A 57,671-nucleotide genomic window follows, 5' to 3' on the forward strand; every position below is an offset into this window, starting at 1 on the left:
CTACAGCGCAGAGGAGATGAGAGGTCAGTATGTCAGCGAGCTGATCCCGGCGCGCTGCCAGACTGACTACCGTAACGAGCTCGCCCGGATTACTTCAGACGAAGCGGCTATCTCTCACCCACGTTCGTTGCAGATATGGGGTGTTACGCGCGATGGCCGTGAGTTTCCGGCAGAAGTCTCGTTTTCGGGCTGGCGTGAAGAGGGCGAGCGGCTGGTGGGCATGATCATCCGCGACGTCACGGCCCGCTATGAAAGTGAGGCGCGGCTCTGTGAGCTGGCTTCTCTGGATATGCTGACACGACTTGCCAGCCGTAGCGCGTTCATGGATCAGGTCGGGCAGCTGACCAAAGCGAGCGTTCCCTATACGCTATTAATGACCGATCTGGATGGTTTTAAAGAGGTGAACGATACGCTGGGACATGCAGCTGGCGATGCGCTGCTGTGTCACGTTGCCGAGCAGATTCGTGCGGTGTGCGCCGGTGCCGTGACAGCTGCGCGGCTGGGCGGCGATGAATTTGTGATCCTGCTGGCGGGCGGCAGCGCTGAGGCAGCGATTACGGCGGAAAAACTGATTGTGGCCGTTCAGACGCCGTTCCGCTATCACGACTCGCCGGTTGTGGTCGGTGCCAGTACCGGCATTGCTTCTTACCCGGAACACGGTCACGATCCCTCCGCGGTGATGTCCGCTGCTGATCTGGCACTCTACCGTGCCAAAGCCTCAGGCAAAGGCTGCAGTATCCTGTTTATGCCTGCGTTTCGTGAAGCGGAGCAGCAGCGCCGCCGTTTTGAACGCGAACTGGAAACGGCGGTGCGGCAGCAGCAGTTCACGCTTTACTATCAGCCCCGCTTCGACGTGGAAAGCGGAAAACTGGCTGGCTGCGAGACGCTGGTTCGCTGGCAGCACCCGACACGCGGGTTGCTGTTGCCTGCCGACTTCATCGGCATGCTGGTTAAAAGCCCGCTTTCCGTAACGCTGGGGGAATGGATCATCCGCAATGCTCTGGCACAGGTCCGGCAGTGGCAGGTGCGATCGCCTGAGCTTCGTGTCAGCATCAATCTGTTTCCACGTCAGCTGACAGGGAACAGCCTGGAAACTGTTATACGCGAGAGTGCCGGCGGCGATGCAGGTTTTGTTGAGCTGGAAGTGGATGAGCCTCTGCTGGCTGTGCTGGTGCAGGATATGCCGGTTCAGGTTGAAGCGGTGCGCCGGACCGGTGCCTCATTTGTCATCGATCATTACGGACGCACGCTGGGGGCCATTAATCTGCTGCGCCAAAGCTTTGTGGCAGGTTTCAAAATCGATAAGTCGCTGACGCACGAGCTGAACTCCAGCATGCGGGTGCGAATGATGTTCCGATCTATCACGGCACTCGGCAAAAGTCTGGGTATTAAGGTGGCTGCTGAAGGGGTTGAAGACAAAGAGCAGATTGCTTTTGTCACGTCAGCCGGATGTAACATTATGCAGGGTAATGGCCTGTGCCGGCCCCTGACACCGGCGGAGTTTGAAGCAATGCTATGCGGCGAGGAGCATTCTGCGCCCGCTGTTGCCAGCGATTACGATGTCACATCCCCCTGAATACTCTGACCCTGGCAGCCGAAGAGAGGGAGCGATCGACGCCCGTCAGTCTGGCTGTCCGGGTCGGTAATCCTGTTTCAGCAATCCGAAAATCCAGTCATCCTGCCACTGGCCATCGAGGAAGAAATTCTGCCGCAGAGTGCCTTCCTGAATAAAGCCCGTGGAGATCAGCGTGCGGCGCGAGGCGACATTGCCTGCCGTCACCGTTGCGGTCATTTTGCGGTAACCCTGTTGCGCAAAGCAGAAGGCGATGATGGCACGCAGCGACTCGCTGCCATAGCCTTTACCCTGTGCCTCCGTAGCCAGAATAAATCCGGACTCCGCCACACCTTCTCCGCGATCGATAAACCCGCAGAAGCCAGCCGGAAGACCCGTCGCTTTTTCCTCAATGACCAGGCAAAGCCAGTGTGAGCAGCCTTTATACCAGGCTGGCAGGCGCACGTCGAATGACAGGGTTCGGATCTCTTCAGCGCTGCGCGGATCGCTGATGTACTTCATAACCGATCTGTCCTGACTGACCGCAAGATAAAATGGCCAGTCTTCCTGACTCAGTGGCCGATAAATCAGGCGCGGTGAGGTGACTTTAACGGGCATTTCTGGCCGGACTTCAGCGGGCTTTTCATCAGACATATTGCCATTCCCTGCGAACAATACGGTAAGGTGAAGGCGCAAAAATAGCACAGAGCGGCAGACTGACGGGACGCGCGTTCGCGACTTTGCGAGGCGTTCCGCAATTGCGCGGTTGTCTCATTTTTCCGCGGTATTCCCCGGCGACTCGCGGGTCATATTTTCCTGCCAGAGCAGACAGGCCATCTGCTCACATCATTGCTACGCTTTTAGCCAGATGGCTGACATTATCCCTGATGAGAGTAATTTCCAATGGATCTGAAAACCTTTGAAACAGCCAGCTGGGCAGCACTGGCAGAGGCTGCCGCCAATCCGCAGGCCGGATTTCGTTATCTGACGCTTGCTACCGTGGATGCTGCACAACGGCCTCAGGCCCGCACTGTGGTACTGCGCGAGTGCCATGACGTCCGCCGGATGCTGACCTTTCATACCGATGTGCGTAGTCCGAAGTGGCTGGAGATGGCGGCGAATCCCCGGGTTACCGTGCTGGGATATTGCCATGAGCGTCGCCTGCAGCTACGGCTGATGGGACAGGCTGAATGTTATGCAGCAGGAAGTGCAGTTGCCCGCGACGCCTGGCGCACGTTACCGCAGCACACGCGCCAGACGTACATCGGCGGGCCGCCGGGAGAAGCGCTGGCCCCCGCTCACGAGAAACCGGACGCGACAGCAACAGAAGCGGGCGAATCGCGTTTTGGTGTAGTGATTGTGCAGGTCAGCGTGCTGGATGCTTATCAGTTTCAGCGCAATAAGAATCAGCGTGCGCTGTTTCGCTATTCCGCCCATGGCGAACGGCAGGAAAGCGGATGGATCAGTCCCTGAAGTGAGGCTCGTCAGGCATGCCTGATGCCTGCTCTCTTATCTTTAGCTAACCTGAAAACAGAGATTTCACTGCTATTCACCCTGTGATTCTCTTTTTATCTGCCGCATCGCTTATCCGATTTTAGCACCATGTTATCTTCATATCGCGGCATATTTCTGCTTTTTTCTTTCCTTTGTCATTATTTGTGCCAGGCTTTAACTAACCCAAAAGCAGTCACTTATGCTCAAGGCCAGGGAAAGTACAAATGATCGCTCTGTATTACAGGCAGGTTAATCATGAACAATCAACCTCCTGAAAAACCAGTGTCAGAGGGTAGCGAACAGGTCTTAAGTCTGGCGGAAGAAACCGTTGAGGTCTCGAAACAGCGGGTCATCGACGATCATGTCAGGATTACCCGCCAGGTCACTGAACATCAGCAGAAAATTGCGCTGATGCTCCGGCAGCAGACGGCGGATATTCAACGCATTTCTAAATCGGAGCGGCTGACTGAGATGCCGGCGATCCGTGAAGAAAATGGCGTCCTGATCATTCCGATTGTCGAAGAAGAGGTCGAGATCGTCCGTCATCTGGTGCTGAAAGAGGAGTGGCACATTCGTAAAGTCGTCAGTGAGGTGGAGACAGAACAGATTGTCTCTCTGCGCCGGCAGCAGGCTCATCTGACCCGAATACCCTACTCAGAGCCGTCCGAATCCATCACCGAGGAACACAACATGGCGCGTGAAACAATCGTAACAATGTTCAGCAATATCTCACTGGCAGAAGGTGCAAAGCGTAACCTGATCAAGGCCGGGTTCCTGGATGATGACATTGACATCATTTCCGGTGAACGGCTGCGTACTGAAGGTCATGAAGCCCGTCATCCCGGTTTCTGGCAGCGTCTGTTTGGCAACACGCTGGAAGAGGATCAGGCCGAAGTCTATGAAGACGCGATGCGTACCGGCGGTGTGGTGTTGTCGCTGCGGGCCGATGAGGATGAGTTGCCGCGTGCACTGGGCATCCTGGATGCGCATGAAGAGCTGACTGAGCGCAGTGCCGCGCTGCCTGATGACTATGCGCCCGATGATGGCCTGACTGCACCCGCCAGCGGCACGCTTCAGGAAAATGATGACATCGATCCGCTTCATACCGATTCTGCCCATCGCGGCGCGGCGCGTACTGCCCTGACCGGTGATGAGAGTGACGAGGATGTGCTGCGTCTGGCCGAAGAGCGACTGGAAGTAGGTAAACGACTGGTCAGTGAAGGATCAACCCGAGTGCGCCGCTACACTGTCACGGACCGGGTGTCTGAAAATGTCTCTCTGCATGAGCAGCATGCTGAAATCTTCCGTCGTCCGGTGAACGAAACGGGCTCACCGGACCAGGTTGACTGGTCCGAGAAAACGGTTGAGGTGGAAGAGACGCATGAGCAGCCGGTGGTCAATAAGACTGCGCAGATCATCGAAGAAGTGGTGCTGCGTAAAGAGGCCAGCGATCGGGTCGAAACCATCAATGATTCAGTGCGTCGTCAGGAAGTGGATATTGACCATGCCCGTGCCGACCATCTCAATGCAGATCCGGTGACCGGTAATCCTGCCGAGACCGATCCGCTGCTGGAAAGCACGCGTCAGGCGCGTGCTGACCACGACAGCCGTCCGGTAACGTCCGGCAGCGAACCCGCGCATAAAGAGGGTAACGTAAAAAAAGCCGGGGATAACATTGCTGAAGCAAAAGATAAGGTCGAAGATAAGTTTAGAAAGCTTTAATGCTGTCACGGTGACCTTCATCTTTCAGGCCTGAAAAAACCCGTCAGCGACGGGTTTTTTTGCGTGCAGATTACGTTCTGAATTAAATCTCAAGCGCGGGGTACGCCTGTCAGTCTTTTTCGTCCGGAATGGCTTTTATGTGAGCTGACCTGCCAGCGTAGCGTCCATAACTGGGGTTAAACACACGGACGCCATTTTATGCTCATGTGCTTTGTTTCTGTTAAGCGCGCAACGACACAGCCATCATCTTAAGATTAAACGACGAACGGTTTCCCGTGCAGAACACGGTTTCGATAAGATGCGTAAAATGGTTAGCCTCCACCAGCGCGAACATAGCAATGTCTGTGGTTAATAACACTTTACCCATAAACTATCTCTGAAAACAAAACACCCTATCCTTGTTGTCCCATACCGGGACCGCCACATTAGTCCCGGTGTGGGACAACAAGGATTGTCGGTGCGAATTATATCGATCGCGTTTCTCAAACGATTCCGGGAAGCCCATAATCAGGCGGAACAGCCGTTAAAAGTATAGGTAGATGAAGTGAGTAAGACTCAGTGGAAAACGCCGCAGAACATTAATGACAAGTACAGAACGGCAGGTTTTCTGAGCAACAATCGAGTGGTGTTTGATATTAAAGGCCATCACTGCCGTTTGATCGTTGCTGTGGTTTACAGATTTAAGGCGGTCTACATAAAGTTTGCAGGAACGCATGCTGAATACCACAGGGTAAATGCAAATACGGTGGAAATGTCATGACTTATAAAATCAAACCGATTCACAGTGAAGCAGAATATGAAGCTGCTCTGACCGCCGTATCTCCCCTGTTCGATACTGAGCAAGAACAGGGAAGTGAAGCCAGTGACTTTCTGGAAGTTATGATCCTGCTTGTTGAAAAATATGAGCAGGAACATTATCCGATGGAGGCACCTGATCCGGTGGCGGCGATTAAATTCCGTATGTAACAGAGGGGCTGACAGCGAAAGATCTGGTGCCGACACCCGAACCGCGTTTATGAGGTACTGAATTATAGGCGTGCACTGACGCTGCCCATGATCCGGAACCTGCATAAAATGTTCAATATTCCGCTCGCATCACTCGCAGGCGCAGCTCAATGCTAAAGGATAAGCGTCCGGTAATTAAAGCCCGCCCTGTGCGGGCTTTTTTATGAGCTGTTCTTTTTACTCTCCTGAATCAACCCCCGCGTTTTGCAGACTGAAATCCCTGACTACCCTTTCTGGTGTTTCTGCCCCGTAATGGGCCGGATAGCCCGAAAGCCAGGTCAGGCTCTGCAATTTTCAGTCATTAGCGGCAGGTGATCGTTAATCTGCCGTGCATCATCAAACAGGGACATCATGACAGAACAAGATCACGCCCATAATTATCGCGCTGATGAGCACATTGATCCTCATGTCTCGGTACAGGGTGCAAGAACACACAATCTCAGGGATGTGTCGCTGCGGTTTCCCCGTAATGCCATGGTGGTGTTCACCGGAGTTTCAGGCTCCGGGAAATCCTCACTCGCCTTTGATACGCTTTATGCAGAAGCCCAGCGCCGGTTTATCGAGTCGGTTTCACCCCATGCCCGTCGCCTGATCGATCCTGATCGATCAGGCCGCTGCACCGGATGTGGATAATATTGACGGACTCCCGCCTGCGGTGGCGCTTCAGCAGAGCCGGGCTGGCGCGCAGGAGCGTTCAACGGTAGGGAGCCTGACCCGAATTTCCGTCACGCTGCGCCTGCTGTTTTCCCGTGCGGGCACAAGGCCTGACGGTGTGCCATTTATGACCGCCGATTATTTCTCGCCTGACAATCCTGAAGGTGCCTGTACGCATTGCCAGGGGCTGGGACAGATTTCGATTGAGCTGCTCTTAATGCCCAGCGCCACCACAACCTGCTCGGTCTGTGCGGAAAGCCGTTACAACCCCGAAACGCTGGAGGTGAAGTGGAACGACCTGACCATAGCGGATGTGCCTGATCTTACCGTAGACGATGCCACCAGGATGTTTGACGGGTACGACGGGATCCAGCGTTCACTGTCGGCACTGCAATCTCTGGGGCTGAGATACCTGACGCTGGGCCAACCCGCCACGGAACTCTCTGGCGGTGAGTGTCAGCGCATCAAGCTCGCCTGGGAGCTGCAACGCGTCCAGCGCACATCCACGCTCTATCTGCTCGATAAACCGTCAACCGGGTTGCACCCATCCGACATGGACAAACTGCTGATTGTACTCAATGAACTGGTGACACACGGCCACACCGTCGTGATGGCGCAACACACAATGCGCATTGTGGCAGAGGCGGACTGGGTGATTGATCTTGGGCCCGGTTCGGGGCTTAAGGGCGGAAAGATTGTCTCGTCCGGTACACCGGAAGCGGTCAGCACATCTGTTGAGAGTCTGACTGCGCCATGGCTTTCCGTACAGCTTAAAAAGAGGGCGGGCGATCCGGCGTAACAGGATTACAATGGATGATGACGCCGCTGAAACAGGCGCACCAGTAGGGCTCAGGACACGCTCCTTAGCCCGTCAATAATGATATCTGCAAGAGGCGATTAATAAAGCGTCTCCACTGACGGCATAAACCAGCCGATGTTCTGCCGTAATTCTGCGTGACCAGAAGCCTGCAAGATTATGCTTTAATGGCTCGGGTTTTCCCTTGCCTTCAAAAGGCGTCCTGCTGGCATCTTTTAACAACTCATTAATCTTTTTGACCGTTTTTTTATCGGTATTCTGCCAGTAGAGACAATCTTTCCAGGCTTCTTCGGACCAGGTCAGTTTCACTCAATAATATCCCTGTCAGTCCCGTTACCGCTTTTCAGGCTTTCGATGGAATCCATTAACCTGCGAGCATTCTTAGGTGACCGCAGCAGGTAGGCTGTCTCTTCCAGTGAGTTATATTCTTCAAGCGACATCAGCACGCAGGATTCACCGTTCTGGCGAGTGATTAATACCGGCGCCTTATCTTCAACCGTCTGAACCATAGTGGCAGACAGATTTTGTCGGGCTTCGCTGTAACTGATTGCTCTCATAGAACCTCCACGGAGTAAGTAATACAAGTCATTGTACAATGATAAGCTACGGCAGGGAAGCCTGGTGAAAAGACTGGAGATACCATCACCAACGTGTTTTTTTGAGAAACTGATGGTACGGTGTTTCTCGTTGAGAAACAGGCAGTCAGATAACCCATCAGCGCAGCGTTGCATTAACCTGTAACGCATCCAGCTCGCGCGCATCGTGACTGCAGAAAAAGGTGATTTCGCCGCCGCTCTGGCAGGAGAGCTCACGCAGTCGCTGCTGGTTGTGCCGTCTGGCCATATTATCCATGCCCAGCATCCACTGGTAGAAGTGCAGTGGCGTGTCGGCTGCCGCATTGTCCGGGACGATAGCGCTCACGCGACTGCCGGGCGTATGGATATTCTGACGACCAACGCCGGTATCGACCACCACCAGCCTGTTGCGGTCTGTCTCAATCAGCAGGCAGTGTCAGACCAGGTGCGCCTTCAGGCCTTTACTGAATCCATCATAGATCGCGACGCCCGGCGGGCACATACAGCCACCGTTAAGGTGGTGAATTTTCGTTGGACCTCCCTACGGTCATCGGCAAAATCTCTGAGAGACTACGACCTGTCCGGCGCGCAGCACATCAGCGTGGCTATAGAGTGTAGTGAGGGTTGCCATAACAGGCGGAGCGGTGAAGCGGATAACCGGGCAAAAAAGCCTGTTATCCGCCAGAAAGCAGAGAATTAACTGTGGAACAGCGGGAAAGCACCGGTCAGCAGACCGCCCGCCATCAATACCAGACTGACCAGAATCCCCCACTTGATGGCAAAGCGCTGGTGGTCGCCGATATCGACTTTCGCCAGGCCGACCAGCAGGTAGACCGACGGCACCAGCGGGCTCAGCAGGTGGAACGGCTGCCCGACAATGGAAGCACGGGCAATCTCTTCTGCGGTAATGCCATAGCTGGCCGCCGTCTGTGCGATAACCGGCAGGATGCCGAAGTAAAACGCATCATTCGACATAAAGAAGGTGAACGGCAGGCTGACCAGCGCGGTAAACACCGCCAGGTAAGGTCCGAAGCTGGTTGGGATCACGGCCAGCAGACTCTTCGCCATGGCATCCACCATGCCGGTGCCGGAGAGAATACCGGTGAAGATACCGGCGGCAAAAATCAGCGCGGTCACCGCCAGCACGTTACCGGCATGCGAACTGATACGCGCTTTCTGCTCCTCCAGCGTGGGATAGTTGAGCATCACCGCAATGGCAAACGCCAGCATAAACAGTATCTGAATCGGCATTAAACCAATCACCAGCAGCACCAGCAGCACGGTGGTCAGGATAAAGTTAGGCCAGAACATCTTCGGACGGCGGTTGGCGGCGCACTCTTCAGCATCGCCGAGGCCCAGTTCAATGTTGTCGAGATGGTGATCTTTCATGCTCATCACGCCTAGCCGTTTACGCTCACGCAGGCCAAACAGTACCGCCATCGCTACCAGGCTGACGCAGGCAAGCAGCATCGCTGGCAGCATCGGAATAAAGATATCGAGAGCATCAATGCGCAGTGCCGCGGCGGCACGCGCCGTCGGTCCACCCCAGGGAGAAAGGTTCATGATGCCGCTGGCGAGGTTGACCAGACAGGTCATCATCAGCACGTTCATGCCCAGCCGATGGTAGAGCGGCAGGAAGGCGGCGATAGCGATCATATAGGTCGTCGAGCTGTCACCATCCAGCGAAACCAGCAGCGTCAGCACGGCTGTCCCGACCAGCACTTTCAGGGGATCGCCACGCACCAGTCGCAGAATAAAGCGTACCAGCGGGTCAAACAGTCCGGCATCGATCATCAGACCAAAATAGAGAATGGAGAAGGTCAGCATCACGCCGGTCGGAGCCAGTTTTTTGACGCCATCCAGCATCATGGCACCGAGTCCGACGTAAAATCCGCCAATCAGCGCAAATATGGTTGGTATCAGGATCAGCGCAATTAAGGCTGACATGCGTTTGGTCATGATCAGATACATGAAGCAAACAACCATGGAAAAACCCAGTATCGTCAGCAAAATAGCAGCCCTCACAATGGCGTAAAAGTAATGAAAAAGTTACATGAAGCGAGGAAAATTCAGGTAATTAGTTAGCGTGGTAACGATTAACCTGTTGTTTTATTTAATCCTGCACTGCGGGATGATAGTAAATAGTTGTCAGGATTTAGCATTTCTTTAACAAGGAAGGGTGATCGCGATCATCTTTAAACGAATCTTAAACGAGTTTGTGTGACTGAGATCAACAGACGCGAAAGCGTAACCCGGCATTTCGGACCACAGCAGGCCTGAAGCAGGCGTAGAGGAATCAGGATGCATGACAAAAACAGAAAGGGCTAAGCCACGCGGCTTAGCCGGTGAAAGGTATTAGCTGCCGAGCAGCTGGAGGATCATCTCAGGGAGTTTATTGGCCATTTTGCTGACGGCTGTCTGTCCCTGCTGGATAATCTGGCTGCGCGCCAGCTGACTCGCTTCTTCAGCATAGTCTGCATCCTGAATGCGGCTGCGAGCCGCAGAGGTATCCACACCCTGTTGTGACAACACATTACGGTTTGATTCGTAACGGTTTATCTTCGCGCCATAGAGCGACTGATAGCCGCTGATCTTCTCCAGTGCCTTATCCAGCGCCTTCATGGTGGCGGAGATGTCGCCACTGGTCAGCAGGGTAGTGTTGTTCAGCCCCAGCGTTTTGGTATCTGACGGCGTAACGGGGATGCTATCCGACTGGACCGGCTGACCATAGTCGGCGCTGGTGATCACTTCGAGAGGACGACTCTCATGTGGCGGCGTTGCAGGCACGCCCCTGGGCTCTGGCAGGATTCCCCAGGTCAGACTACCGGTGAAGGAACCGTTGCCCACCACCACCACAATCAAATCTTCGCTGACGGTGTCCAGCGAAATGCGCTCCAGTCGGGTGCCGGTATTGGTGCCGTTGTTGAAATCGCCGCTGGCGACATCTTCATAACGGTCGCCGTCACCGCTGTAGGTGATGTTCATGCCGTTGTAGCTGCTGCTGTTACTGCCCGCCAGCGCCCAGCTCGGGCCGCCTTCCAGCAGCTGAGAGCTGTCATAAGCTGCGCCAGTGGTAAATCCGTTTTTGCTGGTCAGCAGGCGCGAATCTGCGGTCGCCGCATCCGTAATGCCTTTGCTGGTCCAGGTGTAATCAGGCGCACTGCCGTCCAGCGGTGTCCCTGCCAGATGCTTACCGTCGCGGGTAAACAACTGGAGATCGTCATCCTGACCCAGTGAGTCGATGGTAATGCTGATCGACGTTGAGCCTGCCGGGATATAGGCCAGCGGGATCACACCCGAGGTAAACGAGTAACTCTTGCCCGGCACGGGGAATTTAACGTTGATAGGGTCAACGTTACCCAGTTTCACAGGCGGCAGATCGGGATTATCCGTTGCCAGCGGATAACGCCCGAAAATCTCGGTGTGATCCGCGACTTCGTTGATGCCGGCCAGAATCTGCTGATATGCACCGTTGACACTCTGCCGATCCGCGTCTGACAGCGTGCCGTTAGCGGCCTGCACCGACAGTGTACGCGCCTGGATCAGCAGATCGACGATGGTGCCCAGGCCACCACTGGCGGTCTGGGAATAGCTGATGGCGTCACTAAGACCGCGTGCCACGACCACGTCGGCGTTGACATTGGCCGTCATACGGTTGGCAATCGCCTGACCTGCCGCATCGTCTTTGGCACTGTTAATTCGCATCCCTGATGATAGCCGTTCAACCGTTCGTCCCAGAACGGAGTCAGTACCGTACCGCAATTTGTTCGTCATAGCGGCGGTTTCGTTAGAGTTGATCGTTAACATGGTCGCGTCGAACAGGGAGAGGAGTCTCTGTTTTATCGGCAGGGTGATTAGCAGCTTTAATCTCAGCGCTGGCAAAAAGGCAGGAATGACGGGGCTTAACGGGCAACAGGCTGATGGCTAACCGCTTTCCAGATAAAATAAATTAACGGTTTTGCCAGGTCAGGAAAGGCGCCTGCTGCGCAGAGACGCAGCAGGCGAGAGCCGATCAGTTAAACACCATGCCGCCGTCAATCAGCAGTGACTGACCCGTCATGTAATCGGAGTCGGGACTGGACAGATAAGCAACGCAGGCGGCCACATCTTCCGGCTCAGAAAGACGTCCCAGCGTAATGCGTTTCGCAAACTCCTCGGTACCGTAGCCGGCTGGTTTTCCGGCGGCTTCCGAGATCTGACGGTCAATCTCTTCCCACATTGGCGTTCTGACAATGCCCGGGCAGAAGGCGTTGACCGTGATACCGGCTGGCGCCAGATCGCGCGCGGCGGTCTGTGTCAGGCCACGCACGGCAAACTTACTGGAGCTGTAGACCGCCAGCTCCGGATTGCCGACGTGACCCGCCTGCGAACAGGCGTTGATGATTTTGCCGCCGTGGCCTTCTGCAGCGAACGCTTTAATTGCGGCCTGCATGCCCCAGATTACCCCTTTGACATTAACGTTATAAACCTTGTCGACCAACTCTTCGGTGATCTCAGCAATCGGCGTGGAGGGTGCAATACCGGCGTTGTTAACGATGACGTCAAAACCGCCCAGCGTGCGACGCGCCTCTTCTACGGCATCCATCACCTGATCGCGCTGTGAGACATCGACTTTCAGGGCAATCGCTTTGCCACCCTGCTGGTTAATCTTCTCCGCGACCTGGCGGGCGGTCTCCTGATTGAAATCGGCTACGGCCACTGCCAGTCCATCTTTTGCCAGACGCAGGGCTATCGCTTCACCAATGCCCTGGCCTGCGCCTGTTACCAATGCCACTCTGTTTTTCATCCTGATTTCCTTTTTACGAAATTAAAGAAGCTGACTCAGATGCAGCTGACCCATCAGCAGCGGGTTGTCGGCGTAATCGACCGGCACAGCCACCACAGCAGGACCCTGAACATCCATCGCTTTACGCAGCGTCGGCTCCAGCTCTGCCGCGCTGGTCACCGCAAAGCCCGCAGCGCCAAACGCTTCGGCGTAGGCTTTGAAATCGACCGGGCCAAAATTGACACCTGAGACGCGGTGATATTTTTTCTCTTCCTGCATTGCCACCATGTTGTAGGCGTTATCGACCCAGACGATGTGCAGGATATTGGCTTTTAACCGGACGGCAGTTTCCAGCTCCATGCTGGACTGCAGGAAGCCACCATCCCCTGAAACCGATACCACTTTGCGCTGTGGATCGACCAGCCAGGCACCAATCGCCCACGGCAGTGCCACGCCCATGGTCTGCTGACCGTTGGAGATCATGATCTGGCGGGCGCGGAAGCTGTAGAGATAGCGGGCGATCCAGATATGAAAGCTGCCCATATCGACGGTGAGGCTGACGTCGCTGTTAATGATGTCCTGCATGGCGCGCACGATGCGCAGCGGATGCAGGGCAAACTGATTGAGGCTGGCACCCTGCATCGCCAGTAGTTTGCGCTGCTGCTGACGATCTTCAAGAATGCTGGCGGCTTCTGATGTCAGCTGCAGCGGCGCGGTAATGCGTGCTGCCAGTTTACGCACGGTGGCGGCGATATCGCCCACCAGCTCGGCGTCCGGCAGGTAGCGGTTGTCGGTCTCTGCCGGAATCACGTCGATGTGAATCAGGGTGGCGTTACCGCTGTTCCACATCGCCGGTTCATATTCTACCGGGCTGTAACCGATGGTGATGATCAGGTCAGCCTGTTGCAGTAGCCGGTCACCCGCCTGGTTGTTAAACAGCCCGACGCGACCGGCAAAGCGTGAGAAGTGATCCTGTCTGGTCGCGCCCGCAGCCTGATAGGTGCTGGTGACCGGAATATGACTGCGGCTCAGCAGATCGTGAATCGCTTCGCTGTTTTCCGGCTGGCTCGCCATTAATCCCAGCAGAATGACCGGATTTTTCGCGCCGGCAATGGCCTGGCTGACCGTGTTGATCATCGCGTCTGGCGCGGCACCCAGCACAGGACGGCCCTTGCTGCTCAGTGCTTTGCCGGTCACCGGTTGATCGACGATATCCTGCGGCAGGCTGATAAAGGCACCGCCGCCGCGGCCATGCTCGGCGTGACGAAACGCATTCGACAGGCATTCAGAGAGCGCAGAGGGATCGGTCACTTCAACCGCATATTTGGTGACCGGGCGAAACATGGACACCGTATCCATGCTCTGGTGAACCTGCTTGGCGCTGTCGGAGCGTTTCACCTGACCGCCGATGGCGACCACCGGATCGCCTTCGCTGGTGGCGGTGGCCATGCCGGTGATCAGATTGGAGCAGCCCGGCCCGGAAGTAACCAGTGCCACACCGGCATTGCCGGTTAGCCGGCCCACTGCGGCGGCCATAAAGGCGGCATTGGCTTCATGACGGACCGGAATAGTCTGGATGGAGGAATCCAGCAGGGAGTCAAAAACCTTGTCGATCTTTGCGCCAGGGATGCCAAAAACATGCTGCACGCCCTGGGCTTCAAGCTGTGCGACCACCAGGTCAGCGCCGCAGGTCCAGAGTGTGGTATCGGTTGGAGTTTTCATCGTCATTCCTCTGATTAGCTTTCTACCGCACGGATCGCGGCGTCAAGATTGGCGGGGTTCAGGTCAGCATTAAGAAAGTCACTATCCTGTGGCAGATCCACGACCAGCTTGCTGATGGCACCAAAGGTCAGGGTGCCCTGTTCCAGCGCGTAATCGAGAATGTGGCCGCCGCCTTCGCGGTCGTCGGTAATAAAGTGTTCGTGATAGCCCGCTACGTTAATGCCCTGCATGTACTGCGGCGTGCGGAAGCCAATCAGCTCGCCCGCGCGCTGGCTGAAAGCAAAGGTCGGCTGATCGCCCAGCACTTCCGGCATGGAGCGATAGGGACGGCACTGGCACGGTACGGTACGGGTGTCGACGCGGCTGAAACGACCACTGATGCGCAGCGCGCAGAACTGGTTGTCGGAGGTGATTTCGCTGTCGATAACCCGATGGATGTCCTCGCGTGACATGGGCCGGTCAAACTCAAACAGGTGCTGCGGCCTGAAGAAGGTCATCACCGCAAACGGGGTTTTCTGTGCCGGATCGGCCGGATGCGCACTGCCATCTGAGTGCAGCTGATAGACTTTGCTGTCGAACGCAATCATCTCGCCATCCAGCCGGTTGAACGTGCCCAGGCCGAAATCCCCTTTGCGCAGCAGGTCGGCGATGCGGACGTTACCGTCATAGACGCCGCTCAGCAGCGCACTCATCAAAGAGGTCTGATAGATAACGCTTTCTGGTGCATCCTGGGAAAGCATTAACACAGTATGTTTTAGTTGATCCTCACAGGAACAATCAGTTACACAATTGCTCATTTCATGCCTCATCGATTAACCGTTAAGCCGTGTTAACCTAATGGTGAACCGATTCAGTCGGTGAGTCCAATAGCGAAACCTGTTAACTTTGAGACGTTTTTGATATGGAACTGCGCCACCTGCGTTATTTTGTTGCCGTAGCCGAGACGCTTCACTTCACCCGGGCCGCTGAAATGCTTGGGATTTCTCAGCCGCCGCTGAGCCAGCAGATACTGCGGCTGGAGCAGGAGATTGGCACACCGCTGCTGAAGCGGCTGACGCGCGGAGTGGAACTGACCGAAGCGGGAGAAGCGTTTCTGGCCGATGCAAAGCAAATTGTCCAACTGGCCGATCAGGCACTGGAGAACGCGCGAGGTATTGCCCGCGGGATCAGTGGCCAGCTGTCGCTGGGGTTTGCCAGCTCGGTGGCTTTTAATCCGCGCATCTTCACCCTGATCCGTCAATTCAAGGAACGCTATCCGGCGATGGAACTGCTGACGCGTGAAGAGAACATGTCGTTGTTGATGCAGGATCTGCAGGAAGGATTACTGGATGCTGCCTTTATCCGGCTGCCGTGCGAAAGCAGCAAGGCGTTTAATCTGCGCGTGATCTCCACCGAAAAGATGCTGATTGCGCTGCCGCGCTGCCATCCTCTCAGCGGCACGCCGATAGTCGCGTTGTCCGCGCTGGCGGATGAAACCCTGATAATCTTCCCGCGTGATGTTTCGCCAAGTCTCTATGAGCTGATTGTTACGGCCTGTCTGCGGGCGGGCTTTTCACGCCACACCTTTCAGCAGGCACCACAGATCACCACATCGCTGGGCATGGTAGCGGCAGGCTGCGGGATTGCGCTGGTGCCGGAGTCGCTGCGCTGCGTCGATAACCCGGGGGTCAGCTTCTGCGATATCGAAAACAACACCCTGTTTACTGATGTGGCGTTTGCCTGGCGTCGGCATCATCCATCAAAAGCGGTGCTGCATCTGCTGGCGCTGCTGGCCGAACCGCCTGCGGCTCCAGGCGAAGCGGGTTGATAAGCGCCAGCTATTGAACTGAAAACAATAACCAACTGGCGGCCTGAGGTCGGCATGCCAATAATCGGTGCATGACTATATACCGCGTAAGAGTCGGGTATCATAACCCGTCAGCCCTGACATTCAGGCAACTGGATGAAATTCTGGAGCCGCAGCGATTCTGGAGAACAGATTCGGCGGGCGGCCAGTTCCGCTATTTCATGGAGTATGAGTACCAGTCTGACGTGCGCGACCTTTGTTCGGTCTGTTCGCTGGCCTACAGTCAGGCCTGCAAAGTCAGAAAGTGCCCACTGATCCTGGTCGAGGTAATGAACTGAACCCGTCCGGCAAACCCGCTGTTCTCAGCACGGGATCGCCGGGCGTTTTATACGAACGGCTTTAACCTGAACGTCGCTGCATCAGGAGGTTTAATGCGGCGGGCGCGTAATTCTGGCTGCGGCACAGTACGGCCTGAACGCGCGCCACGACGTCGCCCGGATGGTTGGGTTTGACCATGTAGTCATCTGCGCCATAGCGCAGTGCGCCGATTCGGTCCGGCGCGTCACCCATCGCCGTCACTATGACTGCCGGAGTATCGTCACGCCGACGCAGTGCGGCCAGCACTTCGGTGGCGTTCATGCCAGGCAGCATGATCTCCAGCAGAATCAGATCGGGCTGCCAGCGTCCTGCAGTTTCAGCCCGCCGGGTCCGTCACCGGCAATCATGACCTCATAGTTTCACGTTTCAGGCAGGCCTTAAGTACACCCGCCGTATCAGCGTCATCTTCAATAATCAGTACACGTTTTGACTGCATTTTCGGATCACCCTGACTGTTTCTTCATATGTTTTGTAATGATATTTATTTTGTAATAAGGGGTGGCTCATTTAATGCATTAATTTTACTTTTAAGTATTTCAGTTAATTCAGCATGGGTGTAGTCCATTTTAATCCACACATAACCCAGCGATAATATTGGCGTCCAGCCGGGATAGAAAAGTTTTCCCTGAGCTATCAGTATGTGAACCTTATAGAAAATAAACCGATGAGAAAGGAAAATAGTCCTGTGCCCCATGACGTGACATTCCGACAGTTTCTGGCAAATCCGGATGTTGCCAGAGATTTTATGCAGCGGCATCTTCCTGAAGAACAGCGTAAAATCTGCGACCCCGGCACACTTAAGCTTGAATTCGGCTCCTTTATTGAAGACGATTTGCGGTAATAGTTTAGTGACGTTCTGTACAGTCTTAAACCTCAGCCAGGGACGGCTATATACAGGTTCTGATTGAACATCAGTCTACTCCTGACGGGCATATGGCGTTTCGCCTGATGCGTTATGTGATTGCCGCTATGCAATAGCATCGTGCGACGGGTCATAAAAAGCTGCCTCTGGTGATACCTGTAGTGTTCTGCACCGGTAAGTGCACGCCCTATCCTTGTTCGACCTGCTGGTTCGGCGAGTTTGATGATCCGTCTGTGGCAGAAAAACTCAATGGAAACGCTTTTCTGCTGATGGACGTCACGGTGATCCCTGGTGACGAGATCATGCCGCACCGCAGAATGGCAGCACTGATGCAGAAGCATATTCATCAACATGATATGGCTTCCATCATTGACCGTCTGAGCACCTTACTGATGGCCGATTATCTTTCTTCACCCCCAGGTATTGGCGCTGATGCACTATTTAATACAGGCAGGTTAATCAGCTGATCATGAAGCTTTCGTTCGCGAACTGGCACAGCGGATGCCGCAACACGGAGATGCACTGATGACTATCGCACAGCAGCCTGAACTAAAAGGTATCGCAAAAGGCCGCGCGGAAGGTATTGAGCTGGGCGAATAGCGGGGAATGGAGAAAGGCCGCAGTAAAGTTAAGCGTGAAGCCACTCTGGAAATCGCTCGCGTTATGTTACAGCGCGACCTTAAACGTCAAACCATCATGAAAATGACCGATTTTTCCTCAGACGATCTGGCTAGCATCCAGCATCAAGTCTCTGCGGATGAGACCTGATGACAACTTTTCACTTCAGGGAAAGTAAAGCTCTCAGGTCTTACTGCCCGCCGGCTGGCGCTGCAGGAAATTCCAGGTTGCGCCCAGCATGCCGGAGTCGTTACCGTAGGTTGCGGCATCTATATGGATATCAGGATCATATTTTGCCAGATGCTCTCCCAGTTCCATGAGGAAGGGTTCACGCTCGGTAATTCCCCCACCGATAAATACCCTCTGCGGGTCGAACACGCTGAACAGGTTATATAAGCAGGCCGCAAGATCCGCATAAAATTTATTTACCACCTGCTGCGCGGCGTCTTCATTACGGTCATATGCGTCAAAGACATCTTTACCACTGGTGTCGTCGACAGGCTTATCAATAAGCTGGCTGTAACTTTCCCGCAGCGCTGTCATGGTACAGCTCTGGCTCATAGTGTGGCGTTCAATATTGCCGCTGGTGGGACGCGACGTCAGCAGGCAACCAAACTCGCCAGCCCGGTTGCGTCCACCCCGAATCAGTGCGCCATTGCAAAAGGCCGCTCCGCCTAACCCGGTGCCTATTGTCAGCATCAGGAAATCGTTGAGCTTTTTTGCTTTCCCCAGCCACTTTTCAGCCAGCAGCGCACAGTGTGCATCGTTTTCGACGGTAGCGGGCAGGGACGTTTTTTCTGTCAGCCACTGGCTCAGATGAAACTGGTCAAAGTCGCGTATGGTGCCACCCATAGCAATATAACCAGCGTCAGCATCAATATAACCGGGTGTGCTGACGGCAATACCCGCACAACCGGGATTTTTCTCCAGCCAGACCAGGATTTCATCAAGTATTTTATCGCGTGCATTATGTGAAATATCAGCACTATCGCTGGTCAGGATTTTTCCCTGATCGTCAATCACACCCATTTTTAAAGAGGTACCACCAATATCGACAGCTGCAATTTTCATTAACGTTCTCTGAAGTTTTTTTCATTCAATTAATTGTAGTGCCGAAAGAAAAGGGCAGACGGCCAGGCAACGGCAATTTTGTCAGGAAAGGTACAGAATTATAAAGCTGATGCTGAAGGGCAGAAGACCTGCGGCGGACAGGAAATAACAGAATGCGTTGTATACAGGCTGGATGGTGATGTGATTAGCGACGCTGCCAATATATCCCGCAGCGCCGATTGAATCGTCAATATGCTGTCATTGCCACTTACATAGCAGAATACTGGCATTGACGCCGCCAAAGCCAAATCCGTTCGACATGGCATAGTTCAGCGCCGCAGGTCGGGCTTTAAGCGCCACCAGGTCAAGACTGCCTGCTGCTTCATCGGGATGATAAAGGTTCAGCGTTGGCGGAATAAGCTGATGGCGCACGGCCAGCAGTGTGAATATCGCCTCAACGTCACCCGCCGCACCCAGCAGATGGCCGGTGGCGGATTTGGTTGATGAGATCGCGACCGGCGCATCATCGCCAGACACGGCGCGAATAGCGGACAGCTCGTCGTGGTCGCCGATCTGAGTCGAGGTTGCGTAAGAATTATCCTTGCAGGACGTCAGGCCAGTTACTGCGTTTTAAGATTAATTTACTGACGCAATGTGTCGATGGCGATGTTCCATTGATTGAGCTTGTTGTACAGCGCCGTACGTGAAATACCCAGCAGCCTGGCGGACTGGCGCATATTTCCGCCCTGAGCGCGCAGTGTCTGCAGGATGCAGGCGCGCTCATTATCCTGCAGAAGACTGCTGGCAGGCGTAGAGTTTACAGCATCACTGCGGGTCACCATCGCTGGCGGCAAATCGACGAGGTCGATAATGTTGCTCTGGCAAAGATTGACGATTCGCTCCATCAGATTTTCCAGCTCACGCACGTTGCCAGGCCAGTGCCAGGTTTCAAGAGTGTTCATTGCCTCAGGACTGACCTGCGGAGGCAGTTTATTCAGCCGCTGACACAGCGTGCGGATAAAGGTATTGACCAGATCGGGAATATCGCTTTGCCGTTCACGCAGAGGGGGGATAGTCAGCGAAATGACATTCAGGCGATAGAACAGGTCACGCCTGAAGGCACCCTGCTCGACTGCGCTTTGCAGATCGCAGTGGGTCGCCGCGATAATACGGACATCTACTTTTACCGGATGCGCTGCCCCGATGCGCAGTACCTCACTCTCCTGCAGCACGCGTAGCAGGCTGGTCTGCGCCTCCAGCGGCATCTCGCCAATCTCGTCCAGAAACAGTGTGCCCCCGTCGGCCAGTTCAAACTTGCCTGCTGACCCACCGCGCCGTGAACCGGTAAAGGCGCCATCGACGTAGCCGAACAGCTCGCTCTGTACCAGATCACGCGGCAGCGCGCCACAGTTGACGGCTACAAACGACTCATGTGCCCGGCTACTGGCGTTATGGATCGCCTGGGCAAACAGTTCTTTGCCGGTTCCGCTTTCACCGGTCAGCAGAACGGTGCTGTCACTGCGACTGCTGGCGCGGGCATCCTGAAGCGCCTGCTGAAGCGTGGGGGCCTGGCCGCGTATCATATCAAAGGTATAACTGGCTCTGACGCCGAGAACCCGTCGCGTAATGGCGCGAATGCGCTGGTTTTCCCGAAACGAAAGGATACGCCCGCCGTCCGGAGCCGGCATCAGCGAGACCAGACAGGAGACGCTGTGCCTGCCATCAGGGCGGAAAACCATCTCACGGTCATTGCAGCAGGGCAGGGTAAGCAGCGAACCAGACTGAGGCTGCAACAGCTGGTCAATCGAAGCGTTACCGGCATCAATACCGGCAAAGATCTGACGCGCATAGCGATTCAGCGTTTTTATACCTCCCTCGCGGTCGCAGACCACCACGCCTTCATTCAGGTTTTCCAGTATCGACTGTTGTTCGGCCAGCAGGCGGTGCAGCGTCAGCTGCTGCCCGATCGCCTCTGCGGCGGCCTGTACCGTTCCCAGCGTATGAGCATTGAAATTGTCAGGAGTGGCGGTCAGCGTCAGCACGCCAGTCATGCGACCGCTGGCATCCCGGATGGGCGCTGCGGCACACTGCCGGTTGCGTTTACGCAGTGCGATTTTCCAGTTTTCGCCACTCAGCACGTATACCAGCCGCTGCTCGCGCAGGCAGCGTGCGGTGCAGTTCGTGCCCAGGATTTCCTCACGCAAAACGCTGCCAACCGGCGTCAGGTCGCTGCCGCAGAAGCTCAGCACAACGCCCTGAGCATCGGTCAGATTAATGTGTCCATCGGGATTATAGGCCAGCAGATTCTCCATCACGCTATGGGCCACGGCAATCAGCTCGCTGTTATGACTCAGGATAGCGGCCAGCTCTGACGGATTGGTCGGGGTGTAGCAGAAGTGCGTCGGATCGATGTGATACTCGCGGGAGCGTGCCCAGGATTGCAGAATACTGCGGCGGATCCAGTGTGGCTTCGCACCCTGGATAAACGCCTGCCAGCCGCGCATCAGCTGTGTTTCCCACTGTGCCGCGTCACTGCCGTCCGGCAGGCTGAATATGGCGTCGCTCTCTTCTTTATTTGGCAATAAATCATGCAGCGATTGCATCTCACTCTCCCGACGTCGATGAAATGTCCATTTTAATGACATGTTAAGTTGACATGTACATTTTACTTTCAGTTATGCAGAGGCTTCTGCGAGCGCGTTCACAGAAACACCTGCTTAAAAACTGGCATCTGCTTTGCAATGCTGACGATAACGCTCACCGGCTAAAAACAACCTGAAAGTTAAGCGGTTATGCGTAAAAAAATCTGAAGTTACTGCTGTTTAACTGACTCATGGCCTCACGGAGCGGCGTGATCTCCGGCTCTGACATCCCGATGTTGTCCGGCGTCACTAAGTCCTGAACGGAACATCCGGCAGTGACACGCCGGCAAAACGGATGGCGTGTTTTGCCGGAACACACTGAGCCAATGAGGCATTCAGAATCTGGTCGTTTGCTGCTGAAGTGCAGGCGAACTCCGAACCCTACCCAGCTCTGACGGGCTGACAATAAATGACAGGAGCAGTTATGCGTCTTAAAACGGTAAGAGTGGGATTGATTGGCGCTGGCCGCATGGGCAGTTTTCATGCAGAAAACCTGGCGCTACGGGTGCCCGGCGCCCGGCTGACAGCTGTTGCCGATCTGCAGCCTGGCGCAGCGCAGCAACTGGCGGATCGACTGGGAGTGGAGAAAGCCTATACCGATATCCAGGCGTTGCTTAATGACAGTGAAATAGATGCGGTTGCTATCGCTACACCCGCCCGCACGCATGCTGAACTGGTGATCGCCGCCGCGCAGGCGGGCAAACATATTTTCTGCGAAAAACCGATGGCCGTAACGTTGCAGGAAGCCGATCGGGCTATCACTGCCGCTGAGGACGCGGGCGTTGTGTTGCAGGTCGGTTTCAATCGTCGTTTCAGTACGGGCTTCGCCGCAGCCATTGAAGCGATCAGGGCGGGCACTAATGGCACCACCCAGTTAAGCCGCTCTGTGACCCGCGATCCAGGCCTGAGGGATCCGGCCCCGATCCCGCAATGGACGATATTCCTTGAAACCCTGATCCATGATTTTGACACGCTGCTGCACTTTAATCCGGGGGCGCGACCTGTTGAAGTCTATGCGCTGGCTGATGCGCTGGTACGGCCTGATTTTAAAGATAAGGGGTTACTTGATACCTCTGTGGTGACAATTCGCTTTGATAACGGAGCGATAGCCACGGCCGAAGCCAGCTTCCAGGCCGTTTACGGCTATGACGTTCGCGGCGAAGTGTTTGGCAGCAAAGGCATGCTGCAGACAGGCAATATTAATCAGGATAATTGCGTACGCTATCACGCCGACGGTATTGCAATCGCGACCTCCCGGCTGGATACCGATTTGCTGCGTGATGCATATGTCGCTGAAATGAAAGAGTTTGCGCGCGCAATTTTGCACGGTGATAAACCGCGTGCGACCGGCACAGATGCACGCAACGCGCTGGAAATTGCGCTGGCCTGCATTGAATCAGTCAGACAACGTAAACCTTTTCTGCTGGGAGCACGCTAATGGCCGGTTATCAGCTGTCAGTCTGTGCCGAGATGGTATTTCTCGATCTGCCCATCATCACGCGCGTGGAAAAGATCCATGCGTTGGGATTTGGGGTAGAGATCTGGAACTGGGCTAATAAAGATATCGACGCGCTGGTGGCAACAGGTGCGCGTTTTACCTCCATGACAGGCTACCTCAGCGGAAACCTGACCGATGACGATGAGATTGCGCAGCTACTGCAAAGCGCGGAAACCTCACTGGCGGTTGCAGAACGTCTGAACTGCCCGCGCCTGAATCTGCATGGCACCGGACTGGATGCCAGCGGTCAGGCGGTTCGTCCGGTTGAGGTGGTGACCGGCGAGATGTGGCTTAAAGCGGCCGACACCCTGCGCCGTGTGGCTGCACTGGGCGAACAGGCCGGTCGGGTTTTTACCCTCGAAAACCTCAATCTGGCGGTCGATCATCCGGGTACGCCCTTTGCGCGAGCTGCCGATACGCTGGCTCTGGTCAAAGCGGTCAGCAGCCCGGCTCTGAAGATGAACCTTGACCTCTATCATGCGCAGATTGGAGAGGGAAATCTGATCGAGCTTATCCGCCGCTCTGGTGACGCTATCGGGGAGATTCAGGTAGCCGATGTGCCGGGCCGGATGCAGCCGGGCACAGGAGAAATTAACTATCGCGCCATCGCTCGTGCGCTGGATCGTATGGGCTACAGCGGCGTTGTTGCGCTGGAAGGCTGGGCCGCAGGTGACAGTGAAACCGCGCTGGCGCAGTTCCGCGATCATTTTACCTTATAAGCGATTCAACCGGGTATTTGCCTGTTACCCGGCGGTTTACTCAATAAAAATTACCCTACAGGAATACACGATGAAAACCAGAATGTTAGCACTGCTGCTCAGCCTGCTGATTAGCGTTACTGCCTGGGCGAAAACGCCGAAAATCGGGGTTGCACTGGCAAATTTCGACCTTAACTTCGTCTCAATTCTGCGCACACAGATGGTGGATGAGATAAAGGCGCTGAATATGGAGGGGCAGTTTGTCGATGCCAAAGGTGATGTTGCGCTTCAGGTTCAGCAGGTTGAGGATTTTATCAATCAGGGTGTGGATGCAATTATTCTTAATCCGGTTGATACGCAGGGCGTTCTGCCGATGGTGAAAGCGGCAGAGACCGCAGGCATTCCGCTGGTGTTTGTTAACCGCAAGCCGGAAGTGAAACTGCCGGTCAATATGGCCTATGTCGGTTCGGACTCTGCTCTGGGAGGTAAGATGCAGATGGAGGCGCTGGCAAAACAGATGAACTACCGTGGCAATGTCGCCATTTTAATGGGTGCATTATCGAACGAAGAAGCGCGTGAACGGACACGCGCTGTTGAAGCCGTAATTGCTAAATACAAACAGATGGCGGTGATTGAAAAACAGACCGCACGCTGGCAGCGCAATGAAGCGGTAGACGTGGTGTCAGGATGGCTGCTTAATCAGCGACCCATTGATGCGATTGCCGCTAATAATGATGAAATGGCCATCGGCGCGATCATGGCACTGAGTCAGGCGAAAAACAGTCACATTCTGGTCGCCGGAATTGATGGCACACCCGACGGTCAGCAGTTTGTTAAAAACGGAAAGATGACGCTGACAATTTTCCAGGATGCAAAGGGGCAGGCGACGGGAGCGGTTAAAATCGTTAAGGCGTTGCTGGATAAACAGAAAGTCGACCCGTTGAACTGGATCCCTTACAAAACCATTACGCAGGCTAATTATCCGGCGTTTGCCGCAGAGAATCAGCCCTGAAAGCCGGATTCAATCATGAGAACGGTGCGGCAGGCTGCAGATCCTTATGCCTGTCGCATTTTAATGCCAGGTAAACATCCCCTCTGTGCGCTGGTTGATTCAGGGCTCATTCGTCTTTCTTTAGATCAGCTGGAGTATACTGACGGAAATGAACGAAAATTATTTGATTTTTTAATTATTTACACTTAGATGACCTGCCACTGATTCAGCATGCGCGCGTCCTGATGGCATCACGCCAGTATATTTTTAGTGAAGCAGTCCGCCAGCTGAATAACAGTACAGATAGCCTGCGCACTTCTCCAGAAAGCAGCGGATGATGGGCAACCATCGAGCAGAAAAAAGGGCATTTTCCTGGACGCGACGTCAACCAGCAGACACTGAATGTGGGCTGGGCTACCCGCAGCAACTGCGCATAGCGGGTGCTGAGCTGAACATGGTGCGTATCCTGCGCTACGAACGGACGTCAATTGCACAGATCGCCTGGCTGCACGCGGATTATGGCCCGATGGCGCTTTGTCTCTCGCCCGCATTGCACGACACGAACCCGATTGCCCGCGAACAGCGTCACGGTATGCAGCTGGCCTGGTGGCCGCACGACGGTTATCAATATGTTTTGATTGGCCGTAACCCCTCAGCGCAGCGGGCGTCTACCGCTGAAGCATTACAGGCAGCGCTTACGTAATCCGGCGACATGCGCAGCCGTGACAGTCAGCGCGGCTCTCTGACCTGCGCTGCAATCTTTAGCGCAATATTTACCCGATCGTCAACTACCCCGACCAGCCGATCCATACCGAAGGCCGAGCGGGAGATGGCGGTGGAAGCATGCAGTGCCAGCAAGCGAGATGCAGGATCAAGGGTCTTCCCGCTGTCCAGCGAGGCCAGCATCACAACAGGCCGGCTGACAGCTTTAACCGTCAGCGTGCCAAAAATCCGGTAATCACCGTCACCCAACGCAGCCACGCGATTGCTGACGAAATGAATCTGCGGGTAGTGCGCTGCATCAAAAAACAGATCACTTTTCAGTTGCCAGGTTAACAGGCTGTTCGAGGCGACCAGCGTTCCCACCGGAATATTTACTTCAATACGATCGTCACGATCTTCATCAGGATTAAGCGTAATCATGCCGGTCACGCCCTGCAGTCTGGCCTGCGAAAAGTCATGTCCAAAGGCACGCCAGGAGAGGCCAATCGACGTTTTATCAGGGGTAATAGCATAGGTTACCGGCGCGGCACAGAGCTCCGGGCTGATCAGGGCAAACAGAGTGCATAAACAGACGGCACGTATCATCACTTTTTCTCTTTCAGAAAGACCAAACGTTAACGCCTGAAACCGCGATCTTATTCGCTTTTATTAGCACTGCTTTTACCACAAAGGCACAGATGAAAGATATTAACTGACTGTCACGTCAGATTCACCAAAATGTAATGATTATTCCGGGTGGCCGAACATTAATAACGGGAAATATTAAGAATACATTAAGGTGACTTTATTAATCTGTCATTTTACTGAAATCCTGACTGGAGGTATGTGACGACGTTGAGGCAGCAATTCATGATGTGATATTAGCTTATCCTAATCAGTCAGTTACGTTTTTCTTCTTACCGGGAAATGATGTCAGGTGTGATATGTCTGAGCTGGAAACAGGCCGGGCCTGCTGTTTGATAAACAAAATATCAATAAATCAAAAAGAGTTGAGTGCCGGGAAAATATTATTTAAATAATGGTGAACTTTTCAGGAATTCATTAAATGAATCCCCGTTTATTTTATTGTAATTAAATCTCTTCATTTAATGTTCAGTTAACTTTCATGCGTTAGCTTGTATTAGCAGTCCGGTAAACTTAATTCCATAACGGGAAACCTGTTATGGCTTATGCGCCTGCCAGACATTGATAAATCGCTTTTCCAGTTCTTTTCCGGCGTTGTATCCGATTAACAACGCGCGACAGTTTATGGGTTTGATTTGCAGGAGTTTTAGCATGGATTTTTTGCCATTTTCCCGCCCTTCATTCGGTGATGAGGAGCTGGCTGCTGTTAAAGCGGTATTCGACTCCGGATGGATAACAACCGGGGCAAAATGCGCCGAACTGGAGCAGGCCTTTGTTAAACTGACCGGCAACCAGCATGCCATTGCAGTGAGCTCGGCTACTGCCGGGATGCATGTCACGCTGATGGCGATGGGAATCGGGCCTGGCGATGAGGTGATCACGCCGTCCATGACCTGGGTTTCAACCCTGAACCTGATTACGCTGCTGGGTGCCACGCCCGTCATGATTGATGTGGATCCGGACAACCTGATGGTGACGCCGGAACGGATAGCTCAGGCCATTACGCCACGCACCCGCGCCATTATTCCGGTGCATTACGCCGGTGCGCCCGCCGATATCGCACCGATCTGTCAGCTGGCTGAGCAGCATGGCATTGCCATCATTGAAGATGCGGCTCACGCGGTGGGCACGACTTATCATGACAGGCCGGTCGGGCATCGCGGCACGGCAATCTTCTCGTTCCATGCCATCAAAAACATCACCTGCGCGGAAGGCGGTCTGGTAGTAACCGATGATGCTGCTCTTGCCGATCGTATCCGCAGCCTGAAGTTTCATGGCCTGGCGGTAGATGCGTTTGATCGCCACACTCAGGGCCGTCTGCCGCAGGCGGAAGTGATGATGCCGGGCTTCAAATACAATCTGCCCGATATCAGCGCAGCCATCGCGCTGGTGCAGTTACAGAAACTGCCGGGCTTTATCGCACGCCGCCGTGAGATTGCCGAACGCTATCTTGAGGCGCTGCACTCGCTGCCCTTTACGCCACTTTCACGGCCAGAGTGGCCACATCAGCATGCGTGGCACCTGTTTATTATCCGCATTGATGAACAACGCTTCGGGCTGTCACGTGATGCCTTTATGCAGGCGCTGAAGACACGGGACATCGGCAGCGGCCTGCATTTTCGTGCAGGGCATACCCACAAATATTACCGCGAGCGCTATCCCGATCTGCGTCTGCCCGCCAGTGAACGTAACAGCCAGCAGATGTGTTCAATTCCGCTGTTTCCGTCCATGACGGATCAGGATGTTGAACGCGTAATTCAGGCTTTACATGACATTGCCGGAGCCTGAGATGCGCGATATTAAACCGATCAATATGCTGTCCGTGGTGATCCCGGTCTATAACGAGCAGGAGAGTTTGCCGGCGCTGCTGCAGCGCACCAGCGCCGCCTGCGACGCCATCAACCTTGAATATGAAATTCTGCTGGTGGATGACGGCAGCAGTGACCGCTCTGCCGAACTGATTGAACAGGCCGCCACCGTTCCCGGCAGCCGGATAACCGGCGTGCTGCTCAACCGCAACTATGGCCAGCACTCCGCCATCATGGCCGGGTTCAGCCAGGTCCGTGGCGATCTGATTATTACCCTTGATGCCGATCTGCAGAACCCGCCGGAAGAGATCCCGCGGCTGGTCGAGGCTGCGCGTCAGGGGTATGACGTGGTGGGCACCGTCCGGCAGCAGCGGCAGGACACCTGGTTCCGTCGTAAGGCCTCGCGCACGCTCAACCACCTGATTCAGCGGGTCACCGGCAAAGCAATGGGGGATTACGGCTGCATGCTGCGTGCCTATCGTCGCCACATCGTCGAGGCGATGCTCAATTGCCACGAACGCAGCACCTTTATTCCGATTCTGGCCAACACCTTTGCCCGTCACACCATCGAGCTGCCGGTGATCCACGCCGAACGGGCTTTTGGCGATTCGAAATACAGCTTTATGCGCCTGATCAACCTGATGTACGACCTGGTGACCTGCCTGACCACCACGCCGCTGCGACTGCTCAGCGTGGTCGGCAGCCTGATTGCGCTCTCCGGCTTTGCTTTCTCACTGGTGCTGATCGTACTGCGACTGTTTTTTGGTGCGGCCTGGGCGGGTGATGGCGTCTTCGTGTTGTTCGCCGTGCTGTTCATGTTTATCGGCGCCCAGTTTGTGGGTATGGGACTGCTCGGGGAGTACATCGGGCGCATTTATAACGACGTTCGCGCGCGTCCGCGCTATTTCGTTCAACGCATTGTTCAGGCTCCTGAAGAGCCTTCAGTACAGGATACTCAATCATGAAGACCGTTGTTTTCGCCTATCACGACATGGGCTGTGTCGGCATCAATGCCCTGCTGAATGCAGGCTATGAGATCACCGCCATTTTTACGCACAACGACGTGGCGACCGAGAATAACTTTTTCGGCTCGGTAGCCCGCCTGGCGGCAGAGCACGGCATTCCGGTCTATGCACCGGACGAGGCGAATCATCCGATCTGGCTTGACCGCATCCGTACTATGGCACCAGAGATGATCTTCTCCTTCTACTATCGCCATCTGCTGAGCGATGAGATCCTGCAATGTGCTCAGAAGGGGGCCTTTAACCTGCATGGTTCCCTGCTGCCAAAATACCGTGGCAGGGCACCGCTGAACTGGGCGCTGGTCAATGGCGAGTGCGAAACGGGCGTCACGCTGCATCGCATGGTGAAGCGCGCAGATGCCGGTAATATTCTGGCGCAGCAGAAAGTGGCCATTGACGATCAGGACAACGCGCTGACGCTGCATCGCAAGCTGGTCCTGGTCGCAGAGCAGCTGCTGGGCGATGTATTGCCTCGCCTGCGTCAGGGTGAGGTCAGTGAGTGGCCACAGGACGAGAGCCAGGCTACCCGCGTGGGCGGTCGCACGGCCGACGATGGCCGCATTGACTGGAATCAGCCTGCTGAGACGATTCACAATCTGGTCAGAGCGGTCACCGATCCCTGGCCTGGCGCATTCGCCTTTGCCGGTTCGGTTAAATTTATCGTCTGGAAGAGCCGCGTTCATCCGCAGCAGCAGCAGGCGAAACCGGGCACTGTCATCTCCAGACAGCCGTTCCTGATCGCCTGCGGCGAAGGCGCACTGGAAATCCAGACCGGACAGTCTGAGCATGGCGTCTACATGAACGGCAGCCAGCTGGCGCAGAGCCTGGGCATGGTGCCAGGCGCACTGCTCTATTCACAGCCGCAGTCCGTGCTGCAACGCCGTACCCGCGTGCTGATCCTCGGTGTTAACGGCTTTATCGGTAACCATCTCACCGAGCGGCTGCTGCAGGATGAACATTTCGACGTCTACGGCCTGGATATCAGTTCAGATGCTATCAGCCGCTTCCTGGAACATCCGCGTTTCCATTTCGTTGAAGGGGATATCGCTATTCACTCCGAATGGATTGAGTATCACATCAAAAAATGTGACGTCATCCTGCCGCTGGTGGCGATCGCGACGCCGATTGAGTACACCCGCAACCCACTGCGCGTGTTTGAACTCGATTTCGAAGAGAACCTGAAAATCATTCGCGACTGCGTGAAGTATCAGAAGCGCATCATTTTCCCGTCTACCTCTGAGGTCTACGGCATGTGTACGGATGCCAGCTTCGATGAGGATTGCTCAAACCTGGTGGTTGGGCCGATTAATAAACAGCGCTGGATCTACTCCGTATCCAAACAGCTGCTGGACCGCGTGATCTGGGCATATGGCGAAAAAGAGGGGCTGCGTTTTACCCTGTTCCGTCCTTTTAACTGGATGGGACCGCGCCTGGATAACCTCAATGCGGCACGCATCGGCAGCTCCCGTGCGATCACTCAGCTGATCCTCAACCTGGTAGAAGGTTCGCCGATTAAGCTGATCGACGGCGGCAAACAGAAGCGCTGCTTTACCGATATTCAGGATGGCGTGGAAGCGCTGTTCCGCATTATCGAAAACAGGCAGCAGAATTGTGATGGTCAGATCATCAATATCGGTAACCCGGACAACGAAGCCAGTATCAAAGCGCTGGCTGAGCAACTGCTGGAAAGCTTCGAACGCCATCCGCTGCGCAGCCAGTTTCCGCCGTTTGCCGGTTTCCGGGAAGTGGAAAGCAGCAGCTACTACGGCAAAGGCTATCAGGATGTGGAGCACCGCAAACCCGCTATCCGCAATGCACGTCGTTTGCTGGGCTGGACGCCGACCGTCACGATGGATGTCACTATCGACAACACGCTCGACTTCTTCCTGCGCACCGTCGAGCAACAGGCTGATAAGTGATGAAGAAGATCGGTCTGCGGATAGACGTAGATACCTGGCGCGGCACGAAGCAGGGTGTGCCGGCGCTGCTTGAGCTGTTCCGGCGTCATGCGGTGCGGGGCAGCTTTTTCTTCAGCGTGGGACCGGACAACATGGGCCGCCATCTCTGGCGGCTGGTGAAACCGGCGTTTCTCATGAAGATGCTGCGTTCCCGCGCTGCATCGCTCTATGGCTGGGACATTCTGTTTGCCGGAACGGCCTGGCCGGGGAAGCAGATGGGACGTGGCCTGCGGCAAATCATGCAGGACGCCACCCGCCAGCATGAGGTCGGCCTGCATGCCTGGGATCACTTTGCCTGGCAGACCTGGGCGGGCGTCTGGCCTCAGGACAAGCTGGTTGAGCAGATAGCCCGCGGCACCGAAACGCTGAGTGAAATCCTGGGGCATCCTGTCAGCTGCTCGGCCGTTGCAGGCTGGCGCGCTGATGGCCGGGTGATCGCCGCCAAACAGGACTTCGGCTTTCACTACAACAGCGACTGTCGCGGCAGTGGCCCGTTCCGGCCCCTGCTGCCGGATGGGCAGATCGGCACGGTACAGATTCCGGTGACGCTGCCCACATGGGATGAAGTAATTGGCCGCGAGGTCAGCGCAGAAGGGTATAACGACTACATTCTGGCGAAAATGCTCTCATCTGAGGATGGCGCGGTTTACACCGTGCATGCCGAAGTCGAGGGGATCATCGGCTACGCGGACTTTGATCGGCTGCTGGAGGCTGCAGAGCGTAACGGCATTCAGTTCTGTCCGCTAGGCGAGCTGCTGCCCGACGATCTCAGCACGTTACCTGTGGGCAGGGTCGTCAGAGGCGAAATCCCCGGACGGGAAGGGTGGCTGGGCTGCCAGCAACTGACTGAAGAGGCGAACTAGTGCGGATACGTAACAACACGATGTGGGTGCTTTTTTTCAGCGTCTTTATTCTCTATTACCTTATCCCGCCAGTGTTCCGCGATCTCTGGCAACCGGATGAGACCCGCTATGCGGAGATCAGCCGGGAGATGCTGGCGACCGGTAACGGGATCACGCCGCACTTCTTTGGCCTGCGCTATTTTGAAAAACCGATCGCGGGTTACTGGATTAACTCGCTGGGTCAGTGGCTGTTTGGCCACAACAATTTTGGCGTGCGGGCGGGTTCGATATTCTCCACGGCGATCACCGCTGCGCTGATTTTCTGGCTTGGCCGCCGGCTGTTTGGTTCGGCGCGCACCGCCGCGGTCGGCACCCTGATTTTCCTCAGTTCGCTGCTGGTCTACGGCGTGGGCACCTATGCGGTGCTCGATCCCATGCTGATGCTCTGGCTGGCGGCGGCGATGTGCAGCTTCTGGCTGGCGACGGAGGCCACCGGACGCGCGCGCGGTTATCTGCTGCTGGGTCTCGCCTGCGGCATGGGATTTATGACCAAAGGCTTTCTGGCACTGGCGGTTCCGGTGCTGGCGATTCTGCCGTGGGCGATCTGGCGCAAGAGACTTCCGGAGCTGCTCTGCTTCGGGCCGCTGGCTGTACTTTCAGCCGCAGCGATCAGCGCCCCCTGGGCGCTGGCGATCTATCATCAGGCGCCCGATTTCTGGCACTACTTCTTCTGGGTTGAGCATGTCCAGCGCTTTGCACAAGAGAATGCACAGCATAAAGCACCGTTCTGGTATTACCTGCCGGTTCTGCTGCTGGGCACGCTGCCGTGGCTGGCGCTGTTACCCGGCGCGTTAATGACCGGCTGGCGTGAGCGTCAGCAGCATCCCGGCGCGCTTTATCTGTTGAGCTGGACGGTTATGCCGCTGCTGTTTTTCAGCCTGGCAAAGGGTAAGCTGCCGACCTATATCCTGCCCTGTTTTGTGCCGCTGTCGCTGCTGATGGCGCACTATGGGTTGAACGCCGCGCAGCGGGCAGGGCGCGCATTAACCGTTAATGGCTGGCTTAACCTGATTTTTGGCATCCTTACTCTGGCAACGGTGCTTCTTGTGCTGGCACCCTGGAGCGTGACGCATCATCCGTTGTTCGCTACACACGAGATGCTGAAGCTGGTGCTGGGTTCGCTGGCATTTCTCATCTGGGGGCTGGTGGGCGCCTACAGCTGCCGATCTTCACAGCGGCGCTGGCTGGCGGCCGCACTTTGCCCGCTGGGCGTCGCACTACTTATTGGCGCTGCGATCCCGGAAAAAATTCGCGACGCTAAACAGCCGCAGCACTTTGTTGCCACGATCAGCGCGCGTCTGACCTCTAGCCGCTTTATCCTGGCGGACAATCCCGGTGTGGCCTCTGCTGTCGCCTGGCATCTGCAGCGCAGCGATATCGGCTTCTACGATACCAAAGGCGAGCTGGAATATGGGCTGAGCTACCCGGATGCGCAGTCACGTTTTGTCTCTCAGGCTGACTTCGGCAACTGGCTTGCCGACCATCGCCGTACCGGAAGCGTGTCGCTGCTGTTGCTGGTCGACTCGGTGCACAGCGATATCGGAGAGGATGTACCGGTGCCAGATGCGGTCTATCGCCAGGGCAGGCTGGTCTGCCTCTACTACGGTCAGATGAAGTAATGCTGCTGCTGATTGTGCTGGTGAGTCTGCTCAGCTGCAGCGCGCAGCTCTGCCAGAAACAGACGACCCATGCGGCGTCGCGCCGGATTCGCTTAAACTGGGTTGGGATGAGCGTGTTGCTGTCAGGCGTTGCGATGCTCCTCTGGCTGCTGGTACTGCAGCGGGTGCCGGTGAGCCAGGCCTATCCTATGCTGAGCCTGAACTTCATTTTCGTTGCGCTGGCCGGCCGCATCCTCTGGCGTGAGCGGTTAACGCTGCGCCAGATTGCCGGCACGCTGCTGGTGGTGACGGGTGTGGCGCTGATGGCGAGTCAGCTATGAAAGGGTATGGATGGGTCGCCTGCAGCGTGCTGCTGGTCTCAGCGGCACAACTGATGATGCGCTGGGCGATGCCGCGGCTGCCTGATGCCAGCAGCATTATGTCTCTGCCAGCTGTTGCCATACTGCCCGCCTTGCTGCTGCTGGCCGGACTGGGTGCGTATGGTATCTCGATGTTTTGCTGGATTCGCGCGCTGCACTATTTTCCGCTGAATCGGGTCTATCCGCTGCTCAGCCTGAGTTACGTACTGGTCTGGCTGGTGGCGGTCTGCGTGCCGGTATTTCATGAGGCGTTCAGCTGGCATAGCCTGGCGGGCGTGGCGATTATTGTTATCGGGCTGCTTTGCATTGTGGTTAAGCCCTGAACAAAGAAATTTAGCGTTTCCGCATCATCAATCCTTTTTATTATCGTTTTAATGCAGAAATTAATGCTGTCTTGATAGGAATATTAGCGTTTTCGTGTTAAATACCTTTTTTGTTATCGTTTTTGGGCGACGGATAAAGGATTCACTATGCTGGTCGGCTTTAGCGCACTGCGCGAACGTTATGCTATCAAACTGGCACAGCCATTACGCGTTAAGTCAGCTATCGGAACGGTACGCTCTCATCATGAGAGCCAGGGGCAAGTGGAAAATCATTATCCACCTGGCTATCAACCGGAAGATGATTTTGCCGGTCACTTTGCCTTTGGTCTCAAATACGAAGAGATTCACCTGGAGTTTTTTGCTCGCCTGTTTACCGCTGTTGGCCCGGAACCTCTGGAGGCGTGGTGTCGTTGTGAGCCGTTCGGACAGTATGCGCGACGGGCTGGCTTTCTCTATGAATGGCTGACCGGCAACACGCTGCAGGTACCGGATGTCACCAATGGAGGCTATATTGAGGCCATTTCATCCAAAGCCTGTCTGACCCGAACGACAGTAAAGCGCGTCAGACGCTGGCGCATCAATGATAACCTGCCAGGGTCGGTGGATTTCTGCCCGCTGGTGCGCAGAAACGCGGCCGTTGAGCAGGCGCTTACGTTCGATCTCAATGATGCCTTAAACGATCTGGATAACGCTTTTGGCGCAGACATTCTGATGCGCACGGCCAGCTGGCTGACATTTAAAGAGTCGCGCGCCAGTTTTCTGATTGAGAAAGAGTCGGACCTGGGTGACCGCATTCAGCGTTTTGCTCACGTTATTGCGCAGTATTGCGGACAGCTTGACGATCCGCTCAGTGATGCCAGCCTGCATACCATACAGCAGGGTATTCTTGGCCAGGACGCACTGGGACTGGGCCTGCGCCGATCACCCGTGTTTGTCGGGCAGTCGACAATGCGTGAAGATATCGTCCACTATATTGCGCCACACTATGATGATGTTCCCCGCTTCATGCAGGGCCTGAAAGACTTTGACCTGGCGACGCGGGGTGCCGCTCCATTGGCCCGTGCCGCTGTTATTGCGTTTGGCTTTGTCTATATCCACCCCATGCGTGATGGCAATGGCCGCATCCATCGATTTTTAATCAATGACACGCTGATTCGTGACGGCGCGATACCGGATGGTGTCATCCTGCCGGTCTCAGCCACCATCACCAGCTCGATGGATTTTCGGGTCGGCTATGATCGCACGCTGGATGTGTTCTCGAAACGGCTGATGCAGCGCTATGCGGGCTGCTATCGGTTTGGTGAGCTCAAAACCTATGAAGATGGCACGCTGAGCAACTTCAGTTTCAGCGACTATGAGGATGCCCGTTTCGCCTGGCGTTATCCCGACTTAACCGAGCATGTGCTCTATACCTGCAAAGTAATAGAGCACACTGTCCGAAAAGAGATGGCTGATGAAGCGCGCGTACTGGTGATATTCCAGCGTGCACAGCAGCGTCTGAAGGAAGTCATTGAAATGCCCGATCAGGACGCGAGTCGCATTATTCGTTCGCTGAAGGAAAATGGCTGGCAGATCTCCGGCAAGCTTAAAAAAACGTTCCCGTTGCTGAACGATGCGACGCTGTCCGGGCGCATCGTGGATGCGGTCAGATCGGCGTTTGAGACCCAGACAGACTGACTGCCTGGGTTTTACCGGGAATCACTGCGCACTGTGCTCAGCAGAGCGGTTTAAGCTGTGCGGCCAGCGCCTGAATATCGCTGACGATCAAATCAGGTGCAGGTGCCAGCGGATAAGGTATCTGTCCCTGACGGCTGATAAAGGCGGTTTTTATCCCCGCACGTTTTGCGCCGCCCACATCCCAGCCATGCGCGGCCACCATCATGCACTCTGCGGCGGGCTTGCCCATCTCTTTCATTGCCCACTGATAAACTCTGAGATCGGGCTTATAAACCTTAACCTGTTCCACGCTGAGAATGCGAGTGAAGAGCGGTGCCAGTCCGGCTAAGCCGAGCTGTTTTTCTGCCAGTGCGGTCGAGGAGTTGGTCAGCGCAACCAGCTTAAATCCCTGCTGCTTCAGGGCAGTCAGCCCTGCGGCAACGTCCGGATGGGCGGGCATGGCGGCGATAATGTCAGCCAGCGGCGTCGCGTCCGCTGGCAAAGTGACGCCGTAATGTGCAGCGGTCATCTTCAGTACCACTTCGGCAATATCACCAAAGCTGTGCCAGCTGCCGGTCACTGACTCAACCAGTGAATGATGCAACAGCGAGGTAAACCAGGCCTCGGCGCGCTCCGGCCTGTTACCAAGCCGCTGCACGACAGCCTGGTTCAGTTCTTTAGTGTCCAGAAGAGTTTCATTAACATCGAAAAACAGGGTGCCGCTACAGGGTTCAGGGTTATGAATGCGGGTCATAGGGGCCTCCGGCTGGATTGTGGGGGTGTGATTGTGAGGCTTTGTCAGACGCTGTCTGAAGGTAGGACACTGATGAGGAATACTCAAGATTTGGGTGTAGCGATAGGTTGAAGGTAGATTGGCAAAACCAGATGTAATTCAAACCTGAAAATATAGCGCGCAATGTAATTTATGCTAAGTTTCAGTCCGTGAGATGGCTAGTTTACAGTCCCTTATAAACGAAAGTATGAGATTTTTATTGCGACAGAAAATTTACAAGACATCCCGATCATGAATGCAGGCTATCGTTATCTGATAATATCCATTTGGTCTATGTTTTAATTTGGCCATTGTGGGCCCATTGATTGTGAAGTGAATTAACTTCTGAGTTTATTCATGAAGACTAAATTAAATATAACAAGTCGAACTAATTATCCTATGAACAATGCACCAGGCCGAACCTTCCGTAAATTAAAATGAGCAGGTCAGCATGTTGGCTGATGCAAAACAATATAATCATTCTGCTTATGTCCCTGCCTCCGCGCGATGACGGCCCACTGAAGTTCACCATGAAGGTAAGCGAACAGGCACGCTGAAAAATCCACTCACACGTATTCGAAGCAGAATATGTTTACAGGCCTGAGCACCTTCCCACGGCCTTGTTGAATAAATTGAACTTTTGCTCAATCGCAGGATCAGATCACGCATCATCCTGACAACACAGGCAGCCCCGTGGCAAAGCAGAAGTTCAGAATCACCAACTGGCGCTCTTACAACAAAGCCCTTATCAACCGCGGTTCCGTTACCTTCTGGCTGAATGATGAAGTTCTCAGGTCATGGTATGTGCCAGCAACGCCGTCACCATGGTGACGGCCTCAGCGCCATTCTGACCGTGCCATCACGACTGCCCCTGCGGGCTGTACAGAGCTTCATTGACTGCATTTTTACCCTGATGAACGTTCCGATGCGCTGTCCGGATTACAGCTGTGTCAGCAAACAGGCAAAGTCGGTCAATGTCAGCTTTAAAGTGCCCTCCCGGGGTGAGATAGCCCATCTGGTGATAGATTCTACTGATCTGAAAGTCTTCCGTGAAGGTGAGTGGAAAGTCAAAAAATATGGCAAAGAACGGCGTCGTATCTGGCGGAAGCTCTATCTGGCTGTTGACAGCAAAACACATAAAATCATCTGTGCAAATCTGTCGCTTAACAGCGTGACGGACTCAGAGTCTTTCCCCGGATTAATCTGGCAGATCCATATAAAAAAATCAGGGCAGCAGCAGACGAAGCTTACGACATCCACTGTGTTACGATGAACTGCGGCGTAATGAAATCAGTGCTCTCATCCTTTCCTGACAGGGCGCAGGTTACGGGTCTGAGGCGTATGAAGACCGCAATCGTGCAGTGGCGAATTAACGTCTAAGCGGGAGCAATGCACAGTGTAAATGGACAACAGAATATAACCGTCGATCGAGAGTGGAAATGGCCATGTACAGGGTGAAACAGCTGTTGGATGGTCTACTGAAATTACGTGAAAACGATGGTCAGTTTGCAAAGGCTCTGACCATCGTGCGTGCTTTAAACAAAATGACACAGGCAGGCATGCCAGAAAGCGTGAGTATTGCCTGAAACCCCAACCCGCTACAGAGAGGCTTGCCCGAAATCTGATTTATTCAGCAAAGCCTTTTTCCCTCTGAGACAGCATAAGATGCCTGGTGATAGTAAAAATCATGTGGCCTGGCGATGGTGAGGAGATTCATATAGGCCGCAGCGTTGGGTTTAACCCATGCAGCGAAGTATCGCAGCGTCTGCACATAAACAGTAGCTTTTTTCTGAGAGAGGACGATGTGGCATACGTGATGAATGCGAACAATAAGATATGGACATTGTAAGCAGGCGAATTAATAGTTTTTACGCTTAACTCACATAACGGGTAAAGGATCGGCAATTTGTTTTTTCTCTAACTACAATTATGTTGTCGAAAAGAAAAAAGTGGAGGCGAATATGTCAGAACGTCCTGATCCAGATTATGTTGAGCCAGTACCTGATGATGCTGAAAGTCCTGTCTATCGGGATAATGAAGAGGCTGATGATGAGTCTGAGGCTGATGTTAAAAATCCATTCAATGACGATAGAGATTTCCCGGCTCCTGCCAAAGACATCTGATAACCGCCTCCGGGCGGTTTTTTATGGGAAGCATTCTCTAAATAAAAAGGCAGAACCGCTACCAAGGCTGTAAAATGACAGGAGCATAAAAGTATAAATTTATCAGTTGCATAGCAGGATTTTCAAATGATACAAGGCGCATGTCAGTATTCACCTGCGGCCAGCACGAAAATAAATTCGCCCGGTCATGGCTGATATATGGCTTATCAGAGAGGGGGCTGTTAAAGACAAAGTGACAGTTATAGTGTGATTACGGAAGGTTCAGTCAGTAGCGGGTCAGGGCAGGAAAGGGAACACGGACACCAGGCTCTGTTGTAATCACACCGTCAACCGGATAACCGGCACGACGTCGATCCGAATGACAATGCGATTGCAGGATTCATCGTTGCTTCCCACATTATACTTGTGAGGGGAGAGTATAGTGATTTAGAAAAATCGAAAAAATAAAGCAGTAACCTTTCCCGATTTAACCCATGCATAGTAACTTGCATGGCCAGTTAAAACAGAAGTGCACAACCTTACTATTAAGAAGAAAATAAACGTATCCAGTAGGGATTTTCGTCTAAAGGGGCCTTTTCCTCATTAGTCTGCCAGCATAACAGCCGAGCTTTTTATAATTAAATCATCTTTTGATTCGAGAAAAATCGATAATAATGACAGCATATGATGCTGTCGGACTGGCTATTAAATCCATAATCCTGATTAAAAACAGTACAAAGACCCGGAATAGGTAGTGCAAATTATTTTCGGGAACCTGACCTTATATGCCGCAACTCAAACTCAGTAAACAATTTTGTCGCCGTGGTAAGCGATAAAGCCTTTTTATTGGGGGAAGTTAGCATGCGTGTTTCGTCAACACCTTCATCATTCAGTCAGAACTCACTTATTGTGCCTGATACAACCTCGCAGCAAACGACGCTCAAGGCGCCACAGAGCCAGAACGTTCAGTCTGGCGCCGTGTCAGGAATGCAACAGGGTGTTGTGGTCACGTTCACCCTTTCAGGGATGATCCGATCTCTTTTTCAGGCGGTCATGGTGCAGCGGGGGGATGCGTTTAAAGCGCCAGCTACATCGAGGTTATCGCTACAGGGTTGCAATCCTGACGTGCCACCTAAAACAGGCCAGGTAAGCAATGCTGTGAATTCGTCAGCGGGGGCTGTGTCTGGCAGCCCTATTGCAGCGACTCCGAACGCAGCAGCAGCCCAGCTGACCCCGACGCTATCTGCTCCGGCAGCATTCACCAATGGGCAGAGTGTAAGATCGTCTGGCCAGGTCGTCAGTGCTGCTCATTCGGGGGATTTTCTCGATAATTCACCGTTCTCCTCACTGGATAAGTTGAAAAAATGGGAGCCGATGGTGGCTAACCTGCCAGCCGGGCAACGATTGCAGGCGGAAAAAGAGCTCAATCGTCCGATGGCAGCGGCGCAAATGGTGTTGGACGGCGGCCCGAATGCGCAGCGGGCGCAGGCATACATCGATGCCAATCCGGCGCTGAGAAACGCCATTGATGCAGGCAAACATGGTGGCAATCCTGACGGTAAAGTCACCAAAGGTGATTACAAAGGTTTTATTTCGCGGATGAATAAAGCGCAGAGCGCAGCGGATAAAGACATTGCCGACTACCTGAAAAAGAACCCGAATGCGGACGAAGGCTCCCGCCAGATGGTGGCAGCGGCGGCGATGTTGCGTGCCAACGGGCCAATATTGCGGGTAGCGGGACTGGAAAAGGGTAAAGCCGGTAAGGATATGTCGGCTGACAATCTGAACTGCCTGGTGAAACAGAATCCGGGGCTGGCCGATTCCCTGCGCCAGGCAGCCCGCAATTTCTCCTCTCCCGGACTGCTTTCCGAGCTTGACCAGGGCGGTGTCACCGGTAAGAAATTGGCCGGGCAAGGTCCTGACGGTCGCTTCAGCAATAAAAATATTGATAACTGGATTAAAAAGCAGGCCCCAGTTAATGGGGGAGAGGTTGTCCGGTTGATCAATCAAGCGGCATTGGTCAATGCCACTGCCAATATTGATACCCGTCGTCTGAATAAGAATGTGTTTGAACATCCTGACCAATATAGCGGTGCAGAGAAAACAGCGGTGATGGTTAAGCTGCAACAGACATTAAAAACTGTGCAGGCCGGGCGCAGCCTGCGCAACACCACAAAAACAGAACAGGCACTGAACGAAAAGATCGACCAGCTACAAAAAGATCCGGCGGTTAGTATCTTTCTGGAGAAGGCTGTTCCGGCACAAAGTAAGACGTTGATCAACGGTGATAAGGGATTGCGTCAGGCGCTCGAGCAGCGGTATGGCGAAGTGGCCTCAGGTAAAACTCTCAGTGACGACATGCGGCGCATACAGGCTGGGCAGAAGGCTATAAATTCGACGCCAGATTATAGCGACGCGCTTCAGAACCTGACTGACGAACTGAACATGCAGCATTTACTGCGTGGCGACAGCGTACCCACGGCGAAAGAGGTGGTTGCCAGACAGCCTGCGCTGAGCCAGAAACTGAACACCTCTTTTCAGCATCAAATTACTCAGGGCGGCTATGTCAAAGATAGCATCAAGGGTAAACATGCCGATGTCCTGCAGATCCTTCAGCTTTCCGACATGAAAAAATCGCTGTACGAAGCGGTTTTGCCGAAAGAGGTGACTAACCTGAAGCAGGACGGCTACACCGAAGCGGTGATGGATTCACTGAAAGTGGGCAAGAGAGGGGTAGATATGTTGAAAACCCTCAAGCAGGCAGGTCTGCTCTCGGGTGATGTAAAAAAAATGAGTGGTAAAGAGATGCTGAGTTCGTTGGATAACGCGCTGAATAAAGAGGGGGCGGCAACCGGCATGAAAGGTCTGATGAAAACCGGCATGAGCAGTGCCGCCGGTGTGGCCGGCCTCTTCTCTGTATCCAACATGCTAGCAAGCGGCAATAAAGCAGGGGCTGCGAAAGCGATCTATGATGGCGTCCATGGCAGTAGCGAACTGGCTAAATTGGGTGTGGATACTGCGCTAAAGAGCACCGGCCGCGAAGCTACCGCCAGCTTTGGCCGAATGGCGGGCATGGCGGCCGGACGTGCGGTCGGTATGGTCGCCGGAGAAGGTACAGCGATGGCCGCAGCCAGCACCATCGGTGCCGCAGCGGGTCCGGTGGGCTGGGTGGTTGATGGCGCGATAGCGATTGGTTTTGGCATCAGTTCTATCGTCAGCGCGGTCAATAAGCACAAAGAGCAGAAGCGCTTTGATCATAACGTTGATCCGGTTCTAAGCCAGTTTGGCCTCCCAAAAGCGCATTAACGGGCCTGTCCCTGGCTGATCTGAAACCCGGCTCATCATTAACCCTTACGCTCACCTGTGTGGCACAGGGTTAACTGAATATTTTACCAGTGAGTATCTATCAATTACATGAAAACATGCGTGGATGTACCTTGTATTCAGAATTCATTATTCAAGGACTGCCGCAAGGCTGGGAGGAACACCGGGACGACCATTGGTTAAACAGGTGGCGGTGAAGGTTGCTTCGGCATACACCACATCGTTAACCAGAATTTGCTGGAAAAAATCTACCCGGCTGCGTTTTTCGTTTTTTACCGGCTGACAGGTCACCACCAGCGCGTCACCCGCCTTCAGGCTTTTTCTGAAACGCAGGGTATACTCCAGCAGCATATGAATACGGCCCTGTTTAAATTCCTCTTCAAGGTTCAGACCGAGCGCTTCTGCCATATAAGCATGACGTGCCCACTCCAGATAGAAGGGATAGTAAAGACCATCGACAACGCCCTGAAAATCAACATGGTTCGGGTCAACAGTGTAGTGCTTGCAAAACATAGTTCTTCCTCAGAGCCTATCTCATCAGGCTGGTTTTACGGTTATTCTGCAGCAGGGCCGTGCTCAGGAACCTCGTGCATGGCGTGTATGCTGCAGTTAATTACTGCTGGAAAGCGCACAACTGGCAGACTCCAGCTGCTTGACCAGATAATGCTGGCGATGATGCTGCGGCATCTGCTCCAGCGTCATTTGCAGCCGGTAGCCCTGCTTCTCATAGAACTCCCGCGCCTGAAAACTAAAAGTATCAACACAAACGCGCTGACAGCCACGTACGATAGCTTCCTGCTCGGCGGCCTGCAACAGTCTGGCGCCGTGACCGGTTCTGCGCAGCGCCTCATCGACCCACAAAAAATGAATATGCATCCAGTTCCCCCAGGTGACGGCGAGCAGTCCGGCAATTTTGTTGCCTTCAGCGTCATTGAGAAAAACGGCGATATCTTTTATCTGCCCGATATCAACATGTTGCGCATTGAATGCCATCAGTTTCTGGCGGATTTGATTAACATCGTCAGGATGGGGTGTGGCGGTCATTGTCATATTCATTGGCCATATTCCTTACACAAAATGCTGTGGTTTGACCCGGCATGTTTCGGACGCTGTCCGACTCATTCAGCATATAGGTGGTGTACGGCAGACAAAAGTTCCCGCTATTTCGCTTCCAGCTCGATCACTTCGTCGCTTATCTGATCGTCCAGCTCACGCAGCACCTGATAAACCTGCGCCACCGCCTGCAACGTATGACGGGGGATCATCTGGCCCTCGTCAGAACGATAAAGCGTTCGTGCCAGCCAGATAAAGCGGATCACCGGGATATTGGCTTTCTGCGCCCTGGCGATCAGCGCTTTGGCATCCTTATCCTCACCTTTACAGATAATGCGCGGCAGCGGCGTCAGCTCCGGACGGTAATAGAGCGCCACCGCATAGTGGGTGGGGTTGACCAGCAGCAGGTCGGCCTCCTCGACCGGTTTGCTTTTCACCGGAGCCGCCGGTGCGTTCAGCAACTCATGCGCCACCGCATGGCGGTGGCCTTTCATATGCGGATCGCCCTCGGACTGTTTGTGCTCGTCACGAATATCCTGATGGCTCATCCGCTGCTGCTTAAGGAAAAAATATTTTTGCAGGCCAAAGTCCAGCAGGGTCAGCACCAGCAGCGTCATCAGCGTCTGGCGTGACACGCGGGTCAGCATCACCTCCACCGCAGGCCAGAAGCTGTCCAGATCGCCATAAGCGAGCCGGGAAAGGGATTCGAGATCCGGCGTCAGCACCAGATAAAAAATGGTGCAAATGGCGGCGGCTTTCAGGATGTTGTTCAGCATATCGGTGAGTTTTTTAACCGAAAACATCTGCCTGAACTGATTGATCGGGTTGAGACGGTTGAAATCGGGCTTCAGTGCTTCCGGGGCAAACAGGGGGCCGTACTGCATCCAGCCGCCGATAATACGCAGCAGCGCCGCCACCGCAACCGTCAGGCAGCAAAAGGTGGCCACCAGCACCAGCGCGCTGCCGGCCACTTCATTCAGCGCCAGCTCAAAAGGCTGATTAAGGCGGGCAAGCGGCAGCATCATCAGTGCCTGGAGTTTCTGCATCCCGACGTCATCCAGCGCCAGCACGGTCTCCACCACCCCGGCGCAAATCAGCAGTTTGGGAACATCCTGACTTTGCGGAACCTGACCTTTACGACGCGCATCCTGAAGCTTTTTTGCCGTGGGTTTTTCCGTTTTTTCCGACATGCTAGTGACCTCCCAGCAGCAGTGGCATCAGCTTGCTCAGATCGGGCAGCCGTTCCAGACGTCCCTCTCCCAGCGCATTCAGCGTGGGGATATAGAGCACAAAAAACAGCAGGCCGACCAGGCACTTCGCCGGAACGGACAGCACAAACGCCTGCAACTGCGGGCTGTAGAGGCTGAGGATAGCGATACTGAAATCCAGCATCAGCAGCAGCGCCACCAGCGGGCCGGCGTAAATGATGATATGGCTGAAGGTGTCGGCCAGCAGGCTCAGATACTGCTCGAATCCCTGCTGATGCGGCAACGGCAACCACTGCATCACCGGCCAGATACGGTAGCTGTCCCAGATAATCTGGGTCACACCACTTAAGCCCGCGCCCAGCATCAGCAGCAAAATCAGCGTCTGTTGCAGCAGCAGGCCGAGCGGGGTGACATCGCTTCCCAGCGCCGGGTTCAGCTGGCCGCCAATCAGTGCGCCACGCTGGTTATCGAACAGTGCCCCTACTGACTGAAACAGCCAGAACGGCATCCCCATGATCAGCCCCAGCAGGATACCAATCACCACCTCTTTCAGGATCAGCGCGATCAGCTGTGGCCAGTCGGGCATCTGCACCGCCAGTTGCGTTTGTAAACCCAGCGCCGGCACCAGCGCCAGCGCCAGTACCACGCCGGTACGCACCATACCTTTCAGAATATTGAATGAAAATACCGGAACCAGAATCAGGCAGGGATAGATGCGTGCAGTACCCAGCGTCAGGGCAAACAGGTACTGATAGAGAGTGTGGATGGCATCGTTAGCCATAGCTACGCCCCGGTCTGTGGGATCATGGCGAAGGCCTGCTGGGCCAGTTCAAGCAGCTCAACGCCGATCCAGCGGCCGCTCAGCGCCAGCGCGATACCGACAGCCACCAGCTTAATGGCAAAGGGCAGGGTCTGGTCCTGCAACTGCATCACAGCCTGTAACAATGACACCAGCACCCCGACAATCACCGCCACCAGCAGCGGCGGAGCGGAGAGCAGGACCACCAGCAGCATCGCCTGTTTGAACAGATTCAGTATTTCCATGCATGCCTCAGAGGTAACTGTAGAACAGGCCGTCGAGCAGGCGGGTCCAGCCATCAATCAGCACAAACAGCAGCATCTTCAGCGGCAGCGACAGCGTCATCGGCGCCACCATCTGCATACCCAGCGCCAGCAGTACGTTGGAGACAATCAGATCGATAACGATAAACGGGATGTAGATCAGGAATCCGATTTTGAATCCGGCCTGCAATTCCGACAGTACGAAGGCCGGGATCACCAGCAGCAGATTCTCTTTGCTGACGTTGTCCGACATCTCTTTTGGCCACATCCGCACGCTGTTTTCCTGCAAATGGATCAGGATGTCGGGATCGGTGTTGTGGGTCATAAATTTCTGCAGCGGGGCCACCCCGTTGGTGACGCTGGTTTTCAGGTTATCCATGCTGGATAAATCGGCGGGAGCCTGGCTGAACTGATGGTGCATCTGGTTAAATACAGGTGCCATGACAAACAGCGTTGCCGCCAGCGCAATCCCATACAGCGCCATGTTCGGCGGCACCTGCTGCACACCGATCGCGTTGCGGGTGATCAACAGCACCATCGAGATTTTCAAAAAGCAGGTGCAGACGATCATCAGCATCGGGATCAGTGACAATGCCCCAAGGAACAGGGCAAAGGTCATCGGATCGAACTGTTCGGTATTCATCCGGCCTCCTGCTGCGAGTTCAGCAGCAGCCGGGTGAGCTGTAATCCAAGATGGCCTTCCACATCCACCAGCTCACCGTGTGCGATCAGCGTGTCGCCGTGGTACAAACCGGCCTCGCCGGGCGTCACATTATCAAGCGTCAGTATGCTGCCTGTCTGTAACTGTTGCAGTTCGCCCAGCGTCAGTCGGGTACGGCCACAGCGCACTTCCAGCGACAGCGGCAGCGAGGCCAGCTGCGGGTTCTCATCGGTGGTAAGCGTCTCAGGCTGGGACACCGCGTCATATTCATCAGCAGCATAAGGATCCAAGGCGGTACTCTCCATATGATTAAGCAAAAAGTGGTGAGGCAACTGCAATTCGCCATATAACTGCTGCCCGGCGAGGATCAGGCTGCCCTGACCGTCCGGGGTGAAATAGCTGACCGGAGGAACCAGCACATCGCCTGCACTCAATGCCTGCAACTGCGGCGTGTGCAGGGTAATGCGCCCCAGAACCAGCGGCTGGCTGTAAACCAGCGTATCTGGCAGTGTGCTGTGGCTCTTCTGCCAGCCGGGCTGCTTCAGCCAGTGTGCCAGCCCTGAATGGCTTAGCTGTAGCGGGCACTCTGCATGACGTTCACCCAGCCGGACATGAAGTCTGGCACCTGATTGATGCGGTTCCTGCACGTCACTAACTGTTATGTCGCCAAATAAGCGCGCCAGTTCCGGACTGAGGTACTGATTAAATAATATTGTCTGCCATTCATCTTCAGCGCAGAGGCCGTGCAGGGCGCTGAAAGGCGACAGCGACAGCAGATTAAGCACCGGTGTGGCGTCTGCCAGCGAAAAGTGGCCCAGCGCACAGCGCCAGTGGCTGAAGGTTGCCGGGCGGGAGTCAGTGCCAGGCAGTAAAAACAGCTCACCGGCTTCGTCGCCAAGGGTAAAAGGAAAGCAGTGCGCGCGCGCCAGCAGGTTTTGAGAGCGGACCGCCTGGCGGGTGAGAAGGGGGAAGTGCAGCCGGGTGACCTCACTCATTATGCGCTTCCCTGTTCAATCTTCAGACATACCGGGGCGTTAAGAGAGTGGCTCAACTGACGGCGACAGAGGATTTCCCGGCGCTGCCACTGACGCCAGACCTGTGGCGAAAAACGCAGTGAAATCTCCCAGCCTGCCGGTTGACCACGGGCCAGCGTGACATCGACTTCACCAGCCTCTGGCAGCAGCAGAGTAAAGGCGCACTCTTCGTCGGCATGGCTGGCGATGCGTTGGCGCAACTGCTGGTGCAGTTGCTGCCAGTCCGGCGAGGGGGCTTCATCCTGCACCGAGTCGTGCTCAGGCATAAATTCGCTGGTGCTGGCAAAAAACAGTGAACCCAGCGCATCCAGCGACGCTTTACTTTCCTGCTGCCGCAGGCAGGTTGCCGGTAACCGCTCTCGATAGCGCTCATCCGGCTGAGCCTGGCGTTGAGGGCAGGGCACCCGGTCAGGGTATCCCGAGGTATTAGTATTCTTCACGCATCCTCCAGGTGTTCAGATAAATATTCCAGCTTCTCTACTGCTTTTTGCTGCTCACGCGTCCATTCTGTCGCCTGCTCCAGCGCATAAGCGGCCTGCTGACAGTTCTGTTTCGCCTGCTGACACTGCTGCTGTTGCTGACCGACCGCCTGTAAGGCGCTCAGCGCATTGTTGACATGACGGGTCAGTTTTTCCCTTGAGGATTGCTGCTGTTGCAGGCGGTCGCGTTGCAACTGATAGTGCTGCTGCTCCTGCAGCAGCTGTTCTGCTGCTGCCTGTTGCTGTGCCTCTGCCTCAGCCAGCAGCGCCTGCTGCTGGCGTTGCTGACGTTGCGCACGACTCAGACGCTGGCGGCGGATTGGCATCAAAACGTTCAGCGCCTGTTGCAGGCTTTCCAGCTGACTATCCTGTTGTTGCCATTCATCTTCAATCAGGAGCATGAGCGCTGACCCCGGCAAGTTGATAGAGGGTTTGTTCTAACGGGGCGGGGGTGCGCATTGACTGGCGCAGGAAGTGATTGATGATGTCGTTGGCATTGACGGCGGCATCGGTCAGACTGTCGTTACCCGGCTGATATTCCCCCAGGCGGATCAGCATCTCTACCTGCTTATACGCCGCCATCAGGCTACGAACGAGCCCGGCCTGCACCCTATGCTCGCGGTCCACCACATTGCTCATGGTTCGGCTGAGGCTGGCCAGAATATCGATAGCGGGGTAGTGGTTACGTTCAGCCAGCCGGCGACTGAGCACGATGTGGCCGTCAATCAGCGAGCGGACTTCATCGGCCACCGGATCGTTCATAGAATCCTGCTCAATCAGCACCGAATAGAGTGCGGTAATAGCCCCCTGGCGGGTCTGTCCTGCCCGCTCCACCAGCCGTGGCAGCAGCGTGTAAACCGATGGCGGTAACCCGCCACGTCCCGGCGGTTCACCCAGGGCAAGGCCGATCTCGCGCTGGGCGCGGGCAAAGCGGGTCAGAGAGTCAACGATCAGCAGCACGCTTTTGCCTTCGGCGCGGAACGCCTCGGCAATCGCAGTGGCGGTGAACGCGGCTCTGGCGCGCTCCATACTGCTGCGGTCAGAGGTGGCACAGAGCAGCACGGTTCGGCTGCGCAATTCCTCATCCAGTTCGTGATCGAGAAATTCGCGCAGTTCACGACCACGTTCACCAATCAGACCGAAAACGATGACATCGCACGGCGTGTTACGCGCCAGCTCGGCCAGCAGGGTGGTTTTACCACAGCCAGCCCCGGCGAAAATGCCTACCCGCTGGCCGCTACCGAGAGTCAGCAGCCCGTCAATCGCCCGCAACCCGGTCGGAAGTGGGGTGTCGATGCGTGGGCGTTCGGTAGGTGGTGGAGCATCGTTCAGCACCGGCACCGACCGGTCCTGCGTACCCGGCTCGGCAAACGCGCTGCATCCGCCTGGCTCCAGCGCCCGTCCAAAGCCATCCAGCACGCTGCCCAACAGTTGGTCGCTGACGCAGATACTGTGCGGCAGATAAAGCGGAATAATAATCGCCCCCTGCGAAATACCGTCCAGCGCACCCAGCGCCGACAGCAGAATGTTCTGCGGGCTGAAACCGACAATCTCAGAGAGTACGCTGCCGCCGTCACTGCGCAGGATGCGGCACAGATCACCCATGCGCGCATCGGGCAGGCTGCATTCAATAAGGATCCCGCTGATGCCGGTAACCCGGCCGTAACGCCTGACCGGCGCATAGCGGCCAAGGCGTTGCTGCTGCTGCTGTTCCCACTGCGCCAGCTGCTGGCGAAGCGCGCTCATTACCACTTCACCCTGATGTTTTCACGTCCGGCAAATTCAATGCTGTCGCTGTTAATGGCGACCAGACGCAGCTGATCAACTTCATCGCCAATAAACATGCGCTGGCCGCTGTCGGTGACAATATTGGCGTGCGCGCCGCTGGTGATCTGTACGATGTTAAACGGCAGATTGGCGCTGACAGCACTGACCTGATTATGGATGGCCAGGCGCACATCATAGCGGCGATAGAAGGTGCGCATCATCCGTTGCAGACGCTGATTATCGTCGTCGGAGAGGTTGCCGCTTAACGTCAGGCTGTTGTTGCCCGGGGCCACCCTGACCTGTTTATTCAGGCCGCGATCCAGCAGCATCGTGTTAATGATCTGCCGTGCCCGTCCCACGCTGTTAAGCTGCGGTTTACCCGGTGCCGGTGGCGCAGAAGGTGAGGCCTCGCTGGCATTCAGCAGCCAGCTGCCCAGCATCATCACCAGCAGCAGGATCAGCACCGTATAGATCACTTTGGCCCAGAACGGCAGCGGCGGTTTCTCCTGCGTCAGCAGCGTCGCCGCTGTCTCAGCAGGTGCCGTTTCTGGCGGTTCAGAAAGCACCGCCGCTTCCTCTGGCTGCGCCGGTTCGCTGGCCTCTTCCGGCCACGGTGTGGCGGCGCTGACGATGCTCAGCCAGATATGGCCGATAGCGAAAGCCGTTCCCGGTTGCAGGTTGCTCAGTTCTTCACACCGCTGGCCTTCATTGTCGTTCAGCGGCCCCTCCAGCGCCTTGACCACCCAGCCTTGCACGGTTTTGAGCAGCTGGCAGTGGCGATCTTTGATCCCCGGATCGTACAGGGCCAGATCGGCATCCTCTGCGGCACCAATCCACCATTGTTCGCCACTCAGGGGCAACGCTGCACCGCGATGCAGCCCGGTCAGTACGCGTAGTTCATGCATGAGTCATTTTCCTGGAGGTCTGGCGGTGACTGTTGTAGATCGAGCCGTCCCAGCACATTGATGGCAACGCTATTGGTTAGTTCAGCAAACGAGAGGACCGGTACAGCGTGGAACTCGTCTTTCAGCAGCGCGCGCAGCGGGCTGCGTAAATCCTGAGCGACAAGGATCAGCGCCTGATGAGTGTCATAAGCCGGGAAGGCCTGCCGCATCTGATGCAGCAGGCTGATGCCATAATCCTGGGCCAGCGAGAAGAAGGTTTCGCTCTGGGCCTGACGCAGCGAGTCACGCAGCAGCTCTTCGGTTTCCGGGGTCAGCAGCCAGACATTCAGCCCGTTGGGTTGCAGATACTGGTGGCAGATATGTTCTTTCAGCGCGATACGCACGAAATTGGTCAGGGCAGCGCTGTCACGCTCATGCTGGCCATGTTCGATCAGCGTTTCGGCAATGGTTCGTACGGAACGCAAAGGAATGCGTTCGGAGGCCAGCCGTTGCAGCACGGCGGCGAAACGCGACAGCGGCATAATACGTTGCAGCTCCTGCGCCAGTTCCGGCTGTTCGCTCTCCAGCCAGTTGAGGATCGATTTGCTCTCCTGCAAACCGATAAACTGCGATCCGCTCTGATAAATTGCCTGCTCCATGCGCAGCATGATCAGGTCGCTGGCATTCCAGCTGGGCTGCTCGTCCTGTTGCAGCAGCGGATGGTCAGGCGGCAGCCAGCACCAGTGCGTTTCATCGCGCTCTGCCACGCCCTGCATCATGGGATGCTCAGCACCGTCGGGCTGTTCACTGAGCCAGGCGTCAACGCTGTTTTTTCTTACCGCCAGATGGCCGACGGCGAAGGTGGCGGTGACCAGCGGGATCTCATAAACGCAGAAGCGGAATTCGTCATCGGTCAGCTTCGATGAAAATTCAATATCGAAACTGGGCAGCGTAAAGCCAAAGTGGTAAACCAGTCGGTTACGCAGCCGACGGATATTCTGGATCAGTGCCGTGGCCGCTTCACTGTTCTGCTGGCCCTGACTGAACTGCAACAGGTAGGCGCGGGTGGGGTTAAAGCGGCGCAAATCCTGGTGACCGTTCTCCTCCGGGGCCAGTTGTTGCGCCTGACGCTGGTTCGCATCCTGCTGGGTGGTTTGCTGTTTGGTGCGCCACAGCTGAAACAGGCCGCTGCCCAGCGCCACGATACTGATCACGATAAAGACCGCGGTGGGCATGCCGGGCAACAGGGCAAAGCCCAGCATTCCGGCGGCAGACATAATCCAGGCTTTCGGCTGGCTGGTCAGCTGCTCGGCAATTTCGCGACCGATGTTGGCATCCACCTGCTGACCGTCAGCCGACACCCGGGTAATGATCATCCCGGCGGTCAGTGAGATAAGCAGTGCCGGGATCTGAGCGATCAGGCCGTCACCAATGGTCAGTACAGAATAGATATGCATCGCCGCGCTGGCGTCCATGCCATTTTGCAGTACGCCGATAGCAAAGCCGCCGATCATATTGATAAACACAATCACCAGACCGGCAATCGCATCCCCTTTGACAAACTTCATGGCGCCATCCATCGCACCGAACAACTGGCTCTCTTTAGCCAGATTTTCCCTGCGCTGACGCGCCTGATGTGCCTCGATCAGTCCTGCACGCAGGTCGCTGTCGATTGACATCTGTTTGCCCGGCATCGCATCAAGGGTAAAGCGGGCGGCCACTTCTGCCACACGCTCCGAGCCCTTGGTGATCACCAGAAAGTTCACCACGGTCAGGATTAAAAAGATAACCAGACCCACCGCCAGATTGCCGCCAACCACGAAATTACCGAAGGCTTCAACAATATGACCGGCATCCTGTTGCAGCAGGATCTGTCGGGTGGTGGAGATCGACAGCGCCAGGCGGAACATGGTGGTTAACAGCAGCACCGATGGAAACGTCGAGAAGGCCAGGGGTTTCGGTAGGTACATCGCCAGCACGATAAGCAGTGACGAAATGCAGATATTCAACGCGATCAGCACATCGATCAGGCCGGTAGGCAGCGGGATAATCATCATGAAGACGATCGACATGACAATGGTGGCACCCACCACTTCCGAGCGCTGCATCGCACTGATGGCGAGACGGTTCAGCCAGACAAACAGAGAACCCATTTATAACGCCGCTCTGGGTTGGGACAGCGTCGCGCGCGGCTCATGGGCAGCGTATTCACCGATTACCGTGCGCAGCAGATTTAACGCCATCTGGCGATTTTTACTTTTATCATCCCGCCACAGCCCCAGCGGCAGATGGTAGACCAGTGGCACCAGCCCGCTGAGAAACAGCACCTGGTGATGGGGTTGCTCACCGGCCACATCGCGCGAGAGATTTTGCAAATCGCGCAGGTAAGCACCGTTGCCGCTCAGATTCAGCAGGCGGCGGGTCAGCTCTAATGGGCTGAAGTTGATGTCCGGCAGTTTTCCGCTCAGCCGCTTCAACAAAATGTTGCTGGCGGTTAGCGTCTGACTGATATTGCCTGCGTCCTGCAGGCTGGCGAGGATTTTTTGCAGCGCGCGTCGCGGGATGGAAGCGCTGCGCGCGGCGAGATCGTCAGATAAGGCGCGCTGTAAGGTGCGTAATCCCTGATGAAAGTGCACGCTGCCAAAGCTGTTCAGCAGCGCATCCAGCATCGCATTGCCTGATTGCAGGTGAACAATGGTCTGATAGTAGAGCTGGCGCATGGCCTGTTTCTGTGTCGGATCGGTCGTGAAACTGGCAATGGCGTTGGCGGTATTCAACCCGGCGCTGACTTCGGCTCCTTTTTCCTTATGCAGCAGCTCCAGGCTCTGTACTGCGCTGGTGGTCAGTGCACTGTTTTGCGCCTGCTGCGCCTGGGCCAGCGTGTGACGTAACACCACGTCACAGCGCACCGGGTCATGGCCTGCGGCTTCCAGCAGCTCATCCAGATGCGGAGAGGGTGAGCGTTGCAACAGGGTCTGCATCTTCTGGTTCAGGGTTTCCAGCTGGGCATGCTGCGGATGCTCCAGCAACTTTATCAGCTCGTCTAACTTCTCAATCCGTTCGATATGTTGCATCGCCCGGCTACCCGGCTGTGCCACCACTTTCCGCTGATTTAACGCCTTGCTTTTACGCTCAACCTGTTCCGCGAAGGTCATCGAGACTTCTTCCATTGAGTCTTCCAGTGGGGAGCTGGGCACGTGTGATGATGCTCCCGCCGATGAGGGCGCAACACTGACCGGGGGCAGAACATCATCCACCACGCTGGCGGCTACCGGCAGCGTCGGTTGAAGGCCGGGTATAACGGAAGCAATTTTCATCCTGGCGAACCTTAAATATGAAAGCTGTTGCAAGTGTGTGGCGTGATCTTCGCTGCGGTTCCCTGATGATTTTGCCTTCTGAAAAAGTCACCCCCTGGCTTTGCAAAGCGTTGCAAATTCCCCCCAGCATGCCTGGCAATAAATTGCCAGAAACAGGCAGGGATAAAATAAATAGCTCAATATTTTCAGGTTGTTAAAATTTTTTTTCGCCTGGTACAAGCCTTGCTATAGCCATTTAGCCGCAGGGGCATTAATGGATAAAGTAATGGAGCTTGTTATGTCAGACATTCACGTGCAGAACACAGAGCAGTTGTCAGTCAACAATGTTGTCCCGATCAACATCGACTGGGAGCGGATTTTTCGTGAGCATGGCCGGCGCGTACACCATTTCATCCGAAAGCGTGTATCTCACAGAGAAGACGCGGAAGATCTGGTTCAGATGACCTGGCTGGAAGTATTTCGAAATCGCGACAAATTCGCGGGTGCCTCGCGGCCAGAAACCTGGGTGTTTGGCATTGCCCTGAATTTAATCCGCAACCATTTTCGCCAACAGTCCGGGCGTCCACGCTATGACGAACTGGAAGAGGATATTTTGCTGGTGCAGCATGAGGACCCGAGCCAGATTACTGAAAATCAACGCATTTTACACTCCACGCTAAACTCAATTGCCCTGTTGCCGAAGGATACGCGTCATCTGTTCAGTATGCTTGTAGAGAAGGAAGGCAGCTATCAGGATATCGCCGAAGATTTAAACATTCCTATTGGCACGGTACGTTCGCGTTTATCTCGCGTGCGTGTATCACTAAAACAGTCCCTGTCCTGTTAAAACTAAAATGGACCTGAAATTCGCTAAATCGTAAAGTGATGCGCAGCCTGTCCGGTTATAACACCCGGACATAGCTTCTATGCCACACTGCGAAGAGGCAGATGCGGCCAGACCGGATCAAAGAAGTTTTTTCACAGGAGAAGAGATGCAATTGTCCGGGCGACATTTAAAGAATGGTGATGATCCGCTCAAACTGGTCGAGTTTGCTCTGAATATGGTAAGGGATGCGGTCTATCTGATCGACAGCGATACTCGCTTCTATTACGTCAACGATGAATCGTGCCGCATGCTCGGCTACAGCAATGAAGAGATGGAGAATATGAGCGTTTCAGATATCGATCCGGCCTGGAGTAAGGACGATATCTTCGCGATGTGGAAGCGGGTCAGGGAGCAGCGTGGTGGAAAATCCTTTACCTTCGAAACTTGTCATAAAAGTAAATGGGGCGAAATGATTCCGGTTGAGGTCAGCTCTAACCCATTTATTTATAAAGAAAGTAATTACAGCATGTGTGTGGTGAAAGATATTCGGGAGCGCAAACACCTTGAGCAGATGGCGCATGTCCGGGAGCAGGAGTTTCGGGTTCTGGTGGAGAACTCCCCGGATATGGTCGTGCGTTTCGGCACTGACCTGAAATGTCAGTATGCCAATCCAGCCGCATTGCGGCATCTGCAATTGTCGGCTGAAGAGTTACGGGGAAATAGCCTGCGTGAGCTTCTTGGAGATTTGCCCTGTGTCGAACATATTGAGCGTTTGATTAAAGAGGTGGTCAGCACGCAAATTGAGGCAGAAGGGGAGCTGGTTGAATCGGACAGCCCACTTACCGGTGGAACGGTTATCAATCACACCCGTTGTGTGCCCGAGTTTGATCAGCATGGCAATCTGATGTCGGTCATGGTGGTGGGGCGCGATATCACTGCGATTCATTATGCAGAAAAGAAGCTGGAAGATTCGCATATGCGCCTGCGTCTTCTGGCAAGGCAGCGTGAAGTTTCACGTGAAGAAGAGCGTAAGCGTATCGCACGTGAGATCCATGATGAGCTGGGACAGCATCTGACCTCGCTAAGGATGGGTATTTCAATGCTGCGTATCCAGTTCGGTAAAAATAATCCGTTGCTACACGATCGGGTAAAGAACCTGATGGGGCTGGCTGATAAAACTATTCAGGTGGTGAGAAACGTAGCGACTCGTCTCAGACCAAACGTGCTTGATATGGGGCTAACGCCGGCACTGGAGTGGCTGCGTGATGAATTTATCAGCCGCCATACCGGCTGCTGTTGTCGGTTAATCGCTCCTGAACAGGAGGTGAGGCTAAATGATGAACAGGCGACAGCCGCTTTCCGCGTGGCGCAGGAATCGTTAACCAATATCTCACGCCATGCGCAGGCCAGCGTGGTGACGATCCTCGTGGTTAAATACCCCAGTTCAGTGGTGCTGACCGTATGTGACAATGGACGTGGTTTTGACTGCGAGAAGCGTAATGACAATGCGTTTGGCCTGATGGGAATGAAAGAACGGGGTCGGATGTTAGGCGGTCATGTGGAAATTGAGAGTCAGCCATTCAAAGGGACCCGGGTCGTGTTAACGATACCATTAATAAAATTGACAACTAATATTGAGAATCTGGAATAGTACAATGGATAATAATATTCGCCTGATGATAGTGGATGATCATGTCATTATGCGTGAAGGACTGAAACAGATATTTTCGCTGGATGACCGGCTTATGGTGGTTGCTGAAGCGGGTAATGCCGCTCAGGTAGTGGAAGGTCTGCGTAATGAAGACGTTGACTTATTACTGCTGGATATGAGCATGCCCGGATTATGTGGTGAGGAACTGATTACCCGTATTCATCTGCAATATCCCGGTCTGCCCATTCTTATCCTCACTATGTACAGTGAACCGCAGATTGCGCGGCGAGCCCTTAAATCTGGTGCCTTGGGCTATATCACTAAAGACAATGATCCTGAGGCTCTTCTGGCTGCTATACATCGCGTGGCTCGGGGGGAACGCTTTATCGACCATGTTCTGGCGGAGCAGATTGTCTTTTATGAATACACTCAGGCGGGGGAAGTTTTACATGACCGCCTGACGTCACGCGAGATGCAGATCATGCTGATGCTGGCGCGTGGCGACGGAGTCAATGACATTGCTAAAGCGCTGGCTATCAGTAATAAAACGGTGAGTACGCATAAGTCACGACTAATGGAAAAAATGATGTTTTCCACCAATGCCGACATAGTGAAATACGCTATCAGTCACCAGTTGATCTCATAGGATTGCTCCTGGATTATCTTCCTTAATTTTAAATCTCTTATATCCTCTCCTGACAACGCCATAAAAAAATCTCCTTACCTTACAAAAGAATAGAGTAAGACGAGTGTGTAACCGCTTACACCTTTCTCTTCAAAAGTAAGGATATCCTTACCCAACCCCCTGAAAAACCCTACTAAATGTTCAGCATATGATGATGGTTTCTTAACGTCAGCAAGGGACATTATTAAAGCCTGTGTAAGCCTAGAGTAAATTATACCACCAAAAATGTAATTAATTGTAATCGTGCTGTGCATTTGAGCGACGTCAAATTATCTAATTGTCAGGCCAGGGGTAAATTTAATGAATATCAGGAATAGTGAGCTCTCATTCCGGTCGGTGCTGGGGCAGGGGGATCACATGACTCTGACAGAAGAGCATCCCGTTGATATCCACAATTCACTGGCTGCAATCATTCAAACCGTTGCACCTTTAAAAATTGATTTAGTCCTTGAAGGGGAGACGGGGACAGGAAAAGACACACTGGCCCAAAAAATTCATCAACTTTCTGGCTGTTCCGGGAAATTTGTACCAGTTAACTGCGCGGCAATACCTGAGACTCTTGCTGAAAGCGAGCTTTTTGGTATCAACCACGGTGCCTATACCGGAGCAGGGCAGGCGCGTGCAGGCTATGTTGAAGAGGCAAATAACGGAACGCTGTTTCTCGATGAAATCGACAGCATGCCTTTATCATTACAAGCTAAAATGCTCCGTGTACTGGAAACCCGTGGTATTGAACGTCTGGGCGGAACCCGTTACATTCCGGTAAATATGCGGGTCATCGTGGCAACACAAACACCATTGCTCACGCTGGTTGAACGTGGAACTTTTCGCCGTGACCTCTACTTCCGCCTCAACACTATCAACATTCCATTGCAGCCACTCCGCTCACGCGTTGAAGTAATTATCCCCATGTTTCGTCAATTCCTCCACAAAGCGGCTGACACATTACAATGCATTCCACCCAAACTTACTCAGCAGCATTACGAATGTCTGCTGAGTTACAGCTGGCCGGGCAATATCCGTGAATTAAAGGCAGCTGCTGAG

The 57,671-nt window shown here is 54.6% G+C and carries 52 protein-coding genes and 6 pseudogenes (1 of these 58 running past the window's edge); 30 read left to right on the forward strand and 28 right to left on the reverse strand.

The window, feature by feature from the left end; all coding sequences use genetic code 11:
• Nucleotides 1-1,576, forward strand: a 1,576-nt coding sequence (locus QSK07_RS20040; RefSeq protein WP_285797970.1) for a putative bifunctional diguanylate cyclase/phosphodiesterase, incomplete at its 5' end; no start/stop codon positions are given.
• Nucleotides 1,577-1,621: 45 nt separating this feature from the next.
• On the opposite strand, the gene QSK07_RS20045 is transcribed toward QSK07_RS20040, so the two are convergent.
• Complete coding sequence (locus QSK07_RS20045; protein WP_098049765.1) at nt 1,622-2,206, reverse strand: GNAT family N-acetyltransferase; 585 nt, start codon at nt 2,204-2,206, stop codon at nt 1,622-1,624.
• A 249-nt stretch (nt 2,207-2,455) separates the two neighbouring features.
• Here QSK07_RS20045 and QSK07_RS20050 point away from each other — a divergent pair, with 249 nt between their 5' ends.
• From QSK07_RS20050 to QSK07_RS20075, 6 genes and pseudogenes are all read left to right on the forward strand, one after another.
• A complete protein-coding gene (locus QSK07_RS20050; protein ID WP_285722804.1) occupies nt 2,456-3,025 on the forward strand; it encodes a pyridoxamine 5'-phosphate oxidase family protein in 570 nt (189 codons plus the stop codon).
• 276 nt (nt 3,026-3,301) lie between these two features.
• Nucleotides 3,302-4,768, forward strand: a complete 1,467-nt coding sequence (locus QSK07_RS20055) for a YsnF/AvaK domain-containing protein (protein WP_285722802.1) — start codon at nt 3,302-3,304, stop codon at nt 4,766-4,768.
• A gap of 544 nt (nt 4,769-5,312) precedes the next feature.
• Nucleotides 5,313-5,528: a type II toxin-antitoxin system HigB family toxin gene (locus tag QSK07_RS20060; protein ID WP_502921727.1), complete on the forward strand. Its 216-nt coding sequence runs from the start codon at nt 5,313-5,315 to the stop codon at nt 5,526-5,528.
• Nucleotides 5,525-5,890: pseudogene (locus QSK07_RS20065) on the forward strand (helix-turn-helix domain-containing protein). The gene QSK07_RS20060 and the pseudogene QSK07_RS20065 overlap by 4 nt, the downstream one beginning before the upstream one ends.
• A 234-nt stretch (nt 5,891-6,124) precedes the next feature.
• Nucleotides 6,125-6,406, forward strand: coding sequence for a hypothetical protein (locus tag QSK07_RS20070; protein ID WP_285722800.1), 282 nt, complete (start codon nt 6,125-6,127; stop codon nt 6,404-6,406).
• The gene (locus tag QSK07_RS20075; protein ID WP_285722798.1) at nt 6,399-7,226 is read left to right on the forward strand and encodes an excinuclease ABC subunit UvrA; all 828 of its coding nucleotides are present in this window, start codon (nt 6,399-6,401) and stop codon (nt 7,224-7,226) included. Before QSK07_RS20070 ends, QSK07_RS20075 begins: the two co-directional genes overlap by 8 nt.
• Nucleotides 7,227-7,298: 72 nt before the next feature.
• On the opposite strand, the gene QSK07_RS20080 is transcribed toward QSK07_RS20075, so the two are convergent.
• The 8 genes from QSK07_RS20080 to budA all read right to left on the reverse strand — a co-directional run bounded on the left by QSK07_RS20080 (nt 7,299) and on the right by budA (nt 15,103).
• Nucleotides 7,299-7,553: a Txe/YoeB family addiction module toxin gene (locus QSK07_RS20080; protein WP_285722796.1), complete on the reverse strand. Its 255-nt coding sequence runs from the start codon at nt 7,551-7,553 to the stop codon at nt 7,299-7,301.
• Nucleotides 7,550-7,801, reverse strand: coding sequence for a YoeB-YefM toxin-antitoxin system antitoxin YefM (yefM, locus tag QSK07_RS20085; protein ID WP_098049760.1), 252 nt, complete (start codon nt 7,799-7,801; stop codon nt 7,550-7,552). The genes QSK07_RS20080 and yefM overlap by 4 nt, the downstream gene beginning before the upstream one ends.
• A 157-nt stretch (nt 7,802-7,958) precedes the next feature.
• A complete protein-coding gene (locus QSK07_RS20090; RefSeq protein ID WP_285722793.1) occupies nt 7,959-8,219 on the reverse strand; it encodes a hypothetical protein in 261 nt (86 codons plus the stop codon).
• Between the two features lie 296 nt (nt 8,220-8,515).
• Complete coding sequence (locus QSK07_RS20095) at nt 8,516-9,829, reverse strand: CitMHS family transporter (protein WP_275222410.1); 1,314 nt, start codon at nt 9,827-9,829, stop codon at nt 8,516-8,518.
• A 345-nt stretch (nt 9,830-10,174) separates the two neighbouring features.
• Nucleotides 10,175-11,626, reverse strand: a complete 1,452-nt coding sequence (locus tag QSK07_RS20100) for a flagellin N-terminal helical domain-containing protein (RefSeq protein WP_285722791.1) — start codon at nt 11,624-11,626, stop codon at nt 10,175-10,177.
• 205 nt (nt 11,627-11,831) lie between these two features.
• The gene (locus tag QSK07_RS20105) at nt 11,832-12,605 is read right to left on the reverse strand and encodes a (S)-acetoin forming diacetyl reductase (RefSeq protein ID WP_285722789.1); all 774 of its coding nucleotides are present in this window, start codon (nt 12,603-12,605) and stop codon (nt 11,832-11,834) included.
• Nucleotides 12,606-12,626: 21 nt separating this feature from the next.
• Nucleotides 12,627-14,306 carry an acetolactate synthase AlsS gene (gene alsS / locus QSK07_RS20110; RefSeq protein ID WP_098049756.1) on the reverse strand — a complete coding sequence of 560 codons (1,680 nt, stop codon included), beginning with the start codon at nt 14,304-14,306 and terminating at the stop codon, nt 12,627-12,629.
• A 14-nt stretch (nt 14,307-14,320) separates the two neighbouring features.
• Nucleotides 14,321-15,103 carry an acetolactate decarboxylase gene (budA, locus tag QSK07_RS20115; protein ID WP_275222413.1) on the reverse strand — a complete coding sequence of 261 codons (783 nt, stop codon included), beginning with the start codon at nt 15,101-15,103 and terminating at the stop codon, nt 14,321-14,323.
• A 104-nt stretch (nt 15,104-15,207) separates the two neighbouring features.
• On the opposite strand from budA, the gene QSK07_RS20120 reads away from it, so the two are divergent.
• Together QSK07_RS20120 and QSK07_RS20125 are read left to right on the forward strand one after the other, a co-directional pair.
• Nucleotides 15,208-16,113, forward strand: a complete 906-nt coding sequence (locus QSK07_RS20120) for a LysR family transcriptional regulator (RefSeq protein WP_285722784.1) — start codon at nt 15,208-15,210, stop codon at nt 16,111-16,113.
• A gap of 71 nt (nt 16,114-16,184) precedes the next feature.
• On the forward strand, nt 16,185-16,430 hold the full coding sequence (locus QSK07_RS20125) for a hypothetical protein (RefSeq protein WP_061061001.1): 246 nt from the start codon (nt 16,185-16,187) through the stop codon (nt 16,428-16,430).
• A 115-nt stretch (nt 16,431-16,545) separates the two neighbouring features.
• Here the strand turns inward: QSK07_RS20125 and QSK07_RS20130 are convergent.
• Nucleotides 16,546-16,906 (reverse strand): annotated as a pseudogene (locus tag QSK07_RS20130) (response regulator transcription factor); the annotation flags it as partial.
• Nucleotides 16,907-17,134: 228 nt separating this feature from the next.
• Between QSK07_RS20130 and QSK07_RS20135 the strand changes: the two are divergent.
• Nucleotides 17,135-18,100, forward strand: a pseudogene (locus QSK07_RS20135) (Rpn family recombination-promoting nuclease/putative transposase).
• Between the two features lie 33 nt (nt 18,101-18,133).
• Here QSK07_RS20135 and QSK07_RS20140 read toward each other — a convergent pair.
• The 3 genes and pseudogenes from QSK07_RS20140 to QSK07_RS20150 form a co-directional block, all read right to left on the reverse strand.
• On the reverse strand, nt 18,134-19,021 hold the full coding sequence (locus tag QSK07_RS20140) for an ROK family protein (RefSeq protein ID WP_285722781.1): 888 nt from the start codon (nt 19,019-19,021) through the stop codon (nt 18,134-18,136).
• Nucleotides 19,022-19,258: 237 nt separating this feature from the next.
• Nucleotides 19,259-19,597, reverse strand: a pseudogene (locus tag QSK07_RS20145) (beta-ketoacyl-ACP synthase II); the annotation flags it as partial.
• Nucleotides 19,598-19,641: 44 nt separating this feature from the next.
• Nucleotides 19,642-21,603, reverse strand: a complete 1,962-nt coding sequence (locus QSK07_RS20150; protein ID WP_285722779.1) for a sigma-54-dependent Fis family transcriptional regulator — start codon at nt 21,601-21,603, stop codon at nt 19,642-19,644.
• Nucleotides 21,604-22,066: 463 nt separating this feature from the next.
• Between QSK07_RS20150 and QSK07_RS20155 the strand changes: the two genes are divergently transcribed.
• The 5 genes and pseudogenes from QSK07_RS20155 to QSK07_RS20175 form a co-directional block, all read left to right on the forward strand.
• Nucleotides 22,067-23,080, forward strand: coding sequence for a Gfo/Idh/MocA family oxidoreductase (locus tag QSK07_RS20155; protein WP_285722778.1), 1,014 nt, complete (start codon nt 22,067-22,069; stop codon nt 23,078-23,080).
• On the forward strand, nt 23,080-23,859 hold the full coding sequence (locus QSK07_RS20160; protein ID WP_098049750.1) for a TIM barrel protein: 780 nt from the start codon (nt 23,080-23,082) through the stop codon (nt 23,857-23,859). The genes QSK07_RS20155 and QSK07_RS20160 overlap by 1 nt, the downstream gene beginning before the upstream one ends.
• 70 nt (nt 23,860-23,929) lie before the next feature.
• On the forward strand, nt 23,930-24,850 hold the full coding sequence (locus QSK07_RS20165) for a substrate-binding domain-containing protein (protein ID WP_285722775.1): 921 nt from the start codon (nt 23,930-23,932) through the stop codon (nt 24,848-24,850).
• A 15-nt stretch (nt 24,851-24,865) separates the two neighbouring features.
• A complete protein-coding gene (locus QSK07_RS20170) occupies nt 24,866-25,039 on the forward strand; it encodes a hypothetical protein (RefSeq protein WP_285722773.1) in 174 nt (57 codons plus the stop codon).
• A 211-nt stretch (nt 25,040-25,250) separates the two neighbouring features.
• Nucleotides 25,251-25,532: pseudogene (locus QSK07_RS20175) on the forward strand (anti-sigma factor family protein); the annotation flags it as partial.
• Between the two features lie 26 nt (nt 25,533-25,558).
• Here QSK07_RS20175 and QSK07_RS20180 read toward each other — a convergent pair.
• Nucleotides 25,559-26,137 carry a YceI family protein gene (locus tag QSK07_RS20180; RefSeq protein ID WP_285722818.1) on the reverse strand — a complete coding sequence of 193 codons (579 nt, stop codon included), beginning with the start codon at nt 26,135-26,137 and terminating at the stop codon, nt 25,559-25,561.
• A 690-nt stretch (nt 26,138-26,827) separates the two neighbouring features.
• On the opposite strand from QSK07_RS20180, the gene arnB reads away from it, so the two are divergent.
• From arnB to QSK07_RS20220, 8 genes are all read left to right on the forward strand, one after another.
• Nucleotides 26,828-27,964 (forward strand): UDP-4-amino-4-deoxy-L-arabinose aminotransferase, encoded by a 1,137-nt coding sequence (gene arnB, locus QSK07_RS20185; protein ID WP_285722771.1) that lies wholly within the window; start codon nt 26,828-26,830, stop codon nt 27,962-27,964.
• A gap of 1 nt (nt 27,965) precedes the next feature.
• Nucleotides 27,966-28,949 (forward strand): undecaprenyl-phosphate 4-deoxy-4-formamido-L-arabinose transferase, encoded by a 984-nt coding sequence (gene arnC / locus QSK07_RS20190; protein WP_285722770.1) that lies wholly within the window; start codon nt 27,966-27,968, stop codon nt 28,947-28,949.
• Nucleotides 28,946-30,925 carry a bifunctional UDP-4-amino-4-deoxy-L-arabinose formyltransferase/UDP-glucuronic acid oxidase ArnA gene (arnA, locus tag QSK07_RS20195; protein WP_285722767.1) on the forward strand — a complete coding sequence of 660 codons (1,980 nt, stop codon included), beginning with the start codon at nt 28,946-28,948 and terminating at the stop codon, nt 30,923-30,925. The genes arnC and arnA overlap by 4 nt, the downstream gene beginning before the upstream one ends.
• On the forward strand, nt 30,925-31,827 hold the full coding sequence (gene arnD / locus QSK07_RS20200; protein ID WP_285722765.1) for a 4-deoxy-4-formamido-L-arabinose-phosphoundecaprenol deformylase: 903 nt from the start codon (nt 30,925-30,927) through the stop codon (nt 31,825-31,827). The genes arnA and arnD overlap by 1 nt, the downstream gene beginning before the upstream one ends.
• Nucleotides 31,827-33,485, forward strand: coding sequence for a lipid IV(A) 4-amino-4-deoxy-L-arabinosyltransferase (gene arnT / locus QSK07_RS20205; RefSeq protein WP_285722763.1), 1,659 nt, complete (start codon nt 31,827-31,829; stop codon nt 33,483-33,485). Before arnD ends, arnT begins: the two co-directional genes overlap by 1 nt.
• The gene (gene arnE / locus QSK07_RS20210) at nt 33,485-33,805 is read left to right on the forward strand and encodes a 4-amino-4-deoxy-L-arabinose-phosphoundecaprenol flippase subunit ArnE (protein ID WP_098049742.1); all 321 of its coding nucleotides are present in this window, start codon (nt 33,485-33,487) and stop codon (nt 33,803-33,805) included. Before arnT ends, arnE begins: the two co-directional genes overlap by 1 nt.
• Complete coding sequence (arnF, locus tag QSK07_RS20215) at nt 33,802-34,167, forward strand: 4-amino-4-deoxy-L-arabinose-phosphoundecaprenol flippase subunit ArnF (protein ID WP_098049741.1); 366 nt, start codon at nt 33,802-33,804, stop codon at nt 34,165-34,167. The genes arnE and arnF overlap by 4 nt, the downstream gene beginning before the upstream one ends.
• A 147-nt stretch (nt 34,168-34,314) precedes the next feature.
• Nucleotides 34,315-35,844, forward strand: coding sequence for a Fic family protein (locus QSK07_RS20220; RefSeq protein ID WP_285722760.1), 1,530 nt, complete (start codon nt 34,315-34,317; stop codon nt 35,842-35,844).
• Nucleotides 35,845-35,881: 37 nt separating this feature from the next.
• Here QSK07_RS20220 and QSK07_RS20225 read toward each other — a convergent pair whose 3' ends face one another.
• Nucleotides 35,882-36,577 carry a haloacid dehalogenase type II gene (locus tag QSK07_RS20225; protein ID WP_285722758.1) on the reverse strand — a complete coding sequence of 232 codons (696 nt, stop codon included), beginning with the start codon at nt 36,575-36,577 and terminating at the stop codon, nt 35,882-35,884.
• 711 nt (nt 36,578-37,288) lie between these two features.
• Between QSK07_RS20225 and QSK07_RS20230 the strand changes: the two are divergent.
• The 3 genes and pseudogenes from QSK07_RS20230 (at nt 37,289) to QSK07_RS20245 (ending at nt 42,003) form a co-directional block, all read left to right on the forward strand.
• Nucleotides 37,289-38,181: pseudogene (locus tag QSK07_RS20230) on the forward strand (IS5 family transposase).
• A 375-nt stretch (nt 38,182-38,556) separates the two neighbouring features.
• On the forward strand, nt 38,557-38,718 hold the full coding sequence (locus tag QSK07_RS20240) for a hypothetical protein (RefSeq protein ID WP_275222430.1): 162 nt from the start codon (nt 38,557-38,559) through the stop codon (nt 38,716-38,718).
• 801 nt (nt 38,719-39,519) lie between these two features.
• Nucleotides 39,520-42,003, forward strand: a complete 2,484-nt coding sequence (locus tag QSK07_RS20245; protein ID WP_285722755.1) for a type III effector HrpK domain-containing protein — start codon at nt 39,520-39,522, stop codon at nt 42,001-42,003.
• Between the two features lie 147 nt (nt 42,004-42,150).
• Here QSK07_RS20245 and QSK07_RS20250 read toward each other — a convergent pair whose 3' ends face one another.
• From QSK07_RS20250 to sctW, 13 genes are all read right to left on the reverse strand, one after another.
• Nucleotides 42,151-42,534, reverse strand: coding sequence for an acyl-CoA thioesterase (locus QSK07_RS20250; RefSeq protein ID WP_098049735.1), 384 nt, complete (start codon nt 42,532-42,534; stop codon nt 42,151-42,153).
• Nucleotides 42,535-42,630: 96 nt separating this feature from the next.
• Nucleotides 42,631-43,077: a GNAT family N-acetyltransferase gene (locus QSK07_RS20255; protein WP_098049734.1), complete on the reverse strand. Its 447-nt coding sequence runs from the start codon at nt 43,075-43,077 to the stop codon at nt 42,631-42,633.
• Nucleotides 43,078-43,181: 104 nt separating this feature from the next.
• A complete protein-coding gene (sctU, locus tag QSK07_RS20260; RefSeq protein WP_285722752.1) occupies nt 43,182-44,264 on the reverse strand; it encodes a type III secretion system export apparatus subunit SctU in 1,083 nt (360 codons plus the stop codon).
• A gap of 1 nt (nt 44,265) precedes the next feature.
• Nucleotides 44,266-45,063, reverse strand: a complete 798-nt coding sequence (gene sctT / locus QSK07_RS20265; protein WP_275222433.1) for a type III secretion system export apparatus subunit SctT — start codon at nt 45,061-45,063, stop codon at nt 44,266-44,268.
• A 2-nt stretch (nt 45,064-45,065) separates the two neighbouring features.
• Nucleotides 45,066-45,326 (reverse strand): type III secretion system export apparatus subunit SctS, encoded by a 261-nt coding sequence (gene sctS, locus QSK07_RS20270; protein ID WP_031590837.1) that lies wholly within the window; start codon nt 45,324-45,326, stop codon nt 45,066-45,068.
• 7 nt (nt 45,327-45,333) lie between these two features.
• Nucleotides 45,334-45,987 (reverse strand): type III secretion system export apparatus subunit SctR, encoded by a 654-nt coding sequence (gene sctR / locus QSK07_RS20275; protein WP_285722747.1) that lies wholly within the window; start codon nt 45,985-45,987, stop codon nt 45,334-45,336.
• Nucleotides 45,984-47,000 (reverse strand): type III secretion system cytoplasmic ring protein SctQ, encoded by a 1,017-nt coding sequence (sctQ, locus tag QSK07_RS20280; protein ID WP_098049729.1) that lies wholly within the window; start codon nt 46,998-47,000, stop codon nt 45,984-45,986. The genes sctR and sctQ overlap by 4 nt, the downstream gene beginning before the upstream one ends.
• The gene (locus QSK07_RS20285) at nt 47,000-47,479 is read right to left on the reverse strand and encodes a type III secretion system HrpP C-terminal domain-containing protein (protein ID WP_285722744.1); all 480 of its coding nucleotides are present in this window, start codon (nt 47,477-47,479) and stop codon (nt 47,000-47,002) included. The genes sctQ and QSK07_RS20285 overlap by 1 nt, the downstream gene beginning before the upstream one ends.
• Complete coding sequence (locus tag QSK07_RS20290; RefSeq protein WP_285722742.1) at nt 47,476-47,919, reverse strand: type III secretion system protein; 444 nt, start codon at nt 47,917-47,919, stop codon at nt 47,476-47,478. The genes QSK07_RS20285 and QSK07_RS20290 overlap by 4 nt, the downstream gene beginning before the upstream one ends.
• Nucleotides 47,906-49,270: a type III secretion system ATPase SctN gene (sctN, locus tag QSK07_RS20295; protein ID WP_285722740.1), complete on the reverse strand. Its 1,365-nt coding sequence runs from the start codon at nt 49,268-49,270 to the stop codon at nt 47,906-47,908. The genes QSK07_RS20290 and sctN overlap by 14 nt, the downstream gene beginning before the upstream one ends.
• Nucleotides 49,264-50,190 (reverse strand): type III secretion system inner membrane ring subunit SctD, encoded by a 927-nt coding sequence (gene sctD / locus QSK07_RS20300; RefSeq protein ID WP_285722738.1) that lies wholly within the window; start codon nt 50,188-50,190, stop codon nt 49,264-49,266. Before sctD ends, sctN begins: the two co-directional genes overlap by 7 nt.
• Nucleotides 50,169-52,322, reverse strand: a complete 2,154-nt coding sequence (gene sctV, locus QSK07_RS20305) for a type III secretion system export apparatus subunit SctV (RefSeq protein WP_285722736.1) — start codon at nt 52,320-52,322, stop codon at nt 50,169-50,171. The genes sctD and sctV overlap by 22 nt, the downstream gene beginning before the upstream one ends.
• Nucleotides 52,323-53,486, reverse strand: a complete 1,164-nt coding sequence (gene sctW, locus QSK07_RS20310; protein WP_285722733.1) for a type III secretion system gatekeeper subunit SctW — start codon at nt 53,484-53,486, stop codon at nt 52,323-52,325.
• 277 nt (nt 53,487-53,763) lie between these two features.
• Here sctW and QSK07_RS20315 point away from each other — a divergent pair, with 277 nt between their 5' ends.
• The 4 genes from QSK07_RS20315 to QSK07_RS20330 all read left to right on the forward strand — a co-directional run.
• Entirely contained in the window at nt 53,764-54,312 is a 549-nt protein-coding gene (locus QSK07_RS20315; protein ID WP_285722814.1) for an RNA polymerase sigma factor, read from the forward strand.
• Nucleotides 54,313-54,457: 145 nt separating this feature from the next.
• The gene (locus QSK07_RS20320; RefSeq protein WP_285722731.1) at nt 54,458-55,942 is read left to right on the forward strand and encodes a PAS domain-containing sensor histidine kinase; all 1,485 of its coding nucleotides are present in this window, start codon (nt 54,458-54,460) and stop codon (nt 55,940-55,942) included.
• Between the two features lie 4 nt (nt 55,943-55,946).
• Nucleotides 55,947-56,588 (forward strand): response regulator, encoded by a 642-nt coding sequence (locus tag QSK07_RS20325; protein WP_098049846.1) that lies wholly within the window; start codon nt 55,947-55,949, stop codon nt 56,586-56,588.
• Between the two features lie 339 nt (nt 56,589-56,927).
• Nucleotides 56,928-57,671 carry the 5' portion of a sigma 54-interacting transcriptional regulator gene (locus tag QSK07_RS20330; RefSeq protein WP_098049845.1) on the forward strand. It continues 231 nt past the right edge of the window, so the window shows 744 of its 975 coding nt (coding positions 1-744); the start codon lies at nt 56,928-56,930; its stop codon lies off the right edge, out of view.

The organism is Pantoea sp. QMID4 (assembly GCF_030270445.1).
Taxonomy (GTDB): domain Bacteria; phylum Pseudomonadota; class Gammaproteobacteria; order Enterobacterales; family Enterobacteriaceae; genus Pantoea; species Pantoea vagans.

Coding starts and splice junctions, on each gene's coding strand:
- QSK07_RS20045 (WP_098049765.1), bottom strand. CDS start 2,206: ATGTCTGATGAAAAGCCCGCTGAAGTCCGGCCAGAAATGCCCGTTAAA.
- QSK07_RS20050 (WP_285722804.1), top strand. CDS start 2,456: ATGGATCTGAAAACCTTTGAAACAGCCAGCTGGGCAGCACTGGCAGAG.
- QSK07_RS20055 (WP_285722802.1), top strand. CDS start 3,302: ATGAACAATCAACCTCCTGAAAAACCAGTGTCAGAGGGTAGCGAACAG.
- QSK07_RS20070 (WP_285722800.1), top strand. CDS start 6,125: ATGACAGAACAAGATCACGCCCATAATTATCGCGCTGATGAGCACATT.
- yefM (WP_098049760.1), bottom strand. CDS start 7,801: ATGAGAGCAATCAGTTACAGCGAAGCCCGACAAAATCTGTCTGCCACT.
- QSK07_RS20100 (WP_285722791.1), bottom strand. CDS start 11,626: ATGTTAACGATCAACTCTAACGAAACCGCCGCTATGACGAACAAATTG.
- QSK07_RS20105 (WP_285722789.1), bottom strand. CDS start 12,605: ATGAAAAACAGAGTGGCATTGGTAACAGGCGCAGGCCAGGGCATTGGT.
- alsS (WP_098049756.1), bottom strand. CDS start 14,306: ATGAAAACTCCAACCGATACCACACTCTGGACCTGCGGCGCTGACCTG.
- budA (WP_275222413.1), bottom strand. CDS start 15,103: ATGAGCAATTGTGTAACTGATTGTTCCTGTGAGGATCAACTAAAACAT.
- QSK07_RS20120 (WP_285722784.1), top strand. CDS start 15,208: ATGGAACTGCGCCACCTGCGTTATTTTGTTGCCGTAGCCGAGACGCTT.
- QSK07_RS20125 (WP_061061001.1), top strand. CDS start 16,185: ATGACTATATACCGCGTAAGAGTCGGGTATCATAACCCGTCAGCCCTG.
- QSK07_RS20140 (WP_285722781.1), bottom strand. CDS start 19,021: ATGAAAATTGCAGCTGTCGATATTGGTGGTACCTCTTTAAAAATGGGT.
- QSK07_RS20150 (WP_285722779.1), bottom strand. CDS start 21,603: ATGCAATCGCTGCATGATTTATTGCCAAATAAAGAAGAGAGCGACGCC.
- QSK07_RS20155 (WP_285722778.1), top strand. CDS start 22,067: ATGCGTCTTAAAACGGTAAGAGTGGGATTGATTGGCGCTGGCCGCATG.
- QSK07_RS20160 (WP_098049750.1), top strand. CDS start 23,080: ATGGCCGGTTATCAGCTGTCAGTCTGTGCCGAGATGGTATTTCTCGAT.
- QSK07_RS20165 (WP_285722775.1), top strand. CDS start 23,930: ATGAAAACCAGAATGTTAGCACTGCTGCTCAGCCTGCTGATTAGCGTT.
- QSK07_RS20170 (WP_285722773.1), top strand. CDS start 24,866: ATGAGAACGGTGCGGCAGGCTGCAGATCCTTATGCCTGTCGCATTTTA.
- QSK07_RS20180 (WP_285722818.1), bottom strand. CDS start 26,137: ATGATACGTGCCGTCTGTTTATGCACTCTGTTTGCCCTGATCAGCCCG.
- arnB (WP_285722771.1), top strand. CDS start 26,828: ATGGATTTTTTGCCATTTTCCCGCCCTTCATTCGGTGATGAGGAGCTG.
- arnC (WP_285722770.1), top strand. CDS start 27,966: ATGCGCGATATTAAACCGATCAATATGCTGTCCGTGGTGATCCCGGTC.
- arnA (WP_285722767.1), top strand. CDS start 28,946: ATGAAGACCGTTGTTTTCGCCTATCACGACATGGGCTGTGTCGGCATC.
- arnD (WP_285722765.1), top strand. CDS start 30,925: ATGAAGAAGATCGGTCTGCGGATAGACGTAGATACCTGGCGCGGCACG.
- arnE (WP_098049742.1), top strand. CDS start 33,485: ATGCTGCTGCTGATTGTGCTGGTGAGTCTGCTCAGCTGCAGCGCGCAG.
- arnF (WP_098049741.1), top strand. CDS start 33,802: ATGAAAGGGTATGGATGGGTCGCCTGCAGCGTGCTGCTGGTCTCAGCG.
- QSK07_RS20220 (WP_285722760.1), top strand. CDS start 34,315: ATGCTGGTCGGCTTTAGCGCACTGCGCGAACGTTATGCTATCAAACTG.
- QSK07_RS20225 (WP_285722758.1), bottom strand. CDS start 36,577: ATGACCCGCATTCATAACCCTGAACCCTGTAGCGGCACCCTGTTTTTC.
- QSK07_RS20240 (WP_275222430.1), top strand. CDS start 38,557: ATGTCAGAACGTCCTGATCCAGATTATGTTGAGCCAGTACCTGATGAT.
- QSK07_RS20250 (WP_098049735.1), bottom strand. CDS start 42,534: ATGTTTTGCAAGCACTACACTGTTGACCCGAACCATGTTGATTTTCAG.
- QSK07_RS20255 (WP_098049734.1), bottom strand. CDS start 43,077: ATGAATATGACAATGACCGCCACACCCCATCCTGACGATGTTAATCAA.
- sctU (WP_285722752.1), bottom strand. CDS start 44,264: ATGTCGGAAAAAACGGAAAAACCCACGGCAAAAAAGCTTCAGGATGCG.
- sctT (WP_275222433.1), bottom strand. CDS start 45,063: ATGGCTAACGATGCCATCCACACTCTCTATCAGTACCTGTTTGCCCTG.
- sctS (WP_031590837.1), bottom strand. CDS start 45,326: ATGGAAATACTGAATCTGTTCAAACAGGCGATGCTGCTGGTGGTCCTG.
- sctR (WP_285722747.1), bottom strand. CDS start 45,987: ATGAATACCGAACAGTTCGATCCGATGACCTTTGCCCTGTTCCTTGGG.
- sctQ (WP_098049729.1), bottom strand. CDS start 47,000: ATGAGTGAGGTCACCCGGCTGCACTTCCCCCTTCTCACCCGCCAGGCG.
- QSK07_RS20290 (WP_285722742.1), bottom strand. CDS start 47,919: ATGCTCCTGATTGAAGATGAATGGCAACAACAGGATAGTCAGCTGGAA.
- sctD (WP_285722738.1), bottom strand. CDS start 50,190: ATGCATGAACTACGCGTACTGACCGGGCTGCATCGCGGTGCAGCGTTG.
- sctV (WP_285722736.1), bottom strand. CDS start 52,322: ATGGGTTCTCTGTTTGTCTGGCTGAACCGTCTCGCCATCAGTGCGATG.
- sctW (WP_285722733.1), bottom strand. CDS start 53,486: ATGAAAATTGCTTCCGTTATACCCGGCCTTCAACCGACGCTGCCGGTA.
- QSK07_RS20315 (WP_285722814.1), top strand. CDS start 53,764: ATGTCAGACATTCACGTGCAGAACACAGAGCAGTTGTCAGTCAACAAT.
- QSK07_RS20320 (WP_285722731.1), top strand. CDS start 54,458: ATGCAATTGTCCGGGCGACATTTAAAGAATGGTGATGATCCGCTCAAA.
- QSK07_RS20325 (WP_098049846.1), top strand. CDS start 55,947: ATGGATAATAATATTCGCCTGATGATAGTGGATGATCATGTCATTATG.